Source organism: Streptomyces xylophagus (genome assembly GCF_000716435.1).
Taxonomy (GTDB): domain Bacteria; phylum Actinomycetota; class Actinomycetes; order Streptomycetales; family Streptomycetaceae; genus Streptomyces; species Streptomyces xylophagus.
The window spans coordinates 629,785-687,455 of record NZ_JNWO01000002.1; the positions used below are offsets into that span (position 1 = coordinate 629,785).

Consider the following 57,671-nt stretch of genomic DNA (forward strand, 5'->3'; position numbering starts at 1 on the left):
AGGACGGCGGGTGCGGGTGCGGCTTCTGCACCGCCGGCTCACCGGATCCGGAACCGACGGTGTACGCGCTGGTGGCGCAGGTGGTGGAGCAGTCGGAGATGTAGGTGGCCGCCCCGTGCCACCAGCACTCGGAGTCCGACAGGGTGCACAGCTTCGGGGTGGCACCGCTGGGGTCGCACTGGTCACCGGCGGTGGTGCAGAAGGTGGTCGGCGCCGGGATCTGCAGCCAGGTCTTGCCGCCGTGGTAGTCCGGAGTGGTGTACGAGGCGGTGTTGAAGCGCAGGATCGGCTGGCCCATCCAGCCCATGATCCGTTCCTGGTAAGGCCAGTCGGCCGGGTGCGAGGCATCGGCGTAGGAGGTCTTCAGATAGGGCGCACGGGTCGGCGGGTAGTCGGGGTTGGCCGGGTTGTTGGCCCAGCCCAGGCCCCAGGTCCCGTCCGGACCGGTGCAGGTCGGGCTCGGCGTGCAGCCGGTGGTGTTGCCGAACGCGGCGGTCGGCTGAATGCCGGAGTTGTACGCCCAGGCCGCGAAGTACCAGTTCTCCAGGTACTTCGGGTCACCGCCGTTGACCAGGATTCCCGCGGCGTAGAGCTGGTTCCAGGTCCGCTCCAGGATCTGCAGCCCGGCCGCCAGGTTCTCCTGGTAGTCCACGGCGATCTTCCACTGCCCGTGCACCGAGTAGGTGGTGTCACCGGCCGACATGCCCGTGGTGATCTGGCCGAGGCCGTAACCGCAGTCGGCCTTCGTGTAGTCCATCTGCGAGACGGAGCCGCCGGCGCCGTAGTAGTCACCGACCAGGGAGCCGCCCGAGATGCCGGGCAGCGCATGCCACGACGCCTGGCTGTAGTTGGACTCCTGCGCCACGATCGCCTCGTACACCGAACGCGGCACCGAGTCCCAGGTGCCGGACGACGGGTGGCTCAGCGCCACCCGCGCGAAGTCGGTGTTGGGGGCGTACGCGACCAGGCCCATGTTCGCGTAGTTCGCCGGCCGCTGATAGGCCGTGCCGGAAAGCAGGCCCTGCTCGGCCATCTCGATCGCCCAGGAGACCTGGTTCGCCGACGGCTGCATCACCTGCTTGTCCTCGGCGAGCCGGTCCACCGCGCACTTCGGGGAGACGGCGGCGGCCGCGGTGAGCTGCTGGGACGTGGCGGGCGTGACGGCGTTCTCGGTGGCGGTTTTGGTGAGCGGTCCGGATGCCTGCTTCTGCGTGGTCTGCGGCCCGGCCGCCGGCTTTACGGTTCCGGTCGACGTGACCGGGCCCGGGAGTGTCGTCACCGGGGTGCTGGCCGCGGGCGCGGCGGCGCGCTTGATCAGGGTGTGCTTCCTGGTGCCCAGCACCAGTGGCGCGTTGGCCTTGGTCTTCGGTCCCGCACCGAGCGCGGCAGCGCCGTCGAGGGAGACCGCCTGCGCGCCGTTCGGAAGGCCCTTCGTAGAAACGGTCCGGACGCCGGAGCCCTTGGCGACACCGGTCGCGCCGACGGCATTGGCGTGTCCGCCCCGGCCCTGCATCAACTGGAGTGCGGACGAGGGGCCCTGGCCGATCGTGGTGACCTTGCCCTGGCGCTCGCGGCGCAGCAGCGATGTCTTGCCGCCGGTGGCCCGGACCGCGAAGTCGACCCCGCCGCCGGCCTCGGGCCGCAGGTCGTACGCCTGGCCGCCGGTGTCGGCGAGCTTCACCGGCGGGGCACTTGAGCCCTTCGCGGCGACCGGGATACGTACCAGCGCGCCGCCACGCACACCCACGGGACCGGCGGCGGTCGGAACGACCGAGGTGATCTGGCCGGCGACGTTCGCGGAGGCCGTCACCTTCGCCGACCGCAGGTCGACGGAGAGCACCTGGGTGCGCTGCTCGTTGTCCCCGGGGTTCACGGTGAACTCGGCGATGTCGCCGAGGCCGCAGCCCGGCGAGTGGTACTTCAGGCCCACGCCCTCGGCGACCGGCCTGACAGTGCCGGTCCGCAGATCCACGGAGTACGCGAACGCACCGTGGTCGCGTGCCGCCACCTGGTTCACCGCCATCGCGGGCAGCACGGTGACCGCGATGTACCGTCCATCGCCGGACACGCACTGGTACCCGGTCCACGACGAATCGTCGATGTCGCCCGGCCGTACGACGGCGACCTCACGCCAGGCATACCCACCGGCCCCGGTGCCCACGGCCAGGTGGTAACCCGTGCTGTCGCCATAGCCGTTGACGATCACGTCGCCCGCCGGAGCCCCGGTCACGGCCGCCTGCGCGCTGCCGCCCTCCGTCGCCTTGACCACTGCGGCGGCTTCGCCAGGTGCGGCAGCCGCGGGCGGAATGCCCACCGCCATCACCGCGACCGCCACCGAACCCGCTATTCCAGCCATGGCCGCACTGGGCCATCGATACCGGCTCACGCCGTCCCCCCTGTGGGACGCGCACCATGCGGGCCCCCGAGAAGCACTCATGCACCACGGCCGACACGGCCAATCCAGGCGGCCTGCGTTTTCCCACGTCCACCACCAATTCTTATCCCGTGCTTTTCCAGCGCTTGACCAACGCGACGTGGCTAACTCGCATCCAGCCCAGCGCAAACCAGCACATAGCCTTCCCGGATTGCCCATTAACCATCGTACGCACCAAAAGCTTCCGTTTCAGAATGCATTTCCGTCGCACTGTCGGATGGTCAAAGGAATTCCTCCTCTTCGACAAATGGGCATTTTCGGCACTTCCACCGACCGGCGCCCGCTGCCCATTCACTGATCGCCGGCAGCGAGGTGGCACCGGCCAGTAGGCCCATGGCGGCCAGGGCCGGCACGTAGACCAGGGCATGCCGTACTCCGCGACGCGCGAGCGGATCGCGTACCTCAGCGAGACGTTCCAGCAGGCCGGGATGCTCCTTCGGCTGAACCGTCGATTGATCACGTAGCTGGTCAAGGGCAGGCGGGATCGACGATGATTGCGCAGCAGGCACGGTGTTCCCAAACGGTCATGTGGGGTAGGGGCCTACATGATCTTGGAATCCCGTGCCTGACTCATTCACGTGGGCAGACAGCGCGCCACAGAACCGGACAAGGCGGTCGAGGTTGCACTTTGACGAAGCCCAGGGTGCCGGTGGAGTCGGAGCGGCCCAGCAGAAAGGTGAGCGGATTCGTCAGGGCGCCGGTGAAGGCACCGATCACCGGGAATAGCTGGCAATTCGAACAATCAACTCCGCCAGTTCGCCGTGAAGTAGTTCGGGAAGGCGAGACCGTCGCGAATCGTCACCGCGTGAAGTTCGGCCAGCACGTTCTCCAGGTGCAGTACCGCGTGTCGGCCGCCCGCGGCACCCCCGTAGCTGACGAAGGCGACCGGCTTGGCCGTCCACTGTGTGAAATGCCAGTCGATGGCCGCTTTCAACGACGCGGGATAGCTGTGGTTGTACTCCGGCGTGACCACGATGAAAGCGTCGGCGCTAGTCAGGGCCGACGTCAGCGCCGCCATCCCGGCCGGGCGAGGGTAGTCGTAGCGAGCGTGCTCCGGCGAAGCCGCAGGCAGCGCCAACGGGATGTCGAACTCGGCCAGATCAACGACCCGCACATCGAAAACACCGTGCAGACCGGCCTGTTCGGCGATCCACGACGCCACAACCGGGCCGAACCGTCCGTCGCGTGTGCTTCCGATGATGATCAGGAGCTGATGTGCGTTCTCCATAGCCACCACGATCGGACAGCACCGTGCTCCCAACCAGACCGTGCTCAGGCTGGCCCCCGCAGAGCCACGCTGCGCACTCCGCGATCAGCGGGCAGCGCCCTATGCTCGCGGCATGGGTTCGCCGTTGGGGGATTTCATCCGGACCAAGCGAGACAGTATCCAGCCCCAATCGTGGGGACTGCCCGATCGCGGCCGCCGCCGGTCACCGGGTCTGCGGCGCTCCGATCTCGCCGCGCGGGCCGCATCAGCGTCGAATACCGGACCCGTATAGAACAGGGCCGTGACCGCAATCCTTCGGTGGCGATGGTGAACGCGCTTGCCGACGTCCTCGCCCACACCAGCGGCTACCAATAGCTGACGCGAGGAACCGGCCTGCTCGACGCCGAGACACCGAATCTGACGCGCTACGTCTTCACCGACCCCCGCGCACGGAAGTTCTTCACCGACTGGGACGACGTCGCCGACGAGCAGGCCTTCGACCTGTGGCTCGGTCCGACCGCGGGGAACTCCGAGTGGTTCACCACGGAACTCGCCCGCGTCGCCGGCCCCGACTTCACCCGCCGCCTGGACCGGCACGTGGTTCCACGACGTGGGACGCTCCGCCTCAACCACCCGTCCGGGTACGAGCCCCACCTGCTCCGCGAGGCACTCGAACTCTCCTCGGACGCCCAGCAGTTGGTTGTCCTGCTCCCTGCGGACGACAGCACGGCCGAGGCCCTCGGCGAACTCCGCCGCCGGTCCCTCGGGCGGCTCCGGGCCATCTCCTGACACATCCCTGGCGGGATCGTGCGCCGGGCTGCGAGGCGGAGGTGTCGGTCTCGTCCGGTGCGCGGATGCCGTTGAGGAAGCGGCCAACGTCCGCTGCGCCAGGGTGACTTGGTCGCCCTGCGCCGATACGGCCACCCCGCGGGTACGAGGTGACAGGGCTGAGCCGACGTGGCGGGGGTAGCCGAGACAGCGATGAGCACGGTGCTTTGAAGAGAGGAGCGTCATGTCGGGCGTAGTGGAGCGCATCAAGCAGTTCGCCAGGAGCCCTCAGGGGCGACGCGCAGCCGAACAAGTGCGCCGAGCCGCTGCCGACCCGCGCCGCCGGGCCCAGGCCCGGCGTCTGTTGGACAGACTGCGCGGCCACCGCTGAGTACACCCGCCCGGTGACCGACGTCCACGGCGGCGCCCAGTGGTTGAGGAAGGGTGACGACCACTGTCTGCACGTCTCCGTGCACGACAGTTCCGGCGAGCTGCCCGCGTCCCGCGAGGTCGGTGCGTTGGCGCCGGGGACTCGTCGCCCCGGTCGTCGTCTCATCCGTCGGAACGCTCTGTGGACGCACCTGCACGCGTGTGCTTTGATCCGCTCATGGAGACCACTGGCCAGGCACACACGGTGCTGCTCGACCCCTTCTGGGTGAGCCGCCGCGCCGACCAGTTCGACCAGATCTGTCGTTGACCTTCGCGCAACGACCGCGATCTCGCCGCCCCTCCCTCATCCGGCTCGCTCTCGGCGCACCCCACCGCTCAGCCGTCAATCGACCGTCCCCGTACGGGCGTTGGCGCGTGTACCGCCGTGTCCGGGCCCGTTGCCGCCGCGAAGGAATCCCATGGCACAGCCCACCGCCCTCCCCGTCATCGACATCTCCCGCTTCCGCGATCCCGGCACCGACCGTGACGCCTTCCTGGCCGAACTCCGGTCCGCAGCCCACGAAGTGGGGTTCTTCTACGTCACCGGACACGACGTTCCCGCATCAGTCCGGGACGAGATTCTGGACGCGGCCCGCGCCTTCTTCGTCCTTCCGGAGGAACAGCGACTGGAGATCGAGAACCTCAACTCGCCCCAGTTCCGCGGGTATACGCGCACCGGAACCGAGTACACGGCGGGTGGCGCCGACTGGCGCGAACAGATCGACATCGGCCCGGAACGGGAAGCGGTCGACACCGGACCGGAGGACCCTGACTACCTCCGGCTCATCGGCCCCAACCAATGGCCCTCCGCGCTACCGGAGTTGAGGGACATCGTGCTGCGCTGGCAGGCGGAGGCACTGAGGGTGAGCCGCGAGGTCCTGCGTGCCCTCGCGGCCGCGCTCGGGCAGGACGAGCGCTACTTCGACGAGTGGTTCGACGACGAGGCGGCCGTGCACGTGAAGATCGTGCACTATCCGCCGCGCCCGGCCGAGGACGCCGAGCAGGGAGTGGGCGCACACAAGGACTACGGCTATCTCGCGTTGGTGCAGCAGGACGAGGTGGGCGGACTCCAGGTCCAGCGCGAGGACGGGGGCTGGATCGACGCCGTACCCGTGGCGGACGCCTTCGTGTTCAACATCGGCGAGATGCTGGAGATCGCCACCCAGGGCTATCTCAAGGCCACGCGACACCGGGTGGTCAGCCCGCGGGCGGGGGTGGACCGCTACTCCGTCCCGTTCTTCCTCGGCCCGCGCCTCGACGCGGTCGTCAAATCCCTCCGACTGCCGCCGGAGCTCGCCGCCCGCAGCCGCGGAGTCACCGACGACCCGGACAACCCCCTGCCGGCCGCCTTCGGCGAGAACGCCGTGATCGGCTGGCTCCGCTCGCACCCGAGGGTCGCCGAACGCTGGTGGTCCGATGTCCTGGCGAAGCGGGAGAAGGCCCGATGAGCATTCAACGCCCTTACGACGGACGGGAGTTCGCGACTCGGCAGGTGCACGCCGCCGCAGTGACCGGCGGACTCGACGGGGAGCGCGCCCACGGCAAGGTCAGTGGCGCGGAGCGGGAAGCGGGCTTCACGGAGCGGTACGCCTGAATGCTCCCGGGAGAGGACCGCGCCGCTCGGCGCGTACTGCTGGTGTGCATGGCCGCAGGGGCAACGACCCTGCTGGACCAGGCAGTTCTGAACATCGCGATCCCGAGCATGCGTCACTCGCTCGGGGCCGGCGCGGCGGACATCCAATGGATCGTGGCCGGTTACTCCCTGGCCTTCGGACTGGCCCTCGTACCCGGGGGAAGCCTCGGAGACCTGCACGGCCGCAAGTGGCTCTTCGTCACAGGGGTGGCCGTCTTCCTCCTGGCGGGAGTGGCGGCCGCGACCGGCGCCGGGCCGGGAACCGTGATCGGCGCGCGGCTGGTGCAGGGCGCCGCGGCGGGGCTCGTCAACTCCCAGGTGATCGGCACCATTCAAGACGTCTTCCACGGGTTGGACCGAGGCCGTGCGCTGGGTCTCTACGCGGTGACGTCCGGTGTGGCCACGGCACTCGGCCCGCCGCTCGGCGGAGCGCTCGTCGCAGGACTCGGTCCCGGGGCGGGCTGGCGGTACTGCCTACTGTTGAGCGCACCGTGCGCCGTGGTGACCCTGGCCCTCGCCGTCCGCTGGCTGCCACCGCCACAGCGCACCGCCCGCGACTCCCGGCTGGACGTCCTCGGCCTCGCCCTTGCCTGCGGATGCGCGCTGACGCTGATGGTGCCCTTCATCCGCACACCGGACAGCGGGGGAGAGGCACTTCTGTGGGCGGCCGGGGTATGCGCCCTGGCCTGCGCCTTCACGGTGCATCAGCGCCTACGTGCCCGGAGGGGACGCGCGCCCCTGGTGCATCCGGCGCTCACGTCGTCGAAGCCCTACGTGCTGGGGACGGCGGTGGCCATGGCCCAGTTCGGGTCCTCGCTCGCCGCGTCCCTCGTGCTCACCGTCTTCCTCCAGGACGGGCTCGGGCTCTCCGCTCTCCTCACGGCGGCGATCGCGCTTCCCTCGGCCGTCGCGATGGGTGTCTCCTCGGCACTCGCCTGGCGGCTGACGCGACGAATCGGGCTGCGCACAGTGACCGTCGGCCTGAGCCTTGGCGTCTGTGCCGCCCTGGCCGGGGCGGTGGCCGCGCTCTTCGTACCGACCGGGGGACTGCCGATCGCGTTCGCGGCCACGCAGTTGCTCTCCGGCGTGGCCGGAGGGCTCGCGGTCTCACCCAACCAGACCCAGGTGCTGCAACACGCCCCGGCGGAAGCCGCCGGGGTGGGCGGCGGCATCCTGCAGATGGCCCAGCGCATCGCGGCGGCCGTCTGCCTCAGCGCCGTGTCTGCGGTCTATCTGCACTCCACCTCCGGCGCACCCGGGGGCAGCGGCCCGAGAGCCGCGTACGCGCTGGCTTCCTGCGTCTGCGCGGGCCTGCTGGCCGTAGCCCTGATGCTGTCGCGTCTGCGCCGGGCCGCCACCTCACCCCGATCGTCCGCACCCGCGTCACCGACCGTGCGGAGTCCCCGAATTGACCGCAGTACGCCAGAACGGTGAAGCGTAGGTTCTGGCGCTCAGGGCTCGCCGCGTCCTACGCCCAGCAGCCGTTGACCGTGGCCGCGAGGCCGTCGAGGGCGTCCTTGGTGGCGGCCGGATCGGCGGTGGAGTTGTTCTCGATGAAGGAGAAGATCTTCCAGGCTCCGTCCCCGGCCTTCGTCAGCCCGCTCAGTGCGATCGCGCCCGTCAGGGTGCCCGTCTTGGCGCTGACCTTTCCGACGGCGCACTGGGAGTCCGCGGTGTCGAACCGGCCCCACTCGGGGCCCAGCGTCGAACCCGCCTCGCCCGCGACGGGCAACCCGTCCACGATGTACTTCAGGGTCGGGCTGTTGGCTGGGTCGTCGGCCAGGTCGAGGATGTCGGCGATGGTCTGTGCCGGGATGCGGTTGGAGCGGGACAGTCCGCTGCCGTCGTGGATCTCGAAGTTGGCCAGGGACACGCCGTATTGGGTGAGTACCTGCCGTACGACCGCCGTGCCGTCCTCGAAGGTGGCCGGGCGGCCGGCGGCGAGCGCCGTGGTCCGCAGCAGTGTCTCGGCGATATCGTTGTCACTCACCTTGAGCATGTGCTCCACGATGACTGACAGCGTGGCGGAGTCGTGCTGAGCCACGGGGACCGCCGTGGTGCCGGCGATGCCGTGGGCGACGCTCCCGGTGACGGTGACGCCCTGCTGGGTGAGGAGCCTGGCGAAGGTCTGACCGGCGTCCAGGGACGTGTCCGTGACGTGGCGGCCGTCGACCACCAGTGCCCGTACCGGGGCGATGGAGTCGGGGTAGTAGCCGTCGTTCCAGCCGACCGCGAGCGTGGGCGCGGGAAAGAGACTGTCGTCGACCTGCACCTTCACCGAGGTCAGACCCGCGCTCTGCAGCCCCGCGACGGCGGTCTTGGCCATCGCGGTGAGGTCGGCGGAGGTCAGGGTGCGGTCCCCGCCGCCGACCAGGGTGAGGGTGCCGGCGTCGTAGACGACCTTCGTGGTGAAGCGGTGGTCGGGGCCGAGGACCGTCAACGCGGCGGTCGAGGTGGCGAGTTTGGTGTTGGACGCGGGCATCAGCGCGGTGGTCGCGTCATGGCCCCACACGACCTTGTTGGTCTCGGCGTCGATGACGACACCGCTGAGTGTGGTGCCCAGACGGGTGTCCTGGATGCGGGTGTCGAGGTTGTCCGCGATCTTCTGCTCGGCGGGATCGAGCGTCGCGGCGGCGGCCTTGGCGACCGTCTGGTCGGCGGCGAAGGCGGACGTGCCGAACAGGATCGTCCCGGCGACGGGGGCGGTCACCGCGATGACGGCGGCGCGGAGGAGCGCCGGGTTGATCGCTCTGCTCCTGCGGTGACGTCCGCTCGTACGGTCGGTGGAGGGGGAGTTGGGCATGGCGACCTCGGTGGGGGATGTGTGAGCGGGGAGGCACGGGAGATCCGGAGGATCTTGAAGGGGAAAGTAACAGCTGCGACACGGGCTACTCATGGGTTCGCTGTGAAGAGACGGAGCCTGGCTGGTTTGTGACGGTGCGGCTGATGGATCCAGGGGCCGCGGATCCGCTTCACGCGACGTCGGCCCCCGGGCCGTCGATCGACGCCCCATCGGCACCTTCCGTGCACGCATGGGGCGTTGGCTCATGGATTCCCACGTGAGGGGGTGTCTGCGCGTCCGCTTCGGGGGCAGACGGCGATGGATCGGGTGCGAACGCCACCCGGCCGTGGACCGCCGCGAGGCGCCGACCCGTGGGAGCCCCGATGCCGACCGCCGTGCCGGACAGAGCAGTTGGAGCGACCGGGGAAGAACCCGAGGTGGTCCGGCCCGGCCGCTCGCCCGTGCTGCCCCGCGGTACCGGCACCACCGCGGCGCGCATCGGCGTACTGACCGTCTGTCAGGCCGCCCTGATGGTGGGCTTCGGGCTCCTGATCACGGGCCCGGCCCGCACCGTGTGGCCGCTGACGGTCGAGGACCACGTCAACGAGGGCCTCGTACGGATCCGTACCGGCACGCTCACCACCCTGTCGTACCTCGGCTCGGAGGCGGGCAACACCCTCACGGTGATCGCGATCACCCTGCTGAGCTGCGTGGCCCTGCTGCTCCTGCCCCGGCTGCCGATGTGGCGTCAGGCGGTCTTCCTCGCCGTCGCCGTCTCCCTCCAGGCCCTGGTGTTCCTGGCCATCACCGAGTCGGTGGACCGCGCCCGCCCGCACGTGCACCGCCTCGACGCGTCCCCGCCCACGTCCAGCTACACCTCCGGCCACACCGGCGCGGCCACCGCGCTCTACGCCGGACTCGCGGTGCTCGTGCTATCCCGGGTCCGCAGGCCGTGGCGGTGGCCGCTGGCCGGCCTGCTGTTCCTCGTGCCGCTGATCGTCGGCGTCTCCCGCCTCTACCGGGGCATGCACCACCCCACGGACGTGATCGGCGGAATGGCCAACGGTGCCCTGTCCCTGCTGATCGTCGGCCGTGCGCTGTTCACCGACGGGTCCGTGGCCGCCGTCCCCGCGCCGCGCACGGGGCACACCGACGAGGTCGAGGAGCGCGAGCCCGGCAGCACCGCCGTGATCTTCAACCCCACCGTGACCGGCGAAGCCGACCGCGAGAAACTGCGGCGGATCCTCGCACAACACGGCCACTGCGCACCGAAGTTCATCGAGACCACCGCCGACGACCCCGGCACAGGACAGACGGTCGGCGCGGTCCGTGACGGAGCGACACTGGTCGTGGTCTGCGGCGGCGACGGAACCATCAGGGCGGCCGCCGACGCCCTGGCCGGCACCGGCGTACCGCTCGTCGTGGTGCCCTGCGGCACCGGCAACCTGCTCGCCCGCAACCTCGGCCTGCCCCTCACCCCCGCCACCGCGCTCGACGCCGCACTGTCCGGCACCCCGCACCGCCTCGACCTCGGTCGCATCGAGGGCGACGGCCTCACCGCCACCCACTTCGCCGCGATGTCCGGGGCCGGGCTCGACGCAGCGATGCTGGAACACACCGATGACCGCGCCAAGTCCGCCGTCGGCTGGCCCGCCTATCTGCTCGCCACCTTCGGCACCCTGCGCACACCCCGGATGCGACTGACGGTTCTGCTCGACGACGCGCCCGTCCTGCACCGCACGGCCCGCATGGTGCTCCTCGCCAACGTCGGCACCGTACAAGGAGGTCTCACCCTCGTCCCGGCGGCCCGCCCCGACGACGGGCTGCTCGATCTGCTCATCCTCGACCCGCGAGGCCCCGGCGGCTGGCTACGCGCCCTGGGCGTCCTGATACGCGGCCGCAGGCGCACCACGCGGCCCGCGACCGTGGACACCCGCACCGGGAAGAAGGCAGTACCGGTGGAGTTCTTCACCTTCCGGCGGGCCGAACTCACCTTCGCCGTACCGCAGTCGCGCGAACTCGACGGCGACCCGGTCTCCCACGGCCGACGCCTCACCGCCGAGGTCAGGCCCGGCGCGCTGACCGTCCTGCTGCCCACCCGGGAGAAGTGAATGGGCACCGCCACCAAGGTCCCCGAGACCCGCGACATGACCGGCGACGACCTCACGGCCGACGAGGCACTGGCGTCACTGCGCCGCTACGGCCGCTGGCCGCTGGTCCGCGACTCCTTCGTCCGCTTCCGCTACGCCGACGGCTTCAGCCACTCCCGCGCGCTCGCCCTCCAGACCGTGCTGGCGGTGATCCCGCTGGCCATCGCCTTCGTCGGGCTCTCCACCGCGCTGCACACGGAGAACATCGGCAGACTCGCCGAACTGACCATCCACCGCATCGCGCAGGGCCCCAGCGCCGGCGTCGTCGACGACGCACTGACCCGCAGCCGCCACAGCGCGGGCGACGGTGACCAGATCGCCCTCTGGTTCGGCCTGCTCTTCTCCCTGGTCAACGTCACCACCGCGATGTGCCAGATCGAACGCGGCGCCAACCGGATCTACGGCAACGAGCGCGACCGCCCCTTCCACCAGAAGTACCTGCGCGGACTCGTGATGTCCCTCAGCGCCGGCATCCCGCTGGGCCTCGGGTTCATCGTGATGGTGGCCGGCGGCGACCTGGCCGCAGCGGCGGCGACGGTGTACCACCTCGACGGCGACGCCAGAACCGCCTGCGAGATCCTCCGCCGGCCCTTCGGCCTGCTGCTCGCCCTCCTCTCGGCCAGCGCGATCTTCCGCCGCTCCCCCCGACGCCGACAGCCCGGCTACACCTGGCTGGCCTTCGGCGCCGCCGTCTACCTCGTCCTGTGGACGGCCCTGACCTGGCTACTGAGCCTGTACCTGGACATCAGCGGCTCCTTCGACACCGTCTACGGCCCGCTCAGCGCCTTCATGTCCCTGTTGCTCTGGGCGTACCTGACCTCCATCGCCCTCTTCCTGGGCCTCTCCTTCGCCGCGCAGTTGGAGGCCGCACGGGCGCGGCGACCGGGTCCGATCACCGCCGACCCGGGAGTGTGAAGAGTGGTCCGCGCCACGGCCCAGCGCCTTCGTGACCTCCGTCGCCGGACGGCCGACCGCAGATTCGGCATCCACCTGCTCGCTTCCGCCATGGTCGCCACGGTAGCCGCCGTCCCCTTCGGCCTGCTGCTCGTCCTGGTCGAGGGACACTGGCAGCCGCTGCGCCGTCTCGACGCGGGCGCGGCACGGCGGTTGAACGAGGCCGCCCTCCAACACCCGGAGTGGACAAGCACGTTGAGGTTCCTGTCCGATCGGGTGTGGGACCCGGTCACCCTGCGGACGGCCGTGGCGCTGCTGACCGTATGGCTGTTGTACCGCCGGGCCTGGCGCCTGGCCGCCTGGTCCGCCGTGACGGCCACGGCTGGGGGACTGATCGGGCTGCTGGTCAAAATCGTGGTCGAGCGGGCCAGACCGTCCCTGGAGGACCCGGTCGCACACGCACCGGGATTCTCCTTCCCCTCGGGACACGCGATGACGGCGACCACCTCGTTCGCCATCTTCCTGCTGGTCCTGCTGCCCATGGTGCCGCGCGCGCTGCGGGCGCTGTGCTGGTGCGCCGCGATCGTGTCCGTACTCGGCGTCGGCTTCACCCGGATCGCGCTCGGTGTGCACTGGTTCAGCGATGTCGTGGGCGGCTGGCTCCTGGGCCTCGCCGTCGTCGCCCTCACCACCTGGGCTTTCGAGGCCTGGCGCACCGACGCGGGCCGTGGACGCGCCGGGTTGAGCGAGGGCCTGGAGCCCGAGCTCACCGGAGCCCGTCCCGAACCCGGTTCCTCCGGCGGGAACATGGCGTAGGACCGTGCGCAACACCCGTAGACAGCAGGCGAGTTCGGGACACCGCCTCCTCGGCTCGCGGACATCGGACGAAGCACCCGCATCGCCCGATGCCCGCATCCCTACGTCAGGCCCCTGCCGGAGCAGCCGCTCGGAAGCCGACTACCGGTTCACGCGGCGCCGACGACGCCGGGGGAGACGAAACGCCTGTGGAGTGGGCAGAACTCGCTCTCGGGTTCGCCGGTGATGCCCGCCTTCTCGACCGCGGGAGCCAGCCGTTCGGCGAAGAAGGTCTGGAAGGCCTGCTCCGAGTCCCAGACGTCGGTCACGTTGAGTCCCTGGGTGTCGAACCACGCCACATGGACCTGACCACCGGCAGGCGCGGTCTCCTCCCAGCCCACGGAGTCCCGCACGGTGTCGTACTGCTCGGGGGTCACACCGGCCCAGCGCATGAACATCACCACAGCCAATTTCCGCTCCTTGCTCGTGTCGTCTACGACCAGCCCCCACACCGGCCCACGGCCGATCACCGGCACACGCGCATCCGCGCTCACCGCTCGTGGTGGCTTGAGCATCGTCCTGCGCGACAGGCACCCCGCGAAGAGCGCACAGAGGTGCGGCGGAACGGCGGTTCACTCTTCGCGCCCGGCGGTCAACGGCCTGAGCGTTCACACAGACATCTCTTCGAGCCTCGCAACGGGGTTGCGGCCACAGTCAGTTGACTGTCGCTGCTGCCCGTTCTGCTGTGTCCTGCTGCGTGGGGATCTGCATCTCGGTGTGGACGGTGTGGCCGCGCGAAGGGGTGAGGTCGAGGGAGGTGAGGACGGAGGAGTGGACGACGGAGGGGAGGGTGTGGCGGAGAAGGACGGAGATGGCGTGGGGGAGGTTCTGGTAGGCGGTGGTGGCTTGGGACATCGCCTGGACACCGGCGATGGCGCCGACGAGGACTTCGGCCGTTTCGGCGGGGGTGACGTGAGGCAGGAGTTCGCCTTGTTTCTGAGCCTTGTCGAGAAGGTCGGTGACGATGTTGATCCAGCGGTGGAAGGGGCAGGCGCGGTCGAGACCGTCGGCGCATTGATCCAGGGTGAGGCGCACACCGGCGCGGACCATGGGGTCGGTCTGGAGGCGGTAGGCGTGCAGCATGCTCGTGTCGACGAGCTCCTGGGTCTTGCAGGGGCGGTCGGGGACGGCGAGGTCTTGATCCTGTCCGGCGAGGACGCCCTGGGCGAGTTCTTCCTTCGACTTGAAGTGGAAGTAGAGGGCGCCCTTGGTGACGTTGGCGGCGGCGAGGATCTCGCTGATGGTGGCAGCCTGGTAGCCGCGCTCCTCGAAGACACTGGCCGCTGCGGCAAGGATGGTGTGGCGGGTGCGGATCGCCCGGTCCTGCTTGGGTTCTGGCATGTCCCGACCTCTTTCGTTGCGCATGGACTGTCCACCCGTTAAAAAACCGTCCAGTTCGTATAGTCTACGGCGCTGCGTGCTGGCCCAAGAGCCGTGCGGGGGTGGGGTGTTCGGGCCTTGATCGCCCTGATCTGCGCGCTCTCGGAGGCGCACTCTCGGCGGTGCCATTGGTAAACCGTCCGTGCTGTTTTCTTGGGGTGAGGCTCGGGTGCGGATCCGCCATGCCCGGGGAACCCAACAGGCCAGGTGGCGGACCGGGAATGCGAGAAGTCGAATAATCCGCAGAATCGACACAAAGGGAGTGAAACAGGGGGGTAAAACATGGAGGCATGACCGAATGGACGACGGTGGGCAGCGGGTGCGGTGGCGGGCCGCGCGCGGGGAAGAGCCGGTGGTCCTGGTAACTGGTGCCACTGGGATGGTGGGACGGGAGGTGGTCCGCGGCCTCCCCTCCGGCCTGTGCGTACGGGTCATGTCCAGGAATCCATCGAAGGCCGCAGGGATGTTCCCGGAGGCGCGAACGGTCGCCGGGGACTACACGGACCCACCGTCGCTGGCCCGCGCCCTGAGGGGAGTGCACACAGCGTTCCTGGTCACCAACCGCCCCGACGGCGACGACGACGCCCGCTTCGTGTCGGCGGCCCGCGCCGCCGGAGTACGGCGGGTGGTGAAACTCTCCGCGGCGGCCGTCCTCGATGCCCGGGCCGACGACCTGATCACCCGGTGGCAGCGCGCCAACGAGGAACTGCTGCGCTCCTGTGGCCTGCAATGGACCCTGCTGCGTCCGCGCGCGTTCATGTCCAACTCCCTGTCCTGGGCCGCCGATGTCCGCTCCGAGCGCACTGTCCGCGCGCTGTACGGAACGTCGCCCAACGCCTGTGTGGACCCCCGTGACGTTGCCGAGGTCGCCGTACGGGCCCTGACCGAGGAGGGTCACGCAGGCCGCGCCTACACACTGACCGGACCGCAGGCCCTCACCGCGGTCGCCCAGACCCGCGAACTCGGCCGGCTGCTGGGCGTCCCCCTGCGCTTCGAGGAACTGACCGTGGCCGAGGCCCGTGCAGCGCTGAGCGGACGCTGCCCGCCCCCGGTCGTCGAGGCATTGCTGGCGAGCGCGGAACGGCAGCGAGCCGGTGCCAAGGCCCTCGTGGAAGACACCGTCCAGGCGGTGACGGGTCGCCCGGCCCGGTCCTTCAGACAGTGGGGCCAGGACCACATCGAGGCGTTCACCCCGGCTCCGGACGAGGCTGCGACACAGCAGAGGATGGGATAACTCCCGTCTCCGGACAATGTGTTGGGCCTCGGTCGTCCGGACCGACTCCCGGGCTATCCGCCTTTCCCAGGGAAAACCCGGTGACCGCACACAGTGGCCGCCGGGTTCTGCCGCTGTCCCGCGCTCGGCTCCCGGCTTTCCGCTCTCGCTGTGCCGCAGCGCGACCCTTGCGATGCTCCCGGGCCGTACCCCACCCTACGGAGACCCATCGCCATGACGACCCATCAGACCTCGTCCCTCCTTCTGGGCCTCGCCGCCGTCGTGCTGCTGGCACGTCTGCTCGGCGCCCTGGCCCGGCGCCTGAACCAGCCCGCGGTGATCGGCGAGGTCCTCGCCGGCATCGCGCTGGGGCCGACTCTCTTCCACGGGGCGCTCTGCGACGCCCTGTTCCCGGCCGACATCCCGCCGCTGCTCAGTGCCTTGGCCGCGATCGGTGTCGCGGTGTTCATGTTCCTCGTCGGCCTGCAATGGGACGCCGCGATGATCCGTGGCAGCGGAAGCCTCGCCGCGACCGTGTCGTTCAGTTCCGTCCTGCTGCCGTTCGGCCTGGGCGCGCTGCTCGCGCTGTATCTGATGGACGACAACGGCACCGGTGACAGGACGGCGTTCATGCTGTTCAGGGCATCTCCATGTCGGTCACGGCGTTCCCCGTGCCGGCCCGCATCCTCACCGACCGGGGCATGGCCCGCTCCCCGCTGGGGGTGGTCGCGTTGGCCTGTGCGTGCGTCGACGATGTCCTGGCCTGGTCGTTGTTGGAGGGCGTGGTCGCTGTCAGTGGTTCGGCCGGCCACGGCCAGTGGCGCATCCTGCTCACAGTCCCCTGCGTGCTGGGCATGTTCTTCGTCGTACGGCCGCTGCTGCGGCGCTTCGTGGCCCGCCGCCGCGCGCTGACACTCACCCCGGCCGTGTTCGCGGGTGGTGTGGTGGGTCTGCTGCTGTCGGCCGCCGCCACTGAGTGGGTGGGCCTGCACTACATCTTCGGCGCGTTTCTCTGGGGCGCGGTCCTGCCGCGCACCGGTGGTGAGCGGCTGCGGGCCGAAGTGAACGAGCGGTTGGGCGAGTTGAGTGCCACGTTGCTGTTGCCGGTGTTCTTCCTGGTCGCCGGTCTCCAGGTCGACCTGTCCGGGTTGAACGCGGGCGAGCTGGGAACACTGGGGCTCATCCTGCTGGTGGCAGTCGGCGGCAAGTTCACCGGCGCGTTCACCGCCGCGCGCCTCAACCGGATGCCGGTGCGTCAGTCCGCCGCGCTCGCGACGCTGTTGAACACCCGAGGCCTGACCGAACTCATCGTCCTGAACGTGGGGCTGCAACTGGGCTTCCTCGGCCGGGACTTGTACTCCCTCATGGTCGTCATGGCCGTCGTCACGACCGCGATGGCGGGCCCGCTGCTGAGCTGGATCATCGGCTGCCACAGCGACGGCAGCCGCACCGGCCGACCGGAGGGGACGGGTGCGTCAGGGCACGCGGCGGACAGCGTGGGCACGACCGTCCAGGTGTTGCGGGTCAGGATGTTGGTGACGTGAGTTGTTGGCAGATCAGCTGGTGAGCAAGGTGTGCCGTCGCGAGCAGGTCCTCGCGAGCCGTGTCGACGTTGGACCGCACTGACAATCCGTGCCAGACGGATTGGATGAGCCCGGTCAGGACCGCTGCGTCGGTGCCCGCGGCCAGTTCCCCGTCCTGGATGGCTCGTTCGATGCGCACGAGGAGGGCCTGCTCGTTCGAGCTGTGCAGTTCGGCGATGTAGGTGCTGGTATCGAGCGTGCTCGTGCTGTCGGTCATCACGGCGCTGCTGATGAGACATCCGGGATGTCTGTCGCTTGGCTGGGTGAACTCGTGGACCGAGTCGGTGAGGATGCGTTCGATGACGGTCTGGATGTCGTTCTCGGCGACAGCCTGCTGGTAGATCTCGCGGTAACGCTCGGCGTAGGTCCGCACCGCTTCCTCGAACAGCCCGGCTTTGCTGCCGAAGGCGGCGTAGAGGCTGGAGGTGGAGAGCCCGAGGGCCGCGGTCAGGGTCCGGGTCGAGGTGCCGGAGTAGCCGCGTCGCCAGAAGAGGCGAGCGGCGTCAAGGACCGCGCGGTCGCGGTCGAAGGCTCGTGGTCGTCCACGGTGGCGTTCGGTCACGCTTGCATTGTAGATCGTTCGCTCCATAATAGATTTATGGAGCGAACGATGCAGAAGAGGCTGCCGGTCAGCGGGGACAGTTGGGTCACGGTCGATGTGTACGGGGAGCCGGATGCCCCGAGCCTCGTCGTCGTCCCGGGCGTGATGAGCGACGCGCATACGTGGCGTCAGGTTGCGGGCGCCATCGACGCCTGGCCCTCAGTGGTAGTCGTAAACCGCCGGGGACGTGCTTCCTCGGGGCCGTTGACCAACTCGTACTCACTGCGGACAGAGGTCGAGGACCTCGGCGTGGTCCTTGACGAGTTCGACAGCACGAGGACGCTCTTCGGCTGGAGCTACGGCGGCTTGATCACCTTGCTGGCCACCAACGATCGCCCGATACCCCAGGTAATCGCCTACGAGCCGGTGATGCGGCCATTCGGACGCCATGCGCTGCCGGACCTGAAGCACGCGGCGGAGACGGCGGACTGGGATCGCTGCGTCGAGATCGTCAATCGGCAGATCTCGGGCTTCTCCACTGCGCACGTCGAGGATCTTCAGGCCGATCAGCACGGTTGGGCGATCTTGCGTCGCTTGAGCGGCCCGCTCTACGCCGAACTCGGCGCGCTCAACGCGGCGCCGCCTCCGGATGTGATGGCGCGACAGGCAGATCAAGTCGACCTGATCATCGGCCAGTGCAACCGCGGAACAGCCCCCTACGGAACGTCGTTCGACAACGTGCGGCAGCACGTCGCTCACGCCGGAGTCCACGAACTCCCCGGCCAGGGCCACCTGGCCCACATTCAAGCACCGGCAGAGCTTGGCCACCTGCTCAACAACCTCGCCGCCATCTGATGGGCACCCATGCTTACATCCAGGGCGCGTATCGGGTCGTGCTGAACTGCAGACAGATCACGCTCAATTCGTGCCCTGGCGCAGGGCGGCGGCCATCCACTCCCGGATCGCTGCCGCCTGTTCAGGGTCCGGGTCCGGTTTGGGCGTGCCGTTGACCGTCGCCACCAGGGAGTGGTAGCGGGTCAGCAGCTTCAGTCCGGTGGCCTTGGCCCGCCACTGCGTCGCCTTGCCGTTCCGGTCGAACTCGGCGATGCCGCGGCGGGCCTTGCCGGCGTCGTGCTCACCTGTCATGGCGGCAACCACTTCGGCCGAGTCGACGGCGATCCGCTCGGCGATGTCACGGGCCTGCGGCGAATCCGCGGGCACACCGGCCTGCTGGGAGGCGCGTGCCTTCAGGAGGAGCTTCCGATGCCTCTCGACGCGGGCGATCATCTCCGGTGAAGCCATCAACTTGCCCTGCTCGGTGCCGAAGGTGCGGTGGAAGAAGTCCCGCACCGCCGTGCGGAACTCCTCGTCCTGCACGATCTCGGCGAGTTCGATCCAGGCCTCCAGCTGCCCGGTGGACGGCTCCTCGGGCAGGTGCGGCCGCCGGCTGTGCAGTCGCTCGACCTGGCTGGGGTGGACGTCCGGGCCGTCGGTCACGAAGTCCCAGAACTGGTCGATGAGCCGGTCACGGTCGTCGTCGGACATCGACACGAGCCTGCGCATCAGGCTCACCTGTTCCGTGGTGGTGTGCTGCCGCACGATCGTCCGCAGTACGGCTCGGCGGGCCCGGAACTGCCGCAGTTGGTCCTCGACCAGCCGCAGATGGGTGACGGCCAGGTCGTGCAGGCTGGTCTCGGCGCTCAGCACCCGGCGGATGTCGTCGAGGCCGGCACCCAGGTCGCGCAGGGTGCGCACGAGGTCGAGCCGGGCGATGGCGTGCACGTCGTACCGCCGGAAGCCGCCCTCGGTGAGGCCGGTGGGCTCGACGACGCCCTCGTCGGCGTAGAACCGGATCGCGCTCACACTCAGGCCGGTGCGGCGGGCGACGTCCCCGATGGAGTAGAGCTCGTTCATACCCCTCACTATGGGATCTCAAGTGACCTGAGAGTCAAGGGAGTTGGCCAACGCAGGGCCCCAGTGGGCGGTGCGAGGCACGAGGCGGTACAGGCCGGCCCCGGCGCCGGGATGCGGTCATTGGCGGTACATGACGTGCGACGCGGCGCGACCGAGGGTCAGATGGATGGCATGCGAAGATCCATATCATCCCGGTACGGCCGCTCACGCCTGCGTCTGACCGTGGTCCTGTCCGGCCTCCTCCTCACCGCGGCCGCCGTGCCCGCCGCGCCCGCGGCGACGCAACCCGCACCCGTGCGGGGCAGCGCGTACATGGGCATCGGCGTCATGGCCCACGACGGAATCACCGGCACGCCCGATGCGATACCCCCGGCCACGCGGGCCGGACAGACCGAAGGCGTCGACGTCTCCAGCTACCAGCGTGACGTGGCCTGGTCCACCTTGTGGAGCAGCGGCACCCGATGGGCCTACACGAAGGCCACGGAAGGCACGTCCTACCGCAACCCCTACTTCGGCGGCCAGTACCAGGGCGCCTACGACACCGGCATGGTCCGCGGGGCCTACCACTTCGCCACCCCGGATTCCAGCGGCGGCACCGCCCAGGCGGACTACTTCGTCGACCACGGCGGTGCCTGGTCCGCCGACGGCCGCACCCTGCCCGGCGCCCTCGACATCGAGTGGAACCCCTACGGGGACTCCTGCTACGGCAAGTCCACCGTCGGCATGGTCAGCTGGCTCGGTGACTTCCTCGGCCGCTACCGGGCCCGCACCGGCCGCGACGCGGTCATCTACACCTCCACCAGCTGGTGGACCCTCTGCACGGGCGGCTACCGCGGCTTCGGCTCCACCAACCCCCTGTGGGTCGCCCGGTACGCCAGCTCGCCGGGGACGCTCCCGGCGGGCTGGTCGGCATACACGATGTGGCAGTACACCTCGTCGGGGGCGACGGTCGGCGACCACGACAGGTTCAACGGCTCCCCGGACACGCTGGGGGAGTTCGCCACCGGATGACGAAGCCGTGTGCAGGGCGGGCCTACGGGAGGCTCCGTAGGCCCGTACCGGCCCGGTTCGTACCGGCCGGGGGCACGCCCGCACTCATCCGCTGCGGGGATGCGGCGGTCCGGCCAGCAGGACGGGCTCGACGGCCTCGTAGCGGTTGCGTTCGCGCGCGGTGGCCCTTCTGCCCGACAGGACGGTGCCCAGCAGCCCGCACAGGAAGCCCGCCGGGACCGAGACCAGGGCGGTGGTGGTGAAGGGGAACCAGTTGAAGTCGGCCTCGGGGAAGGCCGATTGAGGGGAGCCGGAGACCAGGTTGGTGCCGGTCATCAGGACGAGGACGCTGAGGCTGCCGCCGATCAGCGTGCACAGCAGTCCGGCACGGGTGTAGCGGCGCCAGAAGAGGCTGTAGACGAGCGCGGGGGCGATGGCCGAGGCGCCGAGGCAGAAGGAGACGATGGCCAGCGGCTGCAGACTGCGGTGCTGGGCGAGGACCGCCAGCACGATCACCGGGATGCCCACGGCCAGGGCGGACAGACGGGCCAGCGCCATTTCCCGCAGGGGCGGCATGTCCGCGCGGGCGACGACGTCGTGGGCCAGCGAGTTGGCGCAGGCCAGCGTCATGCTGGCCACGGACGCCAGCAGGGTCAGGAAGATGGCCGTGGTGACGGTGGTGAACAGCAGGCTCTCCCCGCGGGAGAGGTCCGTCCCGAACGCGGCGCGCGCCCCGAGCAGATAGGCGGTGTTGCCGCGCGGGTCCGCGGCGGCGATCTCCTTGCCCCCGATGAGGGCGGTCGCTCCGACGGCGACGACGGTGATGATCGCCATGAACAGGGCGACCGCCGAGACGGCCCAGGACATCGCGCGCCGCACCTGACGGGTGCTGCCGGCGGTGTACATCCGCATCGTCACGTGCGGCAGACAGGCGCCGCCCAGCACGATGGCGCACTGGGTGCTCACCATGTCGAGGGCGGGATGCTCTCCGCCCGCGAACTGCAGCCCGTAGCGCAGGTAGTTGGGGCCCGCCCCGCTGTTCTGCGCGGCGGACTGGAAGAGGGTCTGCGGGCTCCAGCCGAAGGTGTGCAGGATGAGCGCCGCGACGACCAGCCCGGAGCCGAGGAGGATCACCGTCTTGAGGATCTGGATCAGGGCGGTGCCGCGCATGCCCCCGATGGCCGCATACGTGATCATCAGCGCCCCCGCCCCGACGACGCACCCCGTGCGCATCGTGCTGTCGGAGAAACCCAGGACGAACGCCAACAGCTGCCCCACACCGGCGAGTTGCACCACCATCATGGGCACCAGCGCCGCGAGGGTGACCGCGCACGCGGTGATGCGTACCGCGCGGCCGGGCATACGACGGGCCAGCACGTCGCCCATCGTGAACCTGCCGGTGTGATGCAGTGGTTCGGCCAGTAGGAACATCAGCAGCAGCAGCGAGAGCAGCGTGCTCAGGGCGAGTACGACACCGTCGTAGCCGCACAGCGCGATGATCCCGCCGACCGTGAGGACGGTGGCCGCGGAGATGTAGTCACCGGCGATGGCCAGGCCGTTGCGCAACGGGGAGAGGAACCGGTAGCCGGTGTAGAACTCGTCCAGGTCCTCACGGTCGGGACCGGTGACCACACACAACAGCAGCGTGAGAGTCACGACACTGAAGAACGCCACCAGCGACCACGACCGTGCGGAGCCCTCGAAGTCGATCACGGCCGCACCTCCTCGTCGCGGGCCTGAGCGGCCTGACGGCGCACCCGTCGGGCGCGGGGATCGACGTACCGGCGCGCGATCGCCTCGTAGAAGATGACGGCCAGCCAGGTGACGGGGAGTTGCACCAGGGCCAGGAAGAGCCCGGTCGGCAATCCGCCCGGGGCGGGACGCGCCATCACCGAGGGGAATTCGACGGTGAGCGTGAGGAAGACGGTGAAGTAGCCGAGTGCGGCGAACGTGGCGACCCGCCGCTGCCAGCGGTACGCCCGGCGCAGCATGCGCAGATCGCGGTGCGGTCCGGTCGACGAACGGGTCCAGTTCGCCGGGCGGCGGCCCCCCTGCGGAGGGGACGGCCGTAGGGTCGGGGTGGAGGAGGCGTGCCGTCCGGGCCGGTGGTGAAGCGGCTGTAACTCGGAGCTGTCGGAAGACATTCCAGGATCTCCTAGTGGGTCGTGGGCCCCAAGAGGTGCGGACCGCGAGAACGCGGGGAGTGGTCCGGGTCACCGCACGCTATGCGGGTGCCGGACCGCGCGCAGCACTTCCGGTGAACTCCCTGATGAGGACCGCTGCGACGCTCTGACCTCGGATGTTGTGGATGTGAAGCGTGTGACGGAGAACCACGGCAGTGCCCTGTGGGCCGTGGACGCGTCGAATCGGCAGGCCCGCCGACACCCGGTCCGTAGTCCCGGCTCACGGGTCGGCCACACACGTGCGTCGAAGCTGCTCCACCCCTACGTATTGTCCAAGTCGTGACAGCGACATACGTGCTGGACGGCACGCAGATCAGAACACTGGACGATTTCTGGCGCGTCATCGGCGAAGCGGTCAACGGACCCGGCGGCTACTTCGGACGGAACCTCGACGCCTTTGCCGACTGCCTCAGCGGTGGATTCGGGACGCCCGACGACGGTGACTACGTCGTGGAGTGGCGCGAGCATCGGGTGTCTCGCGTGCATCTGGGCCATCCGGAGACGGCTCGCCAGTTGGAGATCCGTTTGTCACGCTGCCACCCCTTGAACCGTCCGTCCGTCGGCGCCGATCTTGCCGCGGCCCGGGAAGGTCGCGGAACGACCGTCTTCGACTGGTTGGTCAGGATCTTCGAGGAGCGCGCTCCTGGCGTCCTGCGACTCGGGTGACGGGGATAAGGACGCCGACGGGTGGAGCGGAGTCGGCGTCGAACAGGAGGGGGGTCACGGAGTGGCGATGCCGGCCGAAGCGCGGGGCGGGCGTATGAACCGGACCGGGACTCCCGGCGAGTAGAGCACGCTGACGGGATCCCCGACCGGTGCGGGAAGGCCCGCCGCGGTCACGAGGTTCTCCTCGCAGTGCAGAAGCTCGGCCCGGTGGAGCGGCCAGCGCGGATGTGTGTTCGGCAGATACCGGGAGCGGCCGAAGAAGGTGCTGTGCATGCCCCAGCGAGCGGTCAGGAAGTGTTCGAGTTCGGTCGGATCCTCGACCCGCTCGCTGATCCGGATCGCGAGGTCGCTCCGCGCACTGCGAGGCCCGGGCCAGCGTCGCTTGCTGGTGTATGTGACCGAAGTGCCCTCTCGGCGGATCTCCATCCGCGACCAGACGTACGGCAGCCGGAACACGGCCCGTCCGACGGCGACGGGTATCAGACGGGACGCGTCCAGGGAACGGAAGACCACACCCCGCCGGCCGTGGGCGTCCACCGAGTAGAGGCGGACGTTGGTCTCCGGGAAGGTGCCGAGGTAGGGGACACCAGGAAGGCGGAACCATCCGACACGGTGCATCCGGAACGCGACGAGACCGACGTACGTGGCGCCGTGCAGGGTGTCCGGGCGGGTACCGGCCGGCAACAACGGGGCGACGTCTGCCGGGTCGGCGGCCCAATGGAGGAAGGCCAGATCGAGCCAGGACTGCGTGAGAAGAGGCCGGTCTGCGGCATGAGGGGGATCGGCCGTTATGGGTTCGGGTTCCACGGCGAGCGGCGGCTGCGGCATAAGGCCATTATCACGAAGCCCCACGATCAGTCGATCGCGGGGGTGGGCCATGCCTCGTTGGGGGAGAGAGCGAGTCGTCCAGCCGCTCCCTGGCCGAGGCGACCCGGGCAGCAGCGCTGGTGTGCGCAACAGCGTTGGCTCTCAAGGGCGTTGTCAGTGGCAGCAGGCAGACTGCGGGGCATGACTTCGGTGACCGCACATGACTATGCCTGGATACGTTCCTCCCGGTTGTTCCGCTACGCGCTGGAGAGCGGGTACACCCTGACTCTGGTGCGGGGTGTCGCCCCGGCGGAGGTACTGCGGATGATGGAGGCGGAGCCTCAGGGCGCGTGTTCAGGGGTGGATGCTTTGATCGAGCGGCAGGATGAACTGCTCGCCCCGGGGGACTACTGGGACGAGTCCTTCATCGCGGGCGCGTTCACCGTGCCGGGCGAAGGGGGTGAGTGGTCGCTCGTCCTGCACCTCGGAGAGGGCGGTATGGGGATGCGGCCGGGCTTCCTGGAGGCCCTGTCGGCGGGCGGGCGCGCCGTGGTGCACTCCAGCAATGGAGGCAAGCCCATGCACTTTTTCCACTGGTACGAGGACGGAGAGTGCCGGACCACTTTCGAGTGGCCCACCGTCAGGAACGGCAGCACTCCCGATGCCCTCAACGCGGTGATGCGGGAGGTCGGTTTCGAACTGTCGGACCGCGAGCACGAAACGGGCGAACGTGTCGACACCAAGGCGGCGGTACTCGCCCTTGCCGAGCGGCTGACCGGAGTTCGGGTGACGGAGGAACTGCTCCGGGACGCCGAGTACCAACTCGGTCATGTGCCTGAGGAACCTGCCGAGGAGTGGACTTCCATCGTCATCGACATCACCGACGCCCACGGGCAACGCCTCTACAAGGAAGTCACCCGCGCCGAGGTCGAGGCCGCTTCGGCCCGCGCCCGCGCCGACGCCGAAGCGCCGACTGTCATCCACGGGCCCTTGTGGCCTGCTCCCTGAAGCACAGTGCGTCACGCCTCGGCTGGGAGTACGGCTGTGTCTGAGCTCCACCAAACGGCGCTCAGAGCTGTGGTGCGCAGCTGCTAGGGGTTGCGTCGCCTACGGACGGGGGAGGGGGAGGAGTGGTGTGGGCCTGGATGGGGCTGTCGTTGCTCGCGCTGGTGCCGGTCGCGACCCTGTCGACATTGATCGTGGCCGAGCGCGGATGGTGGCTGCGGCGGCGGCACCGACCTTCCCCTCGGCGAACCATTCACCAACGTCGACGACCTGGTGATTCGGCTCGCCCCTACTATCCGGTGGAACAAGAGGCCCACGTGCGGCCTTCGGGCAGGGGGAGCTATGCAGCCGATCACTTCACGGCCGGTGTTCCGGCACACCGTCGGTGCCGTCGCGATCGGCGTGGCCTTGGCCACCACCACGGGGTGCACGGTTCCCGTCGACGCCGTCGCCGGCATCTCCGTGACCAGGGACGGTCATCTGCTCGGCGTCATGATGGTCTGCGGCCACCGGATCGATGGCGCGACCCTCTACGTGGACAGCGCCGACGTCGACAAGACCGTGACGGTCGGCTCGTGGACGTCCGACCACCCCATCAAGGCCGGTATCGCCACCTGGACCCTTGATTCTCCTGCCGCAGGCTGGACCACGACGACCTCTCTCACTCCGCTCACCGCCAAGGTCACTTACGACCTCTACGGCTGGACCAAAGACAATTCGTCGTCATCGGGGAACGTCTCCTTCACCCTGGCCGACAGAGACCGACTCACTCCAGGAAATGTCCTCTACGACGAGATCTCGGACAACGGCGACGAATCCACAATCATTGTCCCCATGGCGAAGTTCAAAACCAGGGCCTGCCAAGACACGTAACGCCACGACGTTGGGGATTCGGTAAGGGAACATCATTCAACCCTCACCTCCCTTCGTGAGTTCGGCAACTCCCGTCCCCGTATTACCGGTTGCCAACTCCGAGAAAGCGGCCTGGCGGGCTCCGGGGAACAGCAGGTTGTTGGCGGCGGCGACCTTGATCCGGCGGATCTCCGAGCGGCCGTGGCCGATGCCCGTGACTCGGCCACTGGAGCGGGATGTCCCGCCAGGGAAGGGAGCAGGTGATCTCGTTGGTCTTCTCGCCGACGTCCGGCTGAGCGAGGACCAGGCCAGTGGTGTGCTCCAGGGCGGCGAGCAGATGGATCTTCCGGCCTTGGCCGCGCCTCGCAAGCTCTTGCCGACCACGGACAGCCCGCGCCGTCTGGTCGACTTGGGGCGGCGGTCGGTGAGTCGGCTGCCGATCGCCTGGTCCGGCGTGTCGCCGACTATGCGGGCCAGCAGCCGCCGGACCGTGGCCTCCGACGGCAGAGTGCGCCGGGGCTGGAGTGTGTCGGAGCCGACGCCGAGCCGGTGGAGGACATGCGCGGGAGCATCGGCGATCCGCTCACCGGCCGCCGGCAGCGAGGTAGCCCCTGCCGGCACGGCACAGGCGGTGAGCGCGCGTACGACGGCCGGCGTGTGGCGCACCCTGCGCGGGTCCGGCACCCGGCACAGCAGTTCCAGCAGGTCCGGGACTTCCTCCGAGGCAACCTGGGGCTGTTGGCGGAGCTGGTCAAGAGGAGGCGGGATCGGGGATGGTGCGTCGGTAGGCATGGTCTCCCGCTGGGGTCATGGCGCGTGGAGAACCTCATGATCTCGGAAGCCCGTGCCTGTTGCGTTCCAGGGGCCCGAGCCGGCGGATCGGCAACGAGCCAGGCATCACACGCCTGCGCCGAGGCCCTGGCATGGACATGGATTGTGGGGTGATGTCACTATCGGGCAGATGCTTGAGGACAACGGAAAACATCCCTCGATCTGGCGTCATCGCGACTTCCTGCTGTTATGGGGTGGGCAGACGGTCAGCGAGATGGGGTCGCAAGTCACCGTCCTCGCCCTGCCGTTGGTCGCCGTCGTGCTGTTGGAGGCCTCCGCATTCCAGGTAGGCCTGTTGTCGGCTGCGGAGACGAGTGCGTATCTGCTGGTGGCACTGCCGGCCGGGGCCATAGTGGACCGGGTTCCCAAGCTCCGGCTGATGATCTGGTGCAACCTCGCGCTGTTCCTGGTGATCGGCTCGGTGCCGTTGGCGCACGCAGTCGGGGCGCTGACGCTCGCCCAGCTCTACGCCGTCGCGCTGGTCTCCAGCGTCTTCTCCGTGTTCTTCTCGGTGGCCTACCAGAGTTATCTGCCGGTGCTGCTCGACCGTGACCAGCTCATGGACGGCAATGGCAAGGTCGCCGTCTCCGGGTCGGTCGCGCAGATTGCCGGGCCCGGTCTGGGCGCGGGGCTGGTGGCGCTGATCGGCGCCGCGGGGGCGATGGCCGCCGACGCCCTCTCCTTCGCGTTGTCGGCGGGCTCGCTGACGGCTGTCCGTACCCGCGAGCGACGCCGGCCCTCGGCCGAAGCCGAGCGGCGGCCCAGGCTGTGGGCGCAGATCCGTGAGGGGCTCGCCCATGTCACCCGCGACCCCATCCTGCGCAACTCGGTGGCCTTCAACGGCACAGCCAACTTCTTCGTCATCATGGTGGAGACCCTCGGCCCGGTGTTCCTGATCCGCACCCTGCATCTGCGTCCTGCCCTGGTGGGGCTGCTGCTGGCGCTGGGGGCCGTCGGCGGGGTGGCCGGCGGCGTGGCGGCACGCTACCTCGCCCGGAAGGTCGGCTCGGCGAGGATCAGCTGGATCTCGATGACCGTGCTGTCCCTGCCCGGCCTGCTGATTCCGCTGGCCGGGCACGGTTGGTGGGTGCTGCTGTTCGGCTTCGGCTGGATCTCGTGGACCTTCGCCTCCACCGTCGCGGGCGTCTCGCTGACCACTTACCGCCAGGCCGCCTGCCCGCCGGACATGCTCGGCCGGGTCAGTGCCGCCGCACGCTGGATCACCTGGGGCACCCTGCCGCTGGGCGGCGTGGCCGGCGGCGCGCTCGCCACCGCCCTCGGCGTCCAGACCACCTTGTGGATCGCCGTCGCCGGCGGCTGCTGCGCGGGACTGTGGCTGTTCTTCTCACCACTGCGTGGCATGCGCGACATACCTCTCGGAAGGCCCGAGCCCGCACCCGTCGGTTGAAAGCCGTAACGCCACCGCGACCTCGTCGGGCGGTCCGCTTCCCGCGGGCCCGAGTCGGCGGATCGGCACGAACCAGACATCACACCACTACGCCGAGGCCCTGACGTATTGGACTCCGGCTGATGCCAACAAGACGGTGGATTAAGCCTGTTGGGTGCTGGGGGCGAGAGCATGAGCCCGGCGTTCGGCTCGCTCGCCGATGTCCGCTCACGTGGGGCGGACTGTTGTGCTGCGGGAGGACGGCGGCCGGCCCACGGCCTGCCGCCATGCGTTCTCCACGGCCCTGCGGGCGTGTGCGGTGGCTTCGGTGATGTCTCCGGTGAGGTGGACGGGCTCGCCGAGGTGGACGTGGAGGTCCGGGCGGCGCAGGGGTGCGGTGGCGACGCCGGCGAGTTGTTTGAGCCGCCCGCCGGAGATGATCCGGCGGGCTCCGGCGTGTCCGAGAGGGACGACGGGCGCGCCGGTGGCGAGTGCGAGGCGGGCCAGGCCGGTGCGGAAGACACCGGGTTCGCGGTCCCCGGAGTCCCGGCGGCGGGGAAGTCCACCTTCGGGATAGATCACCACGACCCGGCCGGCGGCGATTGCCTCCGCCGCCAGATCCAGGGCCGCCGCCGCGCTACGGCTGCCCCGGTGCACCGGTATGTGGCCCTCGCGGGTGAGGCGGGGGCCGAGGAACGGGATCTTCCACAGGCCCGCGGTCGCGAGGACGACCGGCTCGGTGCCAAGGCGGTGCAAGGCGGCCAGAACGAGTCCGGGATCGGCGAGCGCGGTGTGGTTCGGCGCGACGATGCTGCCCGGCGCGATGCCGCGGGTCGTACCCGTCGTCACCGTCAGACGGCCGAGGACGGGGACGATGGTGCGGGCGAAGGTACTGAGCACCTGCTGCTGACTCCTTGCTCTGCCGGGGCCTGCCCCGGCGTGGTCCGACCCGTATCGTCACGCTGCCGGATGGCAAAGGGCATGAGTGCGCGTACTCAACTCCGCGAGGTGTGGCCCGGTCCGAAGAACCAGTGCCGCTGACGCGTCATCCCGAACCGCGAAGAACTCGACGACGACGCTCACCCGGGCATCATGCCAAGGGCGTCGGCTCAGGGGATTTACGTCTCGCGGTGCCACGTTGACCAACTGCTGGGAAAGCCTTGGCAGAACGCCTACCGCAGTGCCGGCATGCGTGTGCGTTCCGGGCCGCTGCCGTCGGCAGGACGTGTTTGCGATGGGGTTTGCGCCCGATGGTGAGCGGGGTGAGAGTGACGGGCATTCGTGAACGAGGCGCCGTCGCCGAGAGCCGGTGCGTGCTCGGGGTGGTGCGTGCTCGGCGTGACGCGCCACGAGCAGCCGCGAGGGAGCCCCAACTTCCGCAGGCTCGCCGATGGTTCAGCCCGACGATCACCTGTTCATACGTGAGGCGTGAGACGTGAGCCGACGCCCGTCGGCTTCGCGTACCCCTGCTGGACACCCGGCCGCCGGAACCGCCACGGCCGGATCCGCTCGCCGTCCCGGAGTTGCTCGGGCGGCCCACGGCAGTGCCACCTCACACGCCTCCCCGTGAACTTCGCTTTCAGAAAGTCTCGTTGACCTCGTTGACACGCCATCAGCACACGCGTTTCACTCGACACTCGTGCATGGCAACGTTGTCAGGTCGGTCGGGGGAGTGACCGGAACCGTTGCCTGTCGCCGGCATTCCGGTGTTTTTCGGCGCGCCGACACCTGATGAGCGAAGCACGAACTGCTGCGGAGGCAACCGATGCTGAGACCCCGACGTTCAGCCGCACCACCCGACCGCGCAAGATTCCGCCAACGCCTCGCCGTGATCTGCGCTTTGGGCATGGCAGTCCTTCCGCTTCCGGCGATCGGAAGCGCCGACGCCGCGAGCAGAGCGACGCCGGCCCTGGTGACGGACCCCGCGACCCTCGTGAACCCCCTCATCGGCACATCCGGTGCCGTGGACACCTTCCCCGGCCCCGACATGCCGGCCGGCATGGTCCAGTGGGGTCCCGACACGACGCCCGACCGCCCCGACGGCGGCGGCTACGAGTACAACGACAAGAAGATCTCCGGCTTCAGCCTCACCCACATTTCAGGACCCGGCTGTCCCGTCGCGGGCGACCTGCCCGTCCTGCCGGTGACCGGCGCACTGTCGGGCGACCTCGGCAACACGTCCGCCGGCTTCAGCCACGCCGACGAGCAGGCGGGGCTCGGCTACTACAAGGTCACCGACGCGAACGGCGTCAAGACCGAGCTGACCGACACCACCCGCGCAGGCCTGGGCCGCTTCACCTTCCCCGCGGGGCAGCAGGCGAACCTGCTGTTCAAGCTCAGCGGCGGTGCCACACAGATCGACGGGACCCGCGTCCAGGTCGTGAACGACCAGGAGATCAGCGGCGCGATCGACAGCGGTCACTTCTGCGGCGCCGCCAACAGATACACGCTGCACTTCGACATCAAGTTCGACCGGCCGTTCGCCGCGAGCGGCACCTGGGTCGGCGGCACCATCACCCCCGACGCGACCAGGCTGAAGGCCGGCAAGGTCCAACTGGCCCCGCAGAAGGCGAAGTCGGCGCCGCTGAAGGAGAAGCACTTCACCGTCCCGGCGAAGCCCGCCCCGACGATCCACCCGAGCGGGAACAAGAACTCCGGTACGCCGTCCCCGACTTCGAGCGCCGGAGCCGTACCCCGCTCATCCGTCACGGCCAAGGCCGCCCAGCCGCCCACCACCGGCGCGAACGGCATGTACCTCACCTTCGACACCACCTCGAACCCCACGGTGAACGCGAAGGTCGGCATCTCCTACACGAGCGACGCCGGAGCGGCGAACAACCTCTCCACCGAGATCAAGAAGTGGGATGTCGCCGCCGTCGAGCAGGCCAACCATGACGCCTGGAACACGGTGCTGACCAAGCTTCGGATCGGCGGCGGCTCCGCGAATCAGCAGACGCAGTTCTACACCGCGCTCTATCACGCGTTGCTGCACCCGAACGTCTTCTCCGACGACAACGGCCAGTACATGGGCATGGACAACCAGATCCACCAACTGGCCAAGGGACAGAAGGCCCAGTACGCCAACTACTCCGGCTGGGACACCTACCGCTCCCAGACCCAGCTGATGGCGATGGTCGAGCCCAAGGTCGCCGGCGACGTCGTCACCTCGATGCTCAACGGGTACGACCAGACAGGCCTGTTGCCCAAGTGGGCCTCGAACAACGGCGAGAGCTACGTGATGGTCGGCGACCCGGCGGCCGGCATCATCGCCGACGCATACGCCTTCGGCGCGACCAACTTCGATACGGCCAAGGCACTCGCCGCCCTCCAGCACGAGGCCACCGTCCCGAACAACGACCGCCCCGGCGAGCCCGTACGGGATACGAAGGGCTACCTCCCGCTCGACGAGAACGACTACAACTGCTGCAACTTCTACGGCCCCGTCTCCACCCAACTCGAGTACGACTCCGCCGACTACGCCATCGCCGCCTTCGCGAAGTCGCTCGGCAAGACAGCCGTCTACGAGAAGTTCGCCACCCGCGCCCAGGACTGGATGAACGTCTTCAACCCGCAGACCGGCTACATGCAGGCCAAGAACAAGGACGGCCAGTTCGCGGGCGGTTTCACCCCGGGCACCTCCAACGGCTTCGTGGAGGGTACGTCCGCCCAGTACACGCCGATGGTCCCCTTCAACCTGCGGCAGCTCATCCAGGCACGCGGCGGCGACACGGCGTACTCGACCTACCTCGACAGCCTGCTCGACAACATCACCCAACCCGGCAACACCGACGCCGACCTGAGCAACGAACCCAGTGTGGAGATCCCCTGGGAGTACGACTACACGGGCCAGCCCTGGAAGACCCAGGCGGCCGTCCGTGAGGCGCAGCAGGACCTGTACTTCAACGCGCCGGTCGGCTCGTTCGGCAACGACGACCTCGGCGCGATGAGTTCCTGGTACGTCTGGTCCGAGCTCGGCATGTACCCGGAGACCCCGGGCACGGACACCCTGGCCCTCGGCAGCCCGGCGTTCCCGGTGGCCAAGGTGACCCTCGGCAACGGCAAGACCGTAGGGATCAACGCTCCGCAGGCCGCGCCCGACGCCCCGTACGTGCAGGCGCTCGCCGTCAAGGGCAAGGCGTGGAACAGCTCCTGGCTGAGCTACCAGCAGTTCCAGGGCGCGGGCACGCTCGACTTCACGCTCGGCACCGCGCCCAACAAGGCCTGGGCGTCCGATCCGTCCGCCGCGCCGCCGTCGGACACCACGGGCGGCGGACGGGTGCTGGCCGCGACCGGGCCCTCCAGCGACGGCCTGGTGCTCCAGCCGGGCGCGTCCGGTGACGGCACCCTCGACCTGACCAACCTCGGCAGCACGGCCGTCACGGTCGACTGGAAGGCGACGGCGCCCTCCGGTGTCATGCTGGACACCTCGTCCGGATCGCTGACGGTGCCCGCCACCGGCAGTGCAGAGGCGAAGGTCAAGGTGACGGCGGGCGCGAGCGAGGGAACCTACCCGGTCACCTTCGCGCTCACCGACCACAGCACCGGTGCGGCACTGAGCGGGGCGACCCTCCGCGTGGCCGTGGCCAAGGCCGGTGCGCTGTGGCCGTACGACACCAATGAAGGCATCTACCCCGACGGCACCACCTTCTCGGGCGGCTTCGACAACGGTGGCTGGGCGTTCTCGCAGAACGCCCTGTCGGCGGCCGGCGTCACGAACGGCTCCACCGTCACCGCCGACGGCATCTCCTACACCTGGCCGACCGTGACGTCCGGGCAGTTGGACAACCTGGAGATGGCCGGCCAGAGCATCCCGATGCCGGCCGGAACGTCGGGCGCGTCGCTGGGCCTGCTGGGCACCGCGACCAACGCGCCGACCGACGGCAGTGGAGTCTCGGGCACGGTGACCGTCACCTACACCGACGGCACCTCCTCGAAGGCGACAGTCGGCTTCTCGGACTGGACGCTCAACGGCGGCGGCAGCACACCGCTCCCGGGGGACACGACCGCCGTCACGACGCCCTACCGGAACACCGGGAGCGGCGGCCGGGACAACGTCAAGGCCTACGTCTTCGCCACGAAGGTCCCGCTGGACACGTCCAAGCAGGTCGCGTCGATCACGCTGCCGGTGACGGGTTCGTCGGGCGCCGCCCACCTGTTCGCGTACGGATTCGGCCAGTAGCACGGTCAGTTGAGGCACCGGTGGTCCTGATGACGCCGGGCCGGTTCCCGGACGCGAGCCCGGGAACCGGCCCCTCAACTGTCTTATCCCGCCCCATTGTGGTGCGCCTTGCGCACCTTTACTGTTCGGCTTTGCCTGAGTCTGTTTGATGCTGTGCGCCCAGTCGGTCTGGAGGCCGCCGTGCGGGATGGTCGGAACGGTTCAGAAGGTGCGAGACCCGGTCGCCGTCGCTGGTGGAGGGCGGTCCTCGCGACAGCCGCGACCATCGCCCTGGCGGCGGGCCTGACCGCCCCGGCCACGGCCGCGGCGCAGGACGTCGGCGAGCAGCCGCCGCCCGCCGTCGCTCCGCAGACGCACACCGTGACACTCGACGGCTACTCGTTCCTCGTCGACGGCCAACGCACCTACCTGTGGTCCGGCGAGTTCCACTACTTCCGGCTCCCGAGCCCGGACCTGTGGCGCGACATCTTCCAGAAGATGAAGGCCGCCGGCTTCAACTCCACCTCCCTGTACTTCGATTGGGGCTACCACTCGCCCAAGCCGGGCGTGTACGACTTCACCGGGGTGCGGGACGTCGACAAGCTCCTGGACATGGCGCAGGAGGCCGGCCTCTACGTCATCGCCCGCCCGGCGCCGTACATCAACGCGGAGGTCGACAGCGGCGGCCTCCCCGGCTGGCTGACCACCAAGGCAGGCAACAACCGCAGCGACGATCCGCAGTTCCTGAAGTACGCGGACGAGTGGCTGACACAGATCGACCGGATCATCGCCCGTCACCAACTGACCAACGGCACCGGCTCGGTGATCGCCTATCAGGTCGAGAACGAGTACTACAACGGCTCGGCCGCTGGCCGCTCCTACATGCAGCACCTGGAGGACAAGGCCCGCGCGGACGGCATCACGGTCCCGCTGGCCGGCAACAACAACGGCACCTTCAACTCCGGTACGGGCGCCCTGGACATCGACGGCCCGGACTCCTACCCCCAGGGCTTCGACTGCTCCAACCCCGCGAAGTGGAACGGCGTCCCCGACATCAGTTACGACCACCCGGCCGGAAAACCGCTGTACTCACCGGAGTTCCAGGGCGGCGCCTTCGACCCGTGGGGCGGACCGGGCTACGACAAGTGCGCCCAGCTGATCAACGACCAGTTCGCCAACGTCTTCTACAAGCAGAACATCGCCGTCGGTGCGACCGCGCAGAGCTTCTACATGACCTACGGCGGCACCAACTGGGGCTGGCTGGGCATGCCCGAGAACTACACGTCGTACGACTACGGAGCCGCGATCCGCGAGACCCGCCAGCTCGATCCGAAGTACGACGAGGACAAACTCATCGGGTACTTCACGCAGTCGGTCGCCCCGCTGACCAAGACCGAGGCGATCAGGGCCACACCGCCGGACGACTCCGCGGTCGTCGACACCGCCCGGATGAATCCCGACACCAAGACCCAGTTCCACGTCCTGCGGCACGGCAACTCCACGTCCACCGCGGTCGACAAGACCCACATCTCGCTGGACTTCAACGCCCAGCCGACCGGGGACACCACCTACACCTGGGACGACCCCGACTCCGCGCTCCAGTACGCCGGTTCATGGTCGCACGTGGCCAACACCAGCTACACGGGCGGCGATTACAAACACACGGAGTCGTTCTCGAAGACGGCCGGCGACTCGCTCACCGTCCCCTTCGACGGCACCGCGATCCGCTGGATCGGCTCGAAGACCAACAACCACGGCTACGCCGACGTCTACCTCGACGGCACCAAGGTGGCGACGGTCGACGACTCCGGCAGCGAGAACCAGGCGGTGCTCTTCCAGAAGACCGGACTGACGCCCGGCGCACACACGTTGAAGATCGTCGTCGACGGGAACCACAGCTCGTCGTCGACGGACAACTACGTGGCCGTCGATGCCATAGACGTACCGACGGGCGACTCCGCCGGTGAGCCGACCTACCCGGTCGTGCCCCAGCAGCCCGGCACCGCGATCACGCTCGACGGACGCGACTCGCACGTCATCGTGGCGAACTACCCCCTCGGGGAAGCGCAGTTGCAGTACTCCACTTCCGAGATCATGACCAACGCGACCATCGGGGACCGGGACGTCGCCGTGCTCTACGGCGACGAGGGCAGCGACGGCGAATCCGTCCTCCGCTACGCCTCCGAGCCCACCGTGACCGCCACCGGCGGTACGGTCACGACCACTTGGGACCCGGCGACCGGTGACCTCCGCCTGAACTACTCGCACGACGGCTTGATCCGCATCAGCATCAGCGGCGACGGAAAGCGCCCGCTCCTGCTGCTCGTCGGCGACAAGGCCACGGCGAAGACCTTCTGGCGTCAGGACACGGCGAGCGGCCCGGTGCTCGTGCGCGGCACCCACCTGCTGCGGACGGCGACCAGCCTGAACGGCGGCCACACCGTGGCGCTCACCGGCGACAACGCCGACGACAAGAACATCGAGGTGTTCACCTCCGCCGCCCAAGTCGCCTGGAACGGCAGGATGTTGGACACCCACGCCACCGACACGGGGAGCCTCAACGGGAAGATCCCGGTGGCCGCCCCGATACATCTCCCGGCGCTGACCAACTGGAAGCACGCCGAGGAATCCCCGGAAGCGGCCCCCGGTTTCGACGACACCAGCTGGCAGGTGGCCGACAAGGCGACCACCAACAGCGTCTCCGGCGTCAACTCACTACCGGTCCTCTACGCGGACGACTACGGTTTCCACACCGGCAACACGTGGTACCGAGGCCGCTTCCACGCCACTGGCGAGGAGACCGGCATCCACCTGGTCTCGGACTCGGGAGGAGGTGCGCAGGCGTTCTCCGTCTGGCTCAACGGCACCTTCCTGGGCAGCTCCACCACCGGCAGCGGAGACTTCACCTTCCCGGCCGGTTCCGTGAAGTCCACCGGCGACAACGTCATCTCCGTGCTCACCGTCAACATGGGGCACGAGGAGGACTACAACTCCACCAACGGCAACAAGACCGCGCGCGGCCTGACGAGTGCCTCCCTCGTCGGAGCTCCGTTGACCTCCGTCACCTGGCGCCTCCAGGGTGTACGGGGTGGCGAGGACCTTCAGGACACGGTCCGCGGCCCGCTGTCGACGGGCGGCCTCTACGGCGAGCGGGCCGGATGGTCCCTGCCGGGCTATCCGGACGGCGACTGGAACCGCGTGTCCCTCCCGACCACCGACACCACCCCAGGCGTCTCCTGGTACCGCACCGACGCCAAGCTGGACCTGCCGCACGGCCAGGACACCTCGCTCGGGCTGACGTTCACCGACGACCCGTCACGCAAGTACCGTGCCACGATCTTCGTGAACGGCTGGCAGGTCGGCAACTACGTCAACTACCTCGGCCCGCAGCACACCTTCCCGGTCCCCAACGGCATCCTGAACCCGAACGGCCACAACAGCATCGCCATCGCCGTGTGGAACCTCGACGGCAGCACCGGCGGCCTCGGCAAGGTCGCACTGACCAACTACGGCAGCTACGCCTCGTCCCTGCGCGTCGCGCAGAACGACAGCCCGCGCTACGACGCCCGGACCTACGCGATGCCGAAGCGGCCGGGAGCGGATGTCGCCCTGGACGTACCGGACACCGCCCAGCCGGGACAGGCGTTCACCGCGCGGACGACGGTGCGGGTGCCGAAGGACCGGCGCTCTGCTTCCGGACTGACGGCGTCGCTCGCCGCGCCCGACGGCTGGAGCGTGAGTGCCACGAGCCCCACGTCGGTCAAGCGCGTGCAGCCCGGCGCATCTGCCACCTTCACGTGGAAGGTCCAGCCGCCCACCGGCACGCTGCTGTCCGCCTCGGCACTCACCACCACGGTGCACTACCGGCAGAACGGTCGGCAGGCCGTCGGCGCCGACGAGCGCATCGTCCGCGGAATCCCGCCGGCTCCGCCGGCCGGGAAGAGCGACGTGAGCGACCTGCCGTTCCTGTCCTCCACCAACGGGTGGGGCCCGGTGGAACGGGACACCAGCGTCGGAGAGCAGGCGGCCGGTGACGGTCGTCCGATCACCATCGCGGGCGTCGGCTACGCCAAGGGCCTCGGCACCAACTCCGTCAGCGACGTCGAGCTCTACCTCGCCGGACAGTGCTCGCGGTTGACGGCGGACGTCGGCGTCGACGACGAGACGGGCGGTGCGGGCACGGTGACGTTCTCCGTGATCGCCGACGGCAAGACCCTGGTCACCACACCGACGATCCGCGGCAAACAGGCCGCGGTGCCGATCGACGTCGACGTCAGCGGCGCCCAGGTGATCGACCTCAAGGTCGGTGACGCGGGCGACGGCAACGGCAACGACCACGGGGACTGGGGGATGCCGACGCTGACGTGTGACTGACGCGCCGGTGGGGGTGGGGCTTCGCCCGCGAGGCGAAGCCGCTTCCCTTCCTACGCGGTGCCGTAACCGTCGAGGAGGTGAAGCAACGCGGCGGCCTCGGCGCGGAGTTGTGCGGCTCGGTGCGCGTGTGCGGGCGCGGTCAACTGCGCCGCGGCCTCCAGTCGTTCGGAGGCTTCGGCGTTGTCCAGCGCCGCAAGGGTGGTGCGAAGAGCGCTCACCGCGGCCCTGTCGCGCGCTCGCATCGCTTCCGGCAGCGCTCGACGCATGCGAAGACGTAGAGACATGCTGGTGACCCTAGATGATCTATTCCAAGGGGTTCAGTGGTTCGTGCGTCGAGCGTGGATACCGCTCGCCCACAGTCAGGCGCTGTCCGGTGCTGCGGATACCAGTCGTGCCGCTGGTGGTAGCGGTGCGTGCTGAGGGCAGGCTTGGAACGCCTGGATCGCCAACCCTGCGAAGCGTCGGGAGGCCATGACCTGGGTGTCGGTCGATCTGGTGTGGATCCCTTTGTTGGCCATGAGGATGAGAATGAGGTCGTCCAGGACGAAGTCGGACCGAAGGCACCCTGCGTCCTTGGCCCGCTGGGCCAGTCCGGCGACCGCTTTCATCGTGTACTCACGGCCCGCGACATCCGGCGCCCCCGGAAAGGTCGACATGAAGGCTTCGCTGAAGCCCCGATCCCGCGCGTGCAGCTCACAGATCTTCTCGATCACCAGGCAAAGGCCACGCCACGGATCGGGATCGGTGCACCCGTCGTCGACGATGGCGCGACATGCGCGCAACTGGTCCGCGAAGGCTTCGGTGGCCAGCACCTGCTTGGTCGGGAAGTGACGGTACAAGGTGGCAGGTCCGACCCCCGCGCGCCGCGCGATCTCCCGCATCGGCACGTCCAGGCCGTCGGCGGAAAACAGTGCTCGGGCCGCGTCGAGGATGCGCTCGCGGTTGTCCAGCGCGTCGGAACGCAGGGTGTGAGGCAAACGGTCGGGCATGCTCTCACTTTACCCAAGCGGACGGGGGCGTCCGTTAACGTTCAAGACGTAGCAGCTCACCGAGATCATCGGGGCGCACAGCACCGGGACCGAACCCCTGCCGCGCCGTGAACCCCCCTCCCGCCGTCGGCGGCGATCGGCGGCGGGTACTGAGCACGACCGCACTTGATCGGTCCGAGAACATGGGAGACGGCATTGAAGGCAATCGCGATCCAGACGTACGGAGGTCCTGAAGGTCTGGCTGTCGTCGACCTGCCGGCTCCCGCACCTGCTGCCGGACAGGTGGTGATCGCCACCGAGGCCGTGGGCGTCGGTGGAGTCGACACCGTGATCCGAAGCGGGGCCCTGGCCGCCTACGGCTTCAAGGAGGGCCACATCCCGGGCAGCGAGGTGGCGGGCACCGTGACCGCGGTCGGTGACGGCGTCGACGCCTCATGGATCGGCGGGCGGGTGTGGGCCTTCACCGGCACCGGCGGAGGCTACGTCGAACAGGCCCTCGCGCCGGTCGAGGAGATCGTTCCCCTGCCCGTGAACCTGTCCGCAGTCGATGCGGTGACACTCGGCAGTTCCGGCGTGGTGGCCCACTTCGGGCTCCGCCACGCCCGCTTCGCCCCCGGGGAGACGGTCCTGGTGCGTGGTGCGGCCGGCAGCATCGGGATCATGGCCGTGCAACTCGCCGCTCGCGGCGGCGCCGCCGCGGTGGCGGTCACCACCTCTTCCGCCGAGCGGGGCGAGCAGCTGCGACGTCTCGGCGCGACCCACGTGCTGGACCGCTCCGGCGACGGAGGGGAACCAGCTCCCGCAGGGTATGACGTCATCATCGACGTGGTGGCCGGCAAGGCCATGCCGTCGTTCTTCGACCGGCTCAACCCGAACGGCCGCATGGTGGCCGTGGGCGCTGTCGCAGGCCAGCCACCGGCGGACTTCGGCACGAAGATCATGGCGGCGTTCCAGAAGTCGATGTCCTTCGCCGCTTTCAGCGCATCCACCGTCACCGGAGCCGACCGGCGTGCAGTGCGGAGCGAGCAGTTCGCCGCAGCGAGCCGGGGTGAGATCGAAACAGTGGTGCACGAGGTGCTGCCACTGGATGCAGCCGTGCTGGCGCACCAGAAAATGGACGCGGGCGAGGTCTTCGGCAGGATCGTGCTGACACCGTAGTCGAAGGTATCCACGCCGGGACTGCCACGATCCCCTGCTCAGTCGAGGCGAGGGAGTCCAATGGCGGTGCGTGAACACAGAGTTGGACTCCCTCGCGATCGCGCTCTACGTGAAGACCGATGATCTACTGAAGGGATCGCCGCAGTTCGGGCCATGGCGGCCGGCTGTGGGCATTGCGCCGCAGCTCAGCGACGCCGAGCCAGTGACCCTGGCGATGATGCAGGCCATGCTCGGCTTCACCTCCGAGGCGCGGTGGCTGAGGCACGCTCATGCCCACCTGCGGTACCTCTTCCCCTACCTGCCCAAGCAGCCCGGCTGCAACAAGTGCCTGCGCAAGTCCGCAGACCTCGTCCGCCACGTGACCCGCATGCCGGCCTGGGACACCACGCTGTGGAGCGACGACGTATGGGTCGTGGACTCCACGCCGGTTGAGTGCGGCCGTTCCCGTGAGACCGTCAAGCGCTCCGACCTGGCCGGATGGGCCCAGTACGGGTACTGCGTCAGTCGCACGCGTTACTTCTGGGGACTGCGGCGGCACCTGGTCTGCACACTGCACGGCCTGCCCGTCGCCTTCGCACTGACGGGGGCCAAGGCCGATGAACGCGAGACCCTGCTGGACCTGCAACGGCTGGCCGAGATGGGTGTCCGGCTGCTGCGGCCGGCCCGCAAAGGCGAGACCGAGCGGCCCGGATCGCAGCTGTTCAAGCCGCTGCGGCAGGTCATCGAGTCGATCAACGAAACCTTCAAGGGGCAACTCGACCTCGAACGGCACCGCGTCCGCACTCCCGGCGGAGTGGCCGTCCGCGTCCTGCAACGCTTCCTCGCCCTCACCGCCGCGATCTGGCACAACGACCACACCGACCAGCCACTCCTGCGCGCCCTGACCGCCTACGACCACTGAACCACTTGGAATCGATCATCTAGGGCGGCGCCCCGGAACCCACAACGCGTTAGGCGTGCAACCGTGCGGGGTGATGCTCCTCGCTGTCTTCGTTCGCGGGTCCTGACCGTCTCCCTGCTCGGCGGCTGCGGACACTGATCCGAAGAACAGGGCAACCAGGACCGTCCCTCGCGGGTCTAGCCACCGATGACACACCATCAGGTTTCGTCGTACACGGGGAGGCGGCGAACCTGGCGTCCCGAGGGGGGACTTCATGCGTATGCGCCCGACCGTCGCCGTCACTTTCCTGACGGCCACCCTTTCCGTATCGGTGCTTCCGGCCACCGCCCACGCGGCGGACACGGCCGCTGCTGACGACACCACGTTCTCGAACGTCGTGGTCAACGGCGGCAAGGACATCGTGCTCGGCCTGACCACGAGAACGACCGTCACGATCACGTGGACGGCCCGGGACCCGGAGGGTGTTGCCGCGTCCTGGGCCTACCTGTGGCACGGGCCCAACACCGACGACGCCGACGGCGTTCTGCCGCTGTACCCACCGGCGGGAACATGCGTGGTGTCGCCGGCCGACCCGACCACCTCCACCTGCAAGGTGAACCTCGCTGTGGACGCCGTGCGGGACTTCGACCACAACGGTCTTGCCGGCGCCTGGAAGGTGCTGGCCGGGGCGCAGGACACCAAGGACGGCTGGACGGAGATCGACGCTGCCGGCACGGCGAACTTCAAGCGGTACGCCAAGCTGACGGTCAACGCGTCGCCCGAGCCGGTGAAGAAGGGCAGGACGATCACGGTCACCGGGAAGCTGACCCGCGCCGACTGGGGGAGTGGCACCTACACCGGCTACAAGGGCCGGCCGGTCCAGCTGCAGTTCCGTAAGAAGGGCAGTTCCACCTACACCGCGCTGAAAACCGTCACCAGCGGCGTCGGCGGCACGCTGAAGACCACCACCAAGGCCAAGACGGACGGCTACTACCGTTTCGTCTTCACCGGTACCTCCACCACCGGACCGTCCACGGCGACAGGTGACTTCGTCGACGTCAGGTGACGAACCGCGCCTGTGCCCGCCTGCCGACGTGGTGGCGACGGTGTCGTCGCGGGCCAGGGGCCGTTCTCGGCAGAAGTGAGAACGGCCCCTGCTGTTTCCGCGGGGCGCCGCGGTCACGGGTGTCGGTCAGAACCCGGCCGTGCCGTTCGGGGAGCCGAGGCCTGTCGGGGCGTCGTAGCCGGACAGGGCGGTGCAGAGGTAGCTGGTGGTCGGGCAGTCCTGGTTCTCGCCTTTGGTGGAGACGCTGCCGCCGGAGATGTCGTGCAGGTGCCGGCGGCGGGCGTAGAGACGGGAGGCGTCGTCGATCTGGCCGGTGTTGCCGGCCAGCGCGTAGACGCCCGCGATGAACGGGGACGAGGCGCTGGTGCCGCCGACGATGAACCAGCCCGGCGTGATGCCGTACGGGTTGGGAGTCGTGTCGTAGACGGCATAGCCGGTGGCCGGGTCCGCGTCGGCCGAGACGTCCGCGACGGTACGCCCGGGGCAGGCGGTGTCGTGCTGCCAGGACGGCTTGTCGAACCAGGCGGAGCAGGCCGAACCGGCCGCGGAGCCCTTGGCGTTGAGCGCCCATGCCGTCTCGGACCAGCCGCGTGCGGTGGAGGTCGCAGGGGTGAGGGTGGTGCCGCCCACGGCGGTCACCGTCGGGAGGTCGGCCGGGAAGGGGGCGGCGAGTTGGTAGCCGGAGTCGCCGCTCGAGGCGGTGATGGCGACGCCGGGGTGGTCGTAGGCGGAGGCGTAGGTGGAGGTGGTGGAGTTCTCGGCGGCGGAGTAGCTGTTGGAGACCGCGTTCGCGCCGAGCGCTACGGCGGTGTTCTCGGCCGCCGCGAGGGCGGGCAGGGACGCGCTGTCGCCCTCGACCAGCGTGATGTGGCACGCCGGGCAGGCGGCGGACGCGGCCTGGAGGTCCAGGCTGGTCTCGACCGCCCAGGAGCCGTTGGCCACAGGGAGCGGGGAGGCCGCGCCCGACTGGTTGGTCTTGGTGAAGCAGCCGTTGGCGGTGGTGCAGGGCGGCAGCCCGTACGTCGAGCGGTAGACGGCGAGGTCCGCCTCCGCGGTCGGGTCGTCGTAGGCGTCGACGACGGCCACCGTCATGCCCGTACCGCCGCCGGCGGCGATCGCAGGGCCGAGTCCGTACGCCGACTGGAGGTCGGCCGGGCCGTAGCCGGCGGGCAGTGACGCCGCGCCGTCCGGGGTGGCCGTGGCGGCCTTCTTGTGCGCGGCGCCGGGACGCAGCCGCGACAGGCAGCGGGCGTATCCGGGTCTCGCGGTGCCGCAGACGTCAACTGCGGTCGTGGTAGGGGTGGTTGAGGTGGCTGTGGTCTCGGACGGGGTGGCTGCCGACGCGGGTACGGCGACCGCGGCGCCGAGGAGGAGTGCGGCGGCGAGCACCCGCCGGTAGAGGGGTCTGGTCACTGTGAGGTCTCCTGCTCCTGGTAGGCGCGCGTCACCGTCTGGTCGATCCGGTTGCCCGCGCCGTCCCAGGCGGAGACCCGTATCGCGACGTAGCCGTCCCCGCCGGTGGCCGGGGCTGTGAAACGGGCGCTGAAGCGGCCGTTGCCGCCGGACGTCGCGGCCGGGATCCAGGTGGCGCCGTCGTCGTAGGAGAGCGACACGGCTGCCCCGTTGACGGCGGGCGCGACGGACCGCTCCTGGTGGTCCACGTCCAGGTGGAGCGTGTGCGGTCCCGCGGTCAGGGAGTTGGTGGGGGAGCTGTCGGTGTCGTAGTACGCGAAGAGCAGGGGCAGCGGTGAGCAGCTGCTACTGCCGTCCACGCAGCTCCAGTTGGCGGGGACGGGCTTGCCGTGGCCCGGGTCGGCGGTGAAGGTCCAGGTGGTCCGGGAGGAGGGGGACAGCGGGAGCGTGGTGATCGCGCGGTCGACGTTCTCGACGAGCTGGTAGCGGGCCCGGCCGCCGGGGACCGTGACCGTGGTGAGCAGCGGCCCGGAGTCGGCGGTGGCGATGCGGGTGCCGTTACGGAGCAGCTGGAGGGAGCTGGAATCGGACTGGCCGGCGGGCACCGTGTCCAGACCGGCCGAGGAGCCCGGCGTGTTGTCGTTGAACGGGTAGATGTTGAACTGGAGTTGGCCCGTGGCCGAGCAGGCCGCGCAGACCACGGCGGTGCCCGCGCTGCCCAGCCGTACGCCGGGGTGCTGTGCGCCGGAGAAGAAGTTCTCCGTGGTGTGGGCGCCGGGGGTGTAGGTGCGGGGCGAGGTCGTGGTCTCGTCGTAGCCGGGCGTGGTGCCGTCGAGGATGGTGAGCCACAACAGGTCCCGGCCCCCGGTGAAGTACTCGGTCCGGCTGGTGCCCAGGGTCACCTGGCTGAGCCCGTGCAGCCCGAACAGCCCGCTCCCACCGTCCCAGCGGGCGGCGGCGGTGTTGGCGCTGAGCACCTGGCGGTCGGTGCCCGGGGTCGCGTAGGTGCGGGTGACCGTGGCGAGCGAGGCCGGGTCCACGGTGGTGGGGAAGGCGGCCGGGACATGGTCGAACGGCTCGACGACGTGGTACTGGTACGGGCTCGCCGCGTCGGCCGGTGAGGTGAACTCGTAGGCCGGGTTGATCGCCAGATGCCCGTGTCGGGTCGGCCGGGAGGGGTTGAAGGCGTAGGTCACCGGGGTGGAGCTGAGGTTGAAGAGGTCGAACCAGTCGCCGGAGCTCGCCGTGGTCCCGGCGCCGTCGCCCGCAGCGATGCCCACGCTCGACGACTCCAGTACCGACGGGCGCGGGGTCGTCGGGGGCCGTGCGGTGACCGTCGCGGTGCGCAGGTCGAGGGTGATGGCGGTGCCGTCGCCGACGGTGAAGTTCGGATCGATCACGAAGCGGTAGCTGGTCGCGCTCTCGAAGCGGAAGATCATGGCCGCGTAATGGCCCTCGGGCACGGCCATCCTGGCGGTGCCGCCAAAGGTGACGACGAAGGGCCGGGCCACGGTCTGGTGGTCCAGGTTGGTGAGCAGGACGACTTGGGTGGCAGGACTCCCGTCGTCGCCCAGGGTGTTGATGGTCAGCCGACCGAGCCGGTAGCTCGCGTCGGAGGCGGCGGCTGTCGGCCCGGCGGGCGCTGCCAGCCCGCACTGGCTCTCGGCGAGTGCGGTTGTGTCGTACGCGGACGGATCGACGGCGCCGCTGGTCAGCGAGGCCATCGCACGTGCGGGCAGCAGCAGTTGATGCCCGCCGGCGTTGACGCCGACCACCGCCGCGGCGCTCGCGTCGGCGGGCCTGGCGGTCTCCCGCCCGCCGGACTCGGTCACGACGGCCTTCGTGCCGCCGGGCAGGGTTATCTCGCAGGGGGCCGCCTGATCGGCCGGACCGGTTGTCACGGTGGCTGGTGCCGCTGGCGAAGAGGAAGGAAAGAGGGCAAGGGCTGCCGCTGCGGCAATCGCGCAGAATCCGGCGAAAGGTCTGGTGCAATGGAGCAAGGCTGACTCCTTGCAAATCGCGTGTACCGCGCTTGGCTTCCGCGGGCGCGGCATGCTCTGGGCGGGCGGCAAGATCGAACACCTTGCCGTCACTTACTGTCCAGAGCATGGCAAGCGAAATTGCGCCAGAATGGCGCGTATATCTCTTGATCAGGCCCGTGTGTTACGGGTCCGGGCTCGTCAAGGAGGGAGGCGGCTGGTAGGAATTGGCTTGATCTCGCGCACCATGCAAAACGGTTGCGGAATTCTCCCGTCGCGCCCAATTTGCGTCCTTCTCGCAAATCGCTGCGGAGCGATATATCCCTCCTTGAAACCGATCCGGGGAATTCCTTGAGGGAATTCGCGTACGCAATAGCGCGGCGGCATCGGCCGGGTCACTCGCGTTGTACGGCGCCGGCTCACTCGTCAGTGACTACGGACTGTCGGCGCAGTACGGCGTACCGGGCCGGCCAGTCGGTGATGCCCGCCCGGCGGCCGAAGTCGGCGATGCGCTGGTGGACGACCGTGAACCAAGGGGACACCGCGCGCAGGAAGGTCTCCTCGGTCGTCCACGAGGGGCCGTTCGTCTGGTCGAGGGCTGACTCCGGGGCAAGGGCGGCGGCGCCGACGTGCAGCCACAGACCGCCGGGACCGCACACGCGGGCCATCCCGGCCGCGAACGCGCGGCGCTCGCGATCGGTCGGGCAGGTGTGCAGAACGCCGCGGTCCAGGACCACCGGGAAGACATCCGGCCGGCCCGGCCCGGTGATGTCGGCGACCTCGTAGCGGACCGCCGTCTTCGGGGCGGTGCGGCGGCGTGCCTCGGCGACGGCCCGCGCGGAGAAGTCGCAGGCCGTCACGGTGTAGGCCTGATCGGCGAGCCACCGCGCGGTGGTGCCGAGGCCGCACCCCACCTCCAGCACCCGTTGCGGAGGCGGGGCGTACGCCGCCAGGAGTTCGCCCAGCACGGGGTGGGGCTCCTCGTCCCAGTGGGCGGGCAACGAGGCGTAGGTGTGGTCCCACTCCCGTGCGGTGAGGGACCGCACCGGTGACATTGCCTGTGCGTCATCCATGGACAACTGCCCTCCGCTGTCGGTTCGACCGCTGCCCTGCCGGTGCGGCCGGTCTCCGCGGCGTGTTCGTCCCAGCTGCCTCACACCACCGCCGGCCAACGAAGGATGCGCGAGGGCATCCACCACAGGAGGGAACCCGCGCGGTGAACGAGACCCGCCTTCAGGAACGGGTCGATCTCCTGCGGCCGGAAGTCGTCGGCGGGTGCGCCGGCGAGGAGTGCGGAGAGCTTCCCCTCGTTCGGATCGGCCATGACGATGCGCCGTTGTGTCCCGTGCCGATGGTCGTTGATCTCAACGAATCCCCTGCCCCTGCGGTAGCCGCACTTGTTCATGTGGAACGCGGCACGCCATTGCTCGACGATGGCGTCTCCCCCCGGGCCGGCCACGGTGCGCGGGGGATGGAGATGGCTGAACAGGTGCCATCGCTCGGTGTCCGGGCCGAGGTCGACCTCCCAGTCGACCGATATGCCGTGCCCCGTCAGATCCCTTACGTGCGTGAGGGCCTGGACCGCCTGCCGCGCGTCGTCACCGTGGCCGTGCGGCAGGAGCACGGGTGCGGGGAGGGCGACATGCCGGGCGCCCAGCTCGGTCAGTCGTGCCAGGGTGCGCGCGGGCACCTTCTCGTACGGCACGTCGCCGAGCCGCATGCCGCTCCTTTCGCAGGTCTCCGCGTCCCGTTCGCGCCAGCACCGAAGTGCTGACGCATCCCCGGGCGTCTCCCGGGGCGTGTCGTCGCTCAACAACGCGGGCACCAGAGCGGGGGTGTTCGCTGAGGTGACCCAGCGCATCAGATCCTGGTTGGCGGCCACGGGTACGACGTGGACGATCAGTCCGTCGTCCTCGAACAGCAGTCCGTGGGCGTGCCAGTGGGCGATGAGCCGTGACACGTCCTCGTCGGTGACGGCGTGGCCCTGCGCGCGCAGCTTCGTGCTGAGTACGCCGGGTGTGCGCGGGTGCTCCAGCAGACGGAGGGCGGACAGCTCCCAGCCCTCGACACGCATGCTGCGCCACTCGAAGCCGGGCCGGGTGTTGGTGAGGACGACGTTGTCCCCCAGGTCGCACTGGGTCAGCCGGCCGTGGGCGTGTGAGCCGCGCCAGGTGTCCACCGCCTTGTGGAGACGTTCGGCGCAGGCTGCCGTGATCCCCTGGTGCGCGGCGTCGAAGAGGTACGCCATGTCATGGAGGTCCCCTTCCGGAAGGTCGTAGATCACCGCGTAGTGCGCCGCAGGCCGGAGGTCGCCGAAACCCAGTTCCGGCCGGTTGAAGTAGGGGCTGAAGCGTTCGATGGCGATGCGGGTGACATCGCTCGGCGGCGCGAGGTGCTGGAGTGCGGGGAGTTGGCGGATCACGGAGTCGTAGTCCTCCTCCGTCTCGCCGGGGAAGCCGAACAGGTAGTTCCACACGACTCCCAGACCGACCGACTGGGCGTCGCGCAGCATGCGGACGTTCTGGCAGCCGGTCACCCCCTTGTCCATCAACCCCAGTACCCGGGTGCTGAGACTCTCGATGCCGGGCTGCACGTAGTGGATGCCGGCCTCGATCAGGGAGGCGAGCTGTTCGCGGCGCATGTTGGACTTGATCTCGTAGCTGATGCGCAGGTCGTACCCCGCCTCGATGAGCCTCGGGACGGCCGACCTCAGATACGTCATGTCGAGGATGTTGTCCGCCACGGCCACATTGAGTACGCGGTGGCGTGCGGTCATCTCGATCAGTTCGTCCACGAACCGGTCGGGACTCTTGCTGCGGAACTCCATGAAGGAGCCGTTGAGACCGCAGAAGGTGCAGTGGTGCTTCTGCCCCCACCAGCAGCCGCGCGAGCTCTCGACCACCAAGTGGGGCTCGGCCAGGGAGCCGGCCCGTGCTGCCGCGTGCTGCTCGAAGTAGTCCGTGTAGTCGGGCACGACCAGCGCCGACTGTGGCAGCGGGGCCGCGCTCATCGGGTTGGCGTGCGACATTCCCTGCGCGTCGCGCCAGCACAGGCCGGGGATGCCGGAGGGGTCCGCCGAGTCCCGGACGCAGGCCAGGAGTTGGGGGAAGGCGACCTCGCCCTCACCGCGGCAGACGAAGTCGACGAAGGGGAATCCCCTGTGCAGCGCGGCCCCTTGGGGCCCGTCGCAGTTCCCGCCGCCGAGCACCACCGTGACGTGCGGGGCGAGGCGCTTCACCAGCCGTGCCGCGGCCAGCACCGCGCTGTTCTGGGCGAAGGTCGTCGAGAACGCGACGACGTCCGGCCGGTCGGCGAGGACCCTGCCGACCAGGTCGGCCACGTACTCGGGTGCCAGAGCGTGCAGCGCCCTGCCCTTGGCGAGCATCTCCTCGGGCACGGTGTCGAGGACCAGATCGGCGAACTCGGAGTCGCGCCAGTGCGGGTCGTCGTAGAGAGCCGACGAGAAGATCCACTCGCTGTACCCGGTGAAGTACGAACTCCAGCAGAACTCGTACTCCGCCCGGGTCAGTCCGACGCGCTCGGTGATCCAGTCCAGATAGTCGAGGTTGGCGTGGACGACGTCGATCCGGTCGGCCGGGAACTCGTCCGTGACGCGGCGCTTGAGGATGCCGAGGGCGAGGGAGGGGAAGTCGATCGACGCCCAGGGCATGTTGATGAGCGTGATGTGCACTCAGGGCTCCTTCAGCGGGGCTCACGGTGGGCCGATGTCGGTTCCCGGCTGACGGAGCCGGCTTCCACGACGCGGAGCTTGTCGAGCAGATGCCTTCCCCGCGGACTCAGGGCGATGAGCGGATCCCCCGGTTCGGGGCCGCACACCACGTGGTCGTCGGGCAGGGAGTAGATCTGTTCCCGGACGAGGTCGGCCAGGAGAAGGGAACCGGGGTCCGGGCTGAGACGTTGGGGAACGACCCGTGTCCACGAGTGCGGGAACAGGACGTCGGGTCCGGGCGGTGGGCCCGGTTCCGTGGCGGGAGACGGGATTCTCCGGGGGCGGGGAGCGGATGCCGGGTGGCGCATTCTTCTCAGCCGTCGCAGTGCCTCCGCCCGCCCGGCTCCGCCGGGGACCGCATGCGGTCGGCCGACTCTGCCGCCCAGGTAGTTGAGTTCTCGGTTGTCCGCCAGCGAAGCGGAATCCCCGAGGACCACGCCGTGCCGCTCGGGGTGGGCGGCGAGACGGGTACCGGGTTCGACGACCAGGAGCTCCAGGACGTCGATGGAGAACCTGTCCCTGTTGCGTTCGAGGAAGCCAAGTGACTCGGCGGCTTCCTGAGCCGTTTCGTCCAGCAGCCCTCCCATCACCGAGAAGTTGACCCGTATGTCGACCGCCGCGAGGTTGTCGAGGATGGTCTGGAAGTCGGCTGCGCGCACGCCCTTGTCGAGTCTGTCCAGGACGCGCTGTGATGTTCCTTCGTAGCCGATGGCCATGCCCTCGCAGCCCAGGTCCGCGAGCTCCCGGCAGAAGTCGGTGTCCAGGAGGACCGGTTCGAGCCGGTTGCGCGTGTTGAAGCGGATGCGCGGGCCGTCCTCGCGCAGCAGGCGCAGGGCTTGGACGAGCAGCCGCAGATTCGTGTTCTCGTCCACGACGGTGACGAAATCGATGCCCGTGCGCGTCACGACGGACCGGATCGTGCTCGCCAACTGCTCGGGCGAGGCCTGCTGGTAGGCGCCGCGTTCGAGGGAGCGGTTGCCGTAGGAACAAAAGACGCAGCGCCCCCAGTAGCAGCCCACGCAGGACACCACCGAGACGACAACGATGTCGTTGAGGTAGGAACGTATCTTCAGGCCGTCGTAGTCCGGAGCGCCGAGATCCCTGAAGTGCAGCGCGGGCGGTCGGGCGGGGCTCGTGGCGCCGGACGGGGTGAGCCAGCGCATTCCCGGTACGTCGGAGCGCGGCGCGGTACCCGCGAGGTGAGCCAGCCACCGCTCCAGAGGCTCTTCCCCCGCAGTGGTGCACAGCGCCTCCACGCTGGAGCGGACCGATTCCAGGGCTGCGAGGTCATCGTGCCGCAGCATGACCTGCGGGCCGCCCAGGCAGACGCGGGTACCGGGCCGAAGACGTCGTATCCACCGGGCGATGAGCAGTGCCGGCGGCACCTGGCTGAAGAAGGCCAGGGACAGACCGACCACGCGCGGCGCGGAGCGGTCGAGTGTTTCCTCCAGGAGGTCGTGGAGCGTCCGGGTCGCGAAGTCCAGGGAATCCCGCGGCAGTTCGGCCAGGCGGAGCACGGCATCATCCAGCGACGGCAGGTCGTCCCAGACCTGTGACAGGGGGGAGTTTTCGAGGGGGAGCCGGGCGGCCTGCCGTGCCAGCCGCACCGCGCGCACCGGTCCGAGCCCGGGGGAGGGGACCTTCTCCCGTACGAAGTCCTTGATCTCGTCCAAGTGTTGCGCGCACACGTCGGCCGCGGCTGCCCGGAACCAGGTGGGCAGACTGGAGGCCGTTCGCAGGGCGCCCGCCCGGTGCTCCAGCGTCGGGCGGTCGAGCAGGCGATGGACGAGTTCGAGATTCAGATCGGTCTGATCGGCGCTGTAGCCGGCGCGCCGGACGTGACCGGTGAGATAGGGCAGGCTCAGGTAGGGGAACAGGGTGGCTTCCGCGAGCGGCGGAAAGAGCAACAGCAGGTCCATGCGTTCCGTCCTGCTCCGGATGATGGGGTGACCGTTCGCGCGTGTCGAGGCGAGGCCTGGTTCGGAGAGAGCGATCCGTTACGACGCGGAGGGCGGAACGACCCGGTTGCGACGCGGAGAGTGCAGGGGCTCACAGGTGCCCGGGACGGACCCGTCCGTGCACACGGTGAGCCCCTTCCCGAAGTGAGTGGGGAGAGCGTCAGCTCGCCGGCGTCCCGGAGGGGCGGTCGGCGTTCTTCGCGACGTAGCTGTAGGCGGTCGGGGATCCGCCGACGTGCAGTTCGTCCATCTCGATCACGGTCAGTTCACCGAGATCGCTGTCGGACTCGGTAGTGACCTGTATTTCCATCGGACCTCCCGGCTGGGATGGAGTCCGGAATGCGGAACGCAAGTCCGGATGCAAGACATTGAGAACGGTCACAGTCATGGCATGTGCCAGTCAAGTGGCGAAATCCAGTCATGATCGACGATGCGGAATGGATTCGTCCGTCATCTCTACGGCTCACACCACTCCCGCGGACGTGACCCAGTTGCGCGCGCACATGGGCGTGAGCCGCGAGACGAGGAGGGCGGAGGGCGAGGCTCAACGGTCGGTGAGCAGTCCGGCGTCGTGGGCGAGGACGGCGGCCTGTACGCGGTTGGCGCAGCCGGTTCGAGTGAGGATCCGGCTGATGTGTGCCTTGACCGTGCCGGCGCTCAGATACAGCTGATCGGCGATCTCCGCGTTGGACAGGCCGGTGCCGAGCAGCCGCAGGACATCCCGTTCGGCCGGGGTCAGTTCGTCGGTCCTGCGCAGGGCGGCTTCGGTGTCGCGGCCGGACCGTACGTGCCGTTCCAGCAGCTGCCGGGTGATCCTGGGCGCGAGGACGGGTTCACCCCTGGCGGCGAGTTGCACCGCTCGGATCAGCTCGATGGGACCGGTGTCCTTGAGGAGGAAACCGCTCGCACCGGCGCGCAGGGCACGCGTGACGCTCGCTTCCTCGCCGAACGCGGTCAGCATGACGACACTGGTGCGGGGCGAGAGCCGCGTGATGTCCTCGGCGGCGCCGATTCCGTCCCGGGTGGGCATCTGGATGTCGAGGAGGGCGACGTCGATGTCCTGGGTGCGGCATGCCGCGGCGGCTTCCCGGCCGTCGCCCGCCTCGGCGACCACCTCGATGTCCTCTGCGTTCTCCAGGATCAGCCGGATTCCCGCGCGCATCAGTGCCTCGTCGTCGGCGATCAGGACTCGGATCATCGGCTCATCGTAGGGCTGCCGTCGTTAGCTGTACGACGAGGAAGCCCACCGTCGGCAGGACCACGAGCAGCGCCACACACCCCGATCCCAGGACTCGCGGCCAGGTCAGGATCTCGTCCGGCAGCGGGGCAGAGGCCCCTTCCTGCCCGATGCCGCCGGAGGGAGGACGGGCCGGGTCGGGAGGGGTTTCGGTGAAGGCGCCGTCAAACGCGGCGGGTTCGAGGGGCTTTCCGTGGGTGGGCAGCCAAGCTGCCATGCGGAAGCCGCCGTTCGTCAGGACGCCCGCTTCGAAGGTGCCGCCGAGGAGCGAGATCCGTTCCTGGCAGCCGGCCAGCCCGCTGCGGCTCCCCTCCAGGGACTGGTCCGCCGCGCGCGCCGCCGTGTTGGTGACGGACACCTCGATCCCCTCGCCCGTGTCTTTGACCTCCACCTTGGTGGGCGCACCGGATGCGTGTTTCAGTACGTTCGTCAGCCCTTCGCGGATCACCCGGTGGATCGCCTGACGCGTACGGAGGTCCACCTCGGCCGTGTCGGGAACGGACCAGTCCAGCTCGACCGTGCTGCCCGTCTGCCGGGATTCCGTCACCAGAGTGGTGATGTCCGCACGCGTTCCCCTCTCGTCCCCGGTCCTGCCCGTCGGATCCGTGATGTCCACGTGCCGCAGGACGCCGAGGATGTCGCGGAGTTCCCCCATGGCCGTACCGGCGGTCGTGCGCAGCAGCTCGGCCTGTTGGACGAGGGCGGGTGCCTTCCGCGCGGCGGCGAGTTCCAGCGCCCCGGCGTGCAGGGAGATCAGGCTCAGCCGGTGGCCCAGGAGATCGTGCATCTCTCCCGCGATCCGGGTCCGCTCCTCGGCACGGGCAGCCGCGGCGGTCAGCGTGCGGGTCTGTTCCAGAAAGGCGTTGCGTTCCCGCAGCAGGCCGACCAGGGGCCGCCGCCGCCCCAGCAGGGTCCCGGCCAGGGTGGGCAGCAGCAGAAGCAGCACCGCGGAGAGGGCGTTGCCCGCCAGTTCCGACAGCAGGGGTTCGGAGCGGACCAGGGCACGGGCGACGGTCAGGACACCGACGGCGGCGCAGGCCACCCCGGCGACCTGCCACGCCCGCCGCGACGGTGCGATGCGACGGGTGGCGGACAGCACGACCAGCGGCACCACCGCCAGTGTCCATACGTTGTGACCCACGAGCAGCAAAGAGGTACAGAGGACCGTGGCCACCGGCCGCACGCGCCGAGCCGGGACGAGCAGCGCCGCCCATATCCCCTCCAGCACCGCCGACACCGGCCGCTCCGGGGGCGCCGACAGCAGCGGCAGCAGGCAGAAGGCTGCCGCCAGGGCACAGGCCAGCGCCTCGACGACGACAGTACGGCGCTCGGCGGCCCGCACCGCCGCCCAGCTCTCCACCGCCTCGTTGCGCACCCGCCCGAGCGCACCCGTCAGTGTGCGTCCCAGCCGTACGGACGGGCCCAACACCCGGGTCTCCTCGGGTACCTGACTCATCATCACCCCTGCCCCGCCACCATGGATCTCCCGGGCGGAACGGTAGCTGCCGCGGCGGCGGTCGCCGCACGGCGGGCCCCCGGTGTCATGCGCCCAGCCGGAGACTCAGCTCCGCCCGCAACGCCGGCACGTCCACCTGGCCGGCGGCCAGCAGCCGTGCGACCACGCGGTCGGCCCCGGCGTCCGCCTCCGTCGCCGACTCGTCGAGCAGCGCGGACAACAGGTGCACCGTACCGACCGTGGACGCACCGTGCTCGGCGGCGGACAGCCGTGCGAGGGCCAAGGTCCGGTCGGCGGCAGTGGAGAGCCGCACACCGGCGCCGCCGGGAACGACGGCGGACGCGATCGTCGAAGCCGAAGAGACCAGGGAAACCTGCCGTACGCCGTGGCGGCGCAGCAGAGTTGGAGCAGCGTTGGCGTCCGACAGACTCCCGGGAAGCGAGTGTCCGGCGACGGACAGTGCCCGGTCCAGGGCCAGTATCCCCAGCAGGAGATCCACCGGCTCCGCTGCCGTGCGCCCGCACCGTACCGCCTGCCGCACGGCCTCGACGTTCACCGCGAACAGAACCGGCGAGCCGTTCACGGCGGCCCCGGAGGTCCACGAAGTCATCGCGCGCGTCAGGCGGTTACCGCTCCTGCCCAGCGTTCCGGCCCGGCGAAGAAGGGTGACACCGCGGGATTCCGGTCCCTCGGTCTGCGCCGGGGCGCCCGCGTCCAGTCCGTCGAGCACGGTTGCCGCGGTGGCCGGATCCAGCCCCCGCAGCGCAAGGGCTTCCCGTGCCCTGCTGTCCGGCAGGCCCAGCAGCGCACGCGCCACATGCCGGCAGCGCACCGAGACGGTCCCCTCGGCGCGGGCCGACCCGAGCGCGAGCAGCAGGCACCCGCGCATCGCCCCGGTCATCCCGGGCGGCACCGGACCGCTCTCCGAAGCCGATCCGCGCGCACCGAGTCCGAAACGCCACCGCGCCTCACGCCAGGCGGCATCGACCTCCGCCCCATCGGCTTCCACGCCGGCCGCGACCGGCACACCCTGCACCTCGTCGTCGCTCACCCAACCGCGGCCCGCACGGCCGGAGATCACGCCGCTGAGCGCACCGGCCTTCCGCATCCCCGGGGCGATCGCCGCACCGGCGTCCGTGTCCCCCATCACGAGCGCGCCCAGCAGGGTGTCCGTCCCCACGACCGGCACCTCGCTCCTGACCGCACGGCGCAGTGTCTCCACGAGCAGGTCCATGACGTCCGGCTCGAACTCCGTGGTCGCTCCGACCACGGCCGTGGTGTCGTCGTGTGTTCCGGTCGTCCCTCGCTGGTCCATCGAACATTCCCCTCGAAGCGCGGTGGCCTGGTCCGAACGACGCTAGGCGCACCTCCGCCGCACCGCGTCGGCCGACCGGCCACACTCCCGGTCCGATCGGCGAACCGGCTGCGGAACATCAGCGACCCTGGGCACCCGGCCGTGCGAAGACCGTTCGTTTCCCGCGTCGCCGACTCCGCCCCGCAGCAGCGCGCTGGCCGACGCCGACGCACCCGATCCCCAACCTGAACGACACGGTGGACCGGTGCGCGAGCGGGGCTGCCGGGTGGTGTGCGGGGCTACGGGTTCACGCCGGCTGGAGAGTTCGTCATGCCGGCGAAGGGCGAAGCTGCCGTCACAGTCGCAGGACGATCAGAGCCGTGTCGTCGGTGTTGCCCTCGGCGGGGAGCAGGTCGGCGAGCAGGGCGTCGGCCAGGGCCTCGGGTTCCGCGTGCCGGTGGTGGGCGAGGGAGTCGGCGAGGCGGGCCAGACCACGGTCGATGTCCTCCGTGCGACGCTCGATCAGTCCGTCGGTGTACAGCACGAGGGTGGCGCCCTCGGCGAAGGGGACACTCGTCTGCGACCGGACGACATGCTCGGGCCTGGCGCCCAGGGGCGGTTCGGTGGCCTGGTCGAGGAAGGTCACCGTGCCGTCGGGGTCGAGGAGGGCCGGGGGAGGATGGCCCGCGCAGCTGTAGGTGATGGTGTGGTCCTCCCAGTCGACGAACGTCGTCACCGCGGTGGCCGACTCGGCGCCCTCGACGAAACGGGCGTACAGGCCGAGGGCCTCGAGGGCGGCGCCCGGCCCGTCGGCGACCCGGCAGGCCGCGCTCAGGGCGCTGCGCAGTTGACCCATGACGCAGGCGGCCGGCAGACCGTGCCCGACGACGTCACCGACGGCGACCGCCATACCGCCGTCGGGCAGGTCGACCAGGTCGTACCAGTCGCCGCAGACGTTCAGGGTGCCCACGGCGGGCTGGTAGCGGACGGCCGCCCGGTGGTGGCCGACCGGCCGTGGCGGGGGCAGCATCGCCGCCTGCAGGGTCAGGGCCACCTCGCGCTCATGGGCGTGGGCCCTGCGCAGCCGCTCGTTGACCTCCTGCAACTCACGTGCCCGGGTGTACAACTCGGCTTCCAGTACCCGGGCCCGCCTGTCGTCGGCCCGGCCGCCGAAGGCCCGGACGAACTCGGTGACCTCCTCCACCCGGTGGACGATCAGCAGCACCTTGCCGTCCGCGCCGCGCACGGGCGCGTTGACCGGGCTCCAGAAGTGCTCCACCCACCGGCCGGACCCCTGGGGGTCCTCGATGTCGTAGCGGAGCAGGGCCATGGTGTCGCGCTCGCCGGTGGTCGCCGCGCGCTGCATCGACTCCCGGGTCTCGCGCATGCCGGCGGCCGCCGGGTCCTTGGGGTTCTCGGGGAAGACGTCGAAGATGTACCTGCCGACCAGTTCCTCGCGTTTACGTCCCGAGAGGCGTTCGAAGTCTTCGTTGGCATCGATGTAGACCAGCTCGGGGGTGAGCAGCGCCACCATGCCGGGCAGGGCGCGGAAGACCGCCGCGTAGTCGATCTCCGGATCCTGCATGGCCTGCCCGTTCGATGCCGAGGGTCACTGTGTCGTTCCACGATAGGAGGGAACTGGCCACGAAGCCCGGAAACGGCTCTTTTCGGTCCGGTGAGCAGTGATGATGCCGTCGGCGGTCACCCGACCGAGTGGCTTGTCTGTGGAGGCCTGCCTGGGCGGCTGTGCGATGGTATCGGCCGATCAGCGGTCACGCCGTTTCCGCGCGGAGAGGCGCCCAAGCGATGACCGTCGTTCGTAGAGGATCGGCCAGAGTGCGATGAGGACGAGCAGCCAGACCACGGTCACGGTGCGGACATGCGCGCCGAACGCCGCCAGCAGCAGGGGCAGTACGCAGCAGGGGAGGGCCACGCACAGCAGCCATCGCCGTTCCCGGCCGGCTCGGCCCAGCCAGGCAATTCCGCTCAGCAGGAAGTACCCGGCCAGGGACGAACAGAGCAGCCATCGGGTGGCGTCCGGCAGCGTCTCCAGGTGCTCGGCCGCGGCTCCCAGCGCGGCGGCCAGCGCGGCGAGGCAGCCGGACACGAAACAGTGCAGGGGGAGTGCCGCGCGGGCTGGCAGCACACCTGCCGCCAGATGCGGCACCCCGGCATAACCGTGTCCGAAGGACAACGCCCACAACGTGGCCAGCAGGAAGAACGCCGCGACGGCGAGCGCGTACAGCTGCTTGTCCCACTCCGCGTCGGACGTGGCTGCGACTACCTGGGCGACGCCCTCACCCAGCACGATGAGGACGAAGAGACCGAGCCGCTCGCTCAGGTGCTCCGTCTGCGACCGCGCGAACGACGTGCTCCCTGCGGAGCCGCGCCGAGCGGGCCGATCGCCGCGGCGTTCCCGGGCCTCCTGGTGCTCGACGAGGTCGCGCGCGGAGACCGCGAACGTGACGTACAGAT

44 protein-coding genes and 3 pseudogenes (2 of these 47 only partly in view) are annotated in these 57,671 nt (G+C 69.5%); 21 read left to right on the forward strand and 26 right to left on the reverse strand.

What is annotated here, in order from left to right:
* The 3 genes and pseudogenes from OO70_RS56600 to OO70_RS06275 all read right to left on the reverse strand — a co-directional run.
* On the reverse strand, nt 1-2,356 hold the 5' end (the start) of the coding sequence (locus OO70_RS56600; protein ID WP_267881207.1) for an RHS repeat-associated core domain-containing protein. The gene continues 4,268 nt to the left of window position 1, outside the view; the window shows 2,356 of its 6,624 coding nt (coding positions 1-2,356); its start codon is at nt 2,354-2,356; its stop codon lies off the left edge, out of view.
* Between the two features lie 299 nt (nt 2,357-2,655).
* Nucleotides 2,656-2,943: a transposase family protein gene (locus OO70_RS53625; protein ID WP_106971619.1), complete on the reverse strand. Its 288-nt coding sequence runs from the start codon at nt 2,941-2,943 to the stop codon at nt 2,656-2,658.
* 248 nt (nt 2,944-3,191) lie between these two features.
* Nucleotides 3,192-3,662 (reverse strand): annotated as a pseudogene (locus OO70_RS06275) (NADPH-dependent FMN reductase); the annotation flags it as partial.
* A gap of 112 nt (nt 3,663-3,774) precedes the next feature.
* Between OO70_RS06275 and OO70_RS06280 the strand changes: the two are divergent.
* The 4 genes and pseudogenes from OO70_RS06280 (at nt 3,775) to OO70_RS06290 (ending at nt 7,905) form a co-directional block, all read left to right on the forward strand.
* A pseudogene (locus OO70_RS06280) lies at nt 3,775-4,430 on the forward strand (helix-turn-helix domain-containing protein).
* A gap of 827 nt (nt 4,431-5,257) precedes the next feature.
* Nucleotides 5,258-6,286 (forward strand): isopenicillin N synthase family dioxygenase, encoded by a 1,029-nt coding sequence (locus tag OO70_RS06285; RefSeq protein WP_043665022.1) that lies wholly within the window; start codon nt 5,258-5,260, stop codon nt 6,284-6,286.
* On the forward strand, nt 6,283-6,432 hold the full coding sequence (locus OO70_RS54425; protein WP_158711413.1) for a hypothetical protein: 150 nt from the start codon (nt 6,283-6,285) through the stop codon (nt 6,430-6,432). Before OO70_RS06285 ends, OO70_RS54425 begins: the two co-directional genes overlap by 4 nt.
* A gap of 48 nt (nt 6,433-6,480) precedes the next feature.
* Entirely contained in the window at nt 6,481-7,905 is a 1,425-nt protein-coding gene (locus OO70_RS06290) for an MFS transporter (RefSeq protein ID WP_234336751.1), read from the forward strand.
* Nucleotides 7,906-7,939: 34 nt separating this feature from the next.
* Here OO70_RS06290 and dacB read toward each other — a convergent pair whose 3' ends face one another.
* On the reverse strand, nt 7,940-9,274 hold the full coding sequence (dacB, locus tag OO70_RS06295) for a D-alanyl-D-alanine carboxypeptidase/D-alanyl-D-alanine endopeptidase (RefSeq protein WP_043665028.1): 1,335 nt from the start codon (nt 9,272-9,274) through the stop codon (nt 7,940-7,942).
* Nucleotides 9,275-9,636: 362 nt separating this feature from the next.
* Between dacB and OO70_RS06300 the strand changes: the two genes are divergently transcribed.
* From OO70_RS06300 to OO70_RS06310, 3 genes are read left to right on the forward strand one after another with little or no spacing between them, the layout of a single operon-like run.
* Nucleotides 9,637-11,364 (forward strand): diacylglycerol kinase family protein, encoded by a 1,728-nt coding sequence (locus tag OO70_RS06300; protein WP_043665031.1) that lies wholly within the window; start codon nt 9,637-9,639, stop codon nt 11,362-11,364.
* Entirely contained in the window at nt 11,365-12,318 is a 954-nt protein-coding gene (locus tag OO70_RS06305) for a YihY/virulence factor BrkB family protein (protein WP_043665035.1), read from the forward strand.
* A gap of 3 nt (nt 12,319-12,321) precedes the next feature.
* Entirely contained in the window at nt 12,322-13,113 is a 792-nt protein-coding gene (locus tag OO70_RS06310) for a phosphatase PAP2 family protein (protein ID WP_043665038.1), read from the forward strand.
* 149 nt (nt 13,114-13,262) lie between these two features.
* On the opposite strand, the gene OO70_RS06315 is transcribed toward OO70_RS06310, so the two are convergent.
* Both OO70_RS06315 and OO70_RS06320 read right to left on the reverse strand, forming a co-directional pair.
* A complete protein-coding gene (locus tag OO70_RS06315; protein ID WP_078651265.1) occupies nt 13,263-13,556 on the reverse strand; it encodes a hypothetical protein in 294 nt (97 codons plus the stop codon).
* A gap of 250 nt (nt 13,557-13,806) precedes the next feature.
* Nucleotides 13,807-14,493, reverse strand: a complete 687-nt coding sequence (locus OO70_RS06320; RefSeq protein ID WP_043665040.1) for a ScbR family autoregulator-binding transcription factor — start codon at nt 14,491-14,493, stop codon at nt 13,807-13,809.
* 391 nt (nt 14,494-14,884) lie between these two features.
* Here OO70_RS06320 and OO70_RS06325 point away from each other — a divergent pair, with 391 nt between their 5' ends.
* The 3 genes and pseudogenes from OO70_RS06325 to OO70_RS06330 all read left to right on the forward strand — a co-directional run bounded on the left by OO70_RS06325 (nt 14,885) and on the right by OO70_RS06330 (nt 17,289).
* Nucleotides 14,885-15,766, forward strand: coding sequence for an NAD(P)H-binding protein (locus OO70_RS06325; RefSeq protein ID WP_043665562.1), 882 nt, complete (start codon nt 14,885-14,887; stop codon nt 15,764-15,766).
* Nucleotides 15,767-15,979: 213 nt separating this feature from the next.
* Nucleotides 15,980-16,276, forward strand: a pseudogene (locus OO70_RS56605) (cation:proton antiporter domain-containing protein); the annotation flags it as partial.
* A 119-nt stretch (nt 16,277-16,395) separates the two neighbouring features.
* A complete protein-coding gene (locus OO70_RS06330; RefSeq protein ID WP_267881208.1) occupies nt 16,396-17,289 on the forward strand; it encodes a cation:proton antiporter in 894 nt (297 codons plus the stop codon).
* Here OO70_RS06330 and OO70_RS06335 read toward each other — a convergent pair.
* Entirely contained in the window at nt 17,270-17,890 is a 621-nt protein-coding gene (locus OO70_RS06335; RefSeq protein WP_043665042.1) for a TetR/AcrR family transcriptional regulator, read from the reverse strand. The two genes, OO70_RS06330 and OO70_RS06335, sit on opposite strands and share 20 nt — an antisense overlap.
* 36 nt (nt 17,891-17,926) lie before the next feature.
* Here OO70_RS06335 and OO70_RS06340 point away from each other — a divergent pair, with 36 nt between their 5' ends.
* A complete protein-coding gene (locus OO70_RS06340; protein WP_043665045.1) occupies nt 17,927-18,724 on the forward strand; it encodes an alpha/beta fold hydrolase in 798 nt (265 codons plus the stop codon).
* Nucleotides 18,725-18,787: 63 nt separating this feature from the next.
* Here the strand turns inward: OO70_RS06340 and OO70_RS06345 are convergent, their stop codons facing one another.
* Nucleotides 18,788-19,783, reverse strand: coding sequence for a MerR family transcriptional regulator (locus OO70_RS06345; protein WP_043665047.1), 996 nt, complete (start codon nt 19,781-19,783; stop codon nt 18,788-18,790).
* A gap of 171 nt (nt 19,784-19,954) precedes the next feature.
* On the opposite strand from OO70_RS06345, the gene OO70_RS06350 reads away from it, so the two are divergent.
* Nucleotides 19,955-20,794 (forward strand): lysozyme, encoded by an 840-nt coding sequence (locus tag OO70_RS06350; protein WP_043665564.1) that lies wholly within the window; start codon nt 19,955-19,957, stop codon nt 20,792-20,794.
* Nucleotides 20,795-20,878: 84 nt separating this feature from the next.
* On the opposite strand, the gene OO70_RS06355 is transcribed toward OO70_RS06350, so the two are convergent.
* Both OO70_RS06355 and OO70_RS06360 read right to left on the reverse strand, forming a co-directional pair.
* A complete protein-coding gene (locus OO70_RS06355) occupies nt 20,879-22,486 on the reverse strand; it encodes a sodium/solute symporter (RefSeq protein ID WP_043665050.1) in 1,608 nt (535 codons plus the stop codon).
* Nucleotides 22,483-22,917, reverse strand: coding sequence for a DUF485 domain-containing protein (locus OO70_RS06360; RefSeq protein ID WP_043665053.1), 435 nt, complete (start codon nt 22,915-22,917; stop codon nt 22,483-22,485). Before OO70_RS06360 ends, OO70_RS06355 begins: the two co-directional genes overlap by 4 nt.
* A gap of 318 nt (nt 22,918-23,235) precedes the next feature.
* On the opposite strand from OO70_RS06360, the gene OO70_RS06365 reads away from it, so the two are divergent.
* Nucleotides 23,236-23,622 (forward strand): barstar family protein, encoded by a 387-nt coding sequence (locus OO70_RS06365; RefSeq protein ID WP_043665055.1) that lies wholly within the window; start codon nt 23,236-23,238, stop codon nt 23,620-23,622.
* Between the two features lie 54 nt (nt 23,623-23,676).
* Here the strand turns inward: OO70_RS06365 and OO70_RS06370 are convergent, their stop codons facing one another.
* Nucleotides 23,677-24,450, reverse strand: a complete 774-nt coding sequence (locus OO70_RS06370) for a YqjF family protein (protein WP_043665057.1) — start codon at nt 24,448-24,450, stop codon at nt 23,677-23,679.
* Between the two features lie 180 nt (nt 24,451-24,630).
* On the opposite strand from OO70_RS06370, the gene OO70_RS06375 reads away from it, so the two are divergent.
* Complete coding sequence (locus OO70_RS06375; protein ID WP_043665059.1) at nt 24,631-25,437, forward strand: DUF6461 domain-containing protein; 807 nt, start codon at nt 24,631-24,633, stop codon at nt 25,435-25,437.
* A gap of 363 nt (nt 25,438-25,800) precedes the next feature.
* A complete protein-coding gene (locus OO70_RS06380) occupies nt 25,801-26,307 on the forward strand; it encodes a hypothetical protein (protein WP_234336752.1) in 507 nt (168 codons plus the stop codon).
* 36 nt (nt 26,308-26,343) lie between these two features.
* On the opposite strand, the gene OO70_RS52100 is transcribed toward OO70_RS06380, so the two are convergent.
* Nucleotides 26,344-27,078, reverse strand: coding sequence for a transposase family protein (locus OO70_RS52100; protein ID WP_234336753.1), 735 nt, complete (start codon nt 27,076-27,078; stop codon nt 26,344-26,346).
* A 169-nt stretch (nt 27,079-27,247) separates the two neighbouring features.
* On the opposite strand from OO70_RS52100, the gene OO70_RS06385 reads away from it, so the two are divergent.
* A complete protein-coding gene (locus tag OO70_RS06385; RefSeq protein ID WP_043665061.1) occupies nt 27,248-28,525 on the forward strand; it encodes an MFS transporter in 1,278 nt (425 codons plus the stop codon).
* Nucleotides 28,526-28,732: 207 nt separating this feature from the next.
* Here OO70_RS06385 and OO70_RS06390 read toward each other — a convergent pair whose 3' ends face one another.
* Nucleotides 28,733-29,404: a lysophospholipid acyltransferase family protein gene (locus OO70_RS06390; protein WP_043665063.1), complete on the reverse strand. Its 672-nt coding sequence runs from the start codon at nt 29,402-29,404 to the stop codon at nt 28,733-28,735.
* A gap of 946 nt (nt 29,405-30,350) precedes the next feature.
* Here OO70_RS06390 and OO70_RS06395 point away from each other — a divergent pair.
* Both OO70_RS06395 and OO70_RS06400 read left to right on the forward strand, forming a co-directional pair.
* A complete protein-coding gene (locus OO70_RS06395) occupies nt 30,351-33,683 on the forward strand; it encodes a lectin (protein WP_234336755.1) in 3,333 nt (1,110 codons plus the stop codon).
* A 180-nt stretch (nt 33,684-33,863) separates the two neighbouring features.
* On the forward strand, nt 33,864-38,036 hold the full coding sequence (locus OO70_RS06400) for a beta-galactosidase (protein WP_043665065.1): 4,173 nt from the start codon (nt 33,864-33,866) through the stop codon (nt 38,034-38,036).
* Between the two features lie 50 nt (nt 38,037-38,086).
* Here OO70_RS06400 and OO70_RS06405 read toward each other — a convergent pair whose 3' ends face one another.
* On the reverse strand, nt 38,087-38,278 hold the full coding sequence (locus tag OO70_RS06405; RefSeq protein WP_043665067.1) for a hypothetical protein: 192 nt from the start codon (nt 38,276-38,278) through the stop codon (nt 38,087-38,089).
* 117 nt (nt 38,279-38,395) lie between these two features.
* Nucleotides 38,396-39,025, reverse strand: a complete 630-nt coding sequence (locus OO70_RS06410) for a TetR/AcrR family transcriptional regulator (protein ID WP_043665069.1) — start codon at nt 39,023-39,025, stop codon at nt 38,396-38,398.
* 195 nt (nt 39,026-39,220) lie between these two features.
* On the opposite strand from OO70_RS06410, the gene OO70_RS06415 reads away from it, so the two are divergent.
* The 3 genes from OO70_RS06415 to OO70_RS06425 all read left to right on the forward strand — a co-directional run bounded on the left by OO70_RS06415 (nt 39,221) and on the right by OO70_RS06425 (nt 42,129).
* Nucleotides 39,221-40,183, forward strand: a complete 963-nt coding sequence (locus OO70_RS06415; protein WP_043665071.1) for a zinc-binding dehydrogenase — start codon at nt 39,221-39,223, stop codon at nt 40,181-40,183.
* Between the two features lie 70 nt (nt 40,184-40,253).
* Nucleotides 40,254-41,084 (forward strand): transposase, encoded by an 831-nt coding sequence (locus tag OO70_RS06420; protein ID WP_043665073.1) that lies wholly within the window; start codon nt 40,254-40,256, stop codon nt 41,082-41,084.
* Nucleotides 41,085-41,337: 253 nt separating this feature from the next.
* Nucleotides 41,338-42,129, forward strand: a complete 792-nt coding sequence (locus OO70_RS06425) for a hypothetical protein (protein ID WP_051740741.1) — start codon at nt 41,338-41,340, stop codon at nt 42,127-42,129.
* Nucleotides 42,130-42,255: 126 nt separating this feature from the next.
* On the opposite strand, the gene OO70_RS06430 is transcribed toward OO70_RS06425, so the two are convergent.
* The 11 genes from OO70_RS06430 to OO70_RS06475 all read right to left on the reverse strand — a co-directional run.
* Complete coding sequence (locus OO70_RS06430) at nt 42,256-43,542, reverse strand: S53 family peptidase (protein ID WP_043665077.1); 1,287 nt, start codon at nt 43,540-43,542, stop codon at nt 42,256-42,258.
* Nucleotides 43,539-45,443: a hypothetical protein gene (locus OO70_RS06435; protein ID WP_158711414.1), complete on the reverse strand. Its 1,905-nt coding sequence runs from the start codon at nt 45,441-45,443 to the stop codon at nt 43,539-43,541. The genes OO70_RS06430 and OO70_RS06435 overlap by 4 nt, the downstream gene beginning before the upstream one ends.
* A 497-nt stretch (nt 45,444-45,940) precedes the next feature.
* A complete protein-coding gene (locus tag OO70_RS51125; protein WP_078651266.1) occupies nt 45,941-46,594 on the reverse strand; it encodes a class I SAM-dependent methyltransferase in 654 nt (217 codons plus the stop codon).
* Nucleotides 46,595-46,674: 80 nt separating this feature from the next.
* Nucleotides 46,675-49,212 (reverse strand): RiPP maturation radical SAM C-methyltransferase, encoded by a 2,538-nt coding sequence (locus tag OO70_RS06445; RefSeq protein WP_063749680.1) that lies wholly within the window; start codon nt 49,210-49,212, stop codon nt 46,675-46,677.
* An 11-nt stretch (nt 49,213-49,223) separates the two neighbouring features.
* Nucleotides 49,224-51,170: a B12-binding domain-containing radical SAM protein gene (locus OO70_RS06450; RefSeq protein ID WP_043665081.1), complete on the reverse strand. Its 1,947-nt coding sequence runs from the start codon at nt 51,168-51,170 to the stop codon at nt 49,224-49,226.
* Nucleotides 51,171-51,369: 199 nt separating this feature from the next.
* Nucleotides 51,370-51,519: a hypothetical protein gene (locus OO70_RS54430; protein WP_158711415.1), complete on the reverse strand. Its 150-nt coding sequence runs from the start codon at nt 51,517-51,519 to the stop codon at nt 51,370-51,372.
* A 234-nt stretch (nt 51,520-51,753) separates the two neighbouring features.
* Nucleotides 51,754-52,407, reverse strand: coding sequence for a response regulator (locus OO70_RS06455; protein ID WP_043665083.1), 654 nt, complete (start codon nt 52,405-52,407; stop codon nt 51,754-51,756).
* A 4-nt stretch (nt 52,408-52,411) separates the two neighbouring features.
* Entirely contained in the window at nt 52,412-53,902 is a 1,491-nt protein-coding gene (locus OO70_RS06460) for a sensor histidine kinase (RefSeq protein ID WP_078651287.1), read from the reverse strand.
* 85 nt (nt 53,903-53,987) lie between these two features.
* Nucleotides 53,988-55,217, reverse strand: coding sequence for a Clp protease N-terminal domain-containing protein (locus tag OO70_RS06465; protein WP_043665085.1), 1,230 nt, complete (start codon nt 55,215-55,217; stop codon nt 53,988-53,990).
* A gap of 334 nt (nt 55,218-55,551) precedes the next feature.
* Nucleotides 55,552-56,781, reverse strand: coding sequence for a PP2C family protein-serine/threonine phosphatase (locus OO70_RS06470; RefSeq protein ID WP_043665087.1), 1,230 nt, complete (start codon nt 56,779-56,781; stop codon nt 55,552-55,554).
* A gap of 180 nt (nt 56,782-56,961) precedes the next feature.
* Nucleotides 56,962-57,671, reverse strand: partial view of a low temperature requirement protein A gene (locus tag OO70_RS06475; RefSeq protein ID WP_051740745.1) — the 3' portion only. Its footprint extends 514 nt past the window's final position; the window shows 710 of its 1,224 coding nt (coding positions 515-1,224); its start codon lies beyond the right edge, outside the window; it ends in the stop codon at nt 56,962-56,964.

Excerpts from the sequence above, each read along its gene's own strand:
- OO70_RS06450 (WP_043665081.1), bottom strand. The coding sequence starts at position 51,170 with ATGGACCTGCTGTTGCTCTTTCCGCCGCTCGCGGAAGCCACCCTGTTC.
- OO70_RS06455 (WP_043665083.1), bottom strand. The coding sequence starts at position 52,407 with ATGATCCGAGTCCTGATCGCCGACGACGAGGCACTGATGCGCGCGGGA.
- OO70_RS51125 (WP_078651266.1), bottom strand. The coding sequence starts at position 46,594 with ATGGATGACGCACAGGCAATGTCACCGGTGCGGTCCCTCACCGCACGG.
- OO70_RS06300 (WP_043665031.1), top strand. The coding sequence starts at position 9,637 with ATGCCGACCGCCGTGCCGGACAGAGCAGTTGGAGCGACCGGGGAAGAA.
- OO70_RS06405 (WP_043665067.1), bottom strand. The coding sequence starts at position 38,278 with ATGCGAGCGCGCGACAGGGCCGCGGTGAGCGCTCTTCGCACCACCCTT.
- OO70_RS06395 (WP_234336755.1), top strand. The coding sequence starts at position 30,351 with ATGGCAGTCCTTCCGCTTCCGGCGATCGGAAGCGCCGACGCCGCGAGC.
- OO70_RS06460 (WP_078651287.1), bottom strand. The coding sequence starts at position 53,902 with ATGAGTCAGGTACCCGAGGAGACCCGGGTGTTGGGCCCGTCCGTACGG.
- OO70_RS06345 (WP_043665047.1), bottom strand. The coding sequence starts at position 19,783 with ATGAACGAGCTCTACTCCATCGGGGACGTCGCCCGCCGCACCGGCCTG.
- OO70_RS06305 (WP_043665035.1), top strand. The coding sequence starts at position 11,365 with ATGGGCACCGCCACCAAGGTCCCCGAGACCCGCGACATGACCGGCGAC.
- OO70_RS06350 (WP_043665564.1), top strand. The coding sequence starts at position 19,955 with ATGCGAAGATCCATATCATCCCGGTACGGCCGCTCACGCCTGCGTCTG.
- OO70_RS06320 (WP_043665040.1), bottom strand. The coding sequence starts at position 14,493 with ATGCCAGAACCCAAGCAGGACCGGGCGATCCGCACCCGCCACACCATC.
- OO70_RS06425 (WP_051740741.1), top strand. The coding sequence starts at position 41,338 with ATGCGTATGCGCCCGACCGTCGCCGTCACTTTCCTGACGGCCACCCTT.
- OO70_RS52100 (WP_234336753.1), bottom strand. The coding sequence starts at position 27,078 with ATGCCTACCGACGCACCATCCCCGATCCCGCCTCCTCTTGACCAGCTC.
- OO70_RS06410 (WP_043665069.1), bottom strand. The coding sequence starts at position 39,025 with ATGCCCGACCGTTTGCCTCACACCCTGCGTTCCGACGCGCTGGACAAC.
- OO70_RS54425 (WP_158711413.1), top strand. The coding sequence starts at position 6,283 with ATGAGCATTCAACGCCCTTACGACGGACGGGAGTTCGCGACTCGGCAG.
- OO70_RS06340 (WP_043665045.1), top strand. The coding sequence starts at position 17,927 with ATGGAGCGAACGATGCAGAAGAGGCTGCCGGTCAGCGGGGACAGTTGG.
- OO70_RS06330 (WP_267881208.1), top strand. The coding sequence starts at position 16,396 with ATGTCGGTCACGGCGTTCCCCGTGCCGGCCCGCATCCTCACCGACCGG.
- OO70_RS06465 (WP_043665085.1), bottom strand. The coding sequence starts at position 55,217 with ATGGACCAGCGAGGGACGACCGGAACACACGACGACACCACGGCCGTG.
- dacB (WP_043665028.1), bottom strand. The coding sequence starts at position 9,274 with ATGCCCAACTCCCCCTCCACCGACCGTACGAGCGGACGTCACCGCAGG.
- OO70_RS06470 (WP_043665087.1), bottom strand. The coding sequence starts at position 56,781 with ATGCAGGATCCGGAGATCGACTACGCGGCGGTCTTCCGCGCCCTGCCC.
- OO70_RS06290 (WP_234336751.1), top strand. The coding sequence starts at position 6,481 with ATGGCCGCAGGGGCAACGACCCTGCTGGACCAGGCAGTTCTGAACATC.
- OO70_RS06360 (WP_043665053.1), bottom strand. The coding sequence starts at position 22,917 with ATGTCTTCCGACAGCTCCGAGTTACAGCCGCTTCACCACCGGCCCGGA.
- OO70_RS06385 (WP_043665061.1), top strand. The coding sequence starts at position 27,248 with ATGCTTGAGGACAACGGAAAACATCCCTCGATCTGGCGTCATCGCGAC.
- OO70_RS54430 (WP_158711415.1), bottom strand. The coding sequence starts at position 51,519 with ATGGAAATACAGGTCACTACCGAGTCCGACAGCGATCTCGGTGAACTG.
- OO70_RS06370 (WP_043665057.1), bottom strand. The coding sequence starts at position 24,450 with ATGCCGCAGCCGCCGCTCGCCGTGGAACCCGAACCCATAACGGCCGAT.
- OO70_RS06285 (WP_043665022.1), top strand. The coding sequence starts at position 5,258 with ATGGCACAGCCCACCGCCCTCCCCGTCATCGACATCTCCCGCTTCCGC.
- OO70_RS06375 (WP_043665059.1), top strand. The coding sequence starts at position 24,631 with ATGACTTCGGTGACCGCACATGACTATGCCTGGATACGTTCCTCCCGG.